The sequence below is a fragment of the Rhodobacter ferrooxidans genome (assembly GCF_000176015.1).
Lineage (GTDB): Bacteria > Pseudomonadota > Alphaproteobacteria > Rhodobacterales > Rhodobacteraceae > Pseudorhodobacter_B > Pseudorhodobacter_B ferrooxidans.
Map to the genome: position 1 here is coordinate 1 of NZ_ACYY01000018.1, position 54,392 is coordinate 54,392.

55 protein-coding genes, 2 tRNA genes and 1 pseudogene are annotated in these 54,392 nt (G+C 65.1%); 28 read left to right on the forward strand and 30 right to left on the reverse strand.

Features of this window, described 5'->3' with window-relative positions; all coding sequences use genetic code 11:
• Nucleotides 1-219: 219 nt before the first annotated feature.
• From RSW2DRAFT_RS12660 to RSW2DRAFT_RS12670, 3 genes are all read right to left on the reverse strand, one after another.
• Nucleotides 220-309, reverse strand: a tRNA-Ser gene (locus RSW2DRAFT_RS12660).
• Nucleotides 310-384: 75 nt separating this feature from the next.
• Nucleotides 385-1,779: a 1-acyl-sn-glycerol-3-phosphate acyltransferase gene (locus tag RSW2DRAFT_RS12665; RefSeq protein ID WP_008031570.1), complete on the reverse strand. Its 1,395-nt coding sequence runs from the start codon at nt 1,777-1,779 to the stop codon at nt 385-387.
• 61 nt (nt 1,780-1,840) lie between these two features.
• Nucleotides 1,841-2,167: a hypothetical protein gene (locus tag RSW2DRAFT_RS12670; RefSeq protein WP_008031572.1), complete on the reverse strand. Its 327-nt coding sequence runs from the start codon at nt 2,165-2,167 to the stop codon at nt 1,841-1,843.
• Between the two features lie 195 nt (nt 2,168-2,362).
• On the opposite strand from RSW2DRAFT_RS12670, the gene RSW2DRAFT_RS12675 reads away from it, so the two are divergent.
• Nucleotides 2,363-4,315, forward strand: a complete 1,953-nt coding sequence (locus RSW2DRAFT_RS12675) for a protein meaA (protein WP_008031573.1) — start codon at nt 2,363-2,365, stop codon at nt 4,313-4,315.
• A 65-nt stretch (nt 4,316-4,380) separates the two neighbouring features.
• On the opposite strand, the gene lpdA is transcribed toward RSW2DRAFT_RS12675, so the two are convergent.
• From lpdA to mdh, 11 genes are all read right to left on the reverse strand, one after another.
• A complete protein-coding gene (gene lpdA, locus RSW2DRAFT_RS12680; protein WP_008031575.1) occupies nt 4,381-5,769 on the reverse strand; it encodes a dihydrolipoyl dehydrogenase in 1,389 nt (462 codons plus the stop codon).
• A 76-nt stretch (nt 5,770-5,845) separates the two neighbouring features.
• Nucleotides 5,846-6,241 carry an MAPEG family protein gene (locus tag RSW2DRAFT_RS12685; protein WP_008031577.1) on the reverse strand — a complete coding sequence of 132 codons (396 nt, stop codon included), beginning with the start codon at nt 6,239-6,241 and terminating at the stop codon, nt 5,846-5,848.
• A gap of 182 nt (nt 6,242-6,423) precedes the next feature.
• Nucleotides 6,424-6,729 (reverse strand): hypothetical protein, encoded by a 306-nt coding sequence (locus tag RSW2DRAFT_RS17985; protein WP_156790712.1) that lies wholly within the window; start codon nt 6,727-6,729, stop codon nt 6,424-6,426.
• A 1-nt stretch (nt 6,730) separates the two neighbouring features.
• Nucleotides 6,731-8,224, reverse strand: coding sequence for a 2-oxoglutarate dehydrogenase complex dihydrolipoyllysine-residue succinyltransferase (gene odhB / locus RSW2DRAFT_RS12690; RefSeq protein ID WP_008031578.1), 1,494 nt, complete (start codon nt 8,222-8,224; stop codon nt 6,731-6,733).
• 1 nt (nt 8,225) lies between these two features.
• On the reverse strand, nt 8,226-11,195 hold the full coding sequence (locus RSW2DRAFT_RS12695; RefSeq protein WP_008031579.1) for a 2-oxoglutarate dehydrogenase E1 component: 2,970 nt from the start codon (nt 11,193-11,195) through the stop codon (nt 8,226-8,228).
• 39 nt (nt 11,196-11,234) lie between these two features.
• Nucleotides 11,235-11,612 carry a hypothetical protein gene (locus tag RSW2DRAFT_RS12700; protein WP_008031581.1) on the reverse strand — a complete coding sequence of 126 codons (378 nt, stop codon included), beginning with the start codon at nt 11,610-11,612 and terminating at the stop codon, nt 11,235-11,237.
• A 51-nt stretch (nt 11,613-11,663) separates the two neighbouring features.
• On the reverse strand, nt 11,664-12,548 hold the full coding sequence (gene sucD, locus RSW2DRAFT_RS12705) for a succinate--CoA ligase subunit alpha (protein WP_008031582.1): 885 nt from the start codon (nt 12,546-12,548) through the stop codon (nt 11,664-11,666).
• Nucleotides 12,549-12,604: 56 nt separating this feature from the next.
• On the reverse strand, nt 12,605-13,081 hold the full coding sequence (locus RSW2DRAFT_RS12710; protein WP_008031584.1) for a hypothetical protein: 477 nt from the start codon (nt 13,079-13,081) through the stop codon (nt 12,605-12,607).
• The gene (sucC, locus tag RSW2DRAFT_RS12715; protein WP_008031585.1) at nt 13,078-14,271 is read right to left on the reverse strand and encodes an ADP-forming succinate--CoA ligase subunit beta; all 1,194 of its coding nucleotides are present in this window, start codon (nt 14,269-14,271) and stop codon (nt 13,078-13,080) included. Before sucC ends, RSW2DRAFT_RS12710 begins: the two co-directional genes overlap by 4 nt.
• Before the next feature lie 193 nt (nt 14,272-14,464).
• On the reverse strand, nt 14,465-15,670 hold the full coding sequence (locus RSW2DRAFT_RS12720; RefSeq protein WP_008031587.1) for a hypothetical protein: 1,206 nt from the start codon (nt 15,668-15,670) through the stop codon (nt 14,465-14,467).
• A gap of 91 nt (nt 15,671-15,761) precedes the next feature.
• A complete protein-coding gene (gene mdh, locus RSW2DRAFT_RS12725; RefSeq protein ID WP_008031589.1) occupies nt 15,762-16,724 on the reverse strand; it encodes a malate dehydrogenase in 963 nt (320 codons plus the stop codon).
• A 212-nt stretch (nt 16,725-16,936) separates the two neighbouring features.
• On the opposite strand from mdh, the gene RSW2DRAFT_RS12730 reads away from it, so the two are divergent.
• The 11 genes from RSW2DRAFT_RS12730 (at nt 16,937) to RSW2DRAFT_RS12780 (ending at nt 24,736) form a co-directional block, all read left to right on the forward strand.
• Nucleotides 16,937-17,674 carry a sulfite exporter TauE/SafE family protein gene (locus RSW2DRAFT_RS12730; RefSeq protein ID WP_040672191.1) on the forward strand — a complete coding sequence of 246 codons (738 nt, stop codon included), beginning with the start codon at nt 16,937-16,939 and terminating at the stop codon, nt 17,672-17,674.
• 185 nt (nt 17,675-17,859) lie between these two features.
• Nucleotides 17,860-18,717 carry an HpcH/HpaI aldolase/citrate lyase family protein gene (locus RSW2DRAFT_RS12735; RefSeq protein WP_008031592.1) on the forward strand — a complete coding sequence of 286 codons (858 nt, stop codon included), beginning with the start codon at nt 17,860-17,862 and terminating at the stop codon, nt 18,715-18,717.
• Nucleotides 18,718-18,728: 11 nt separating this feature from the next.
• Nucleotides 18,729-19,274, forward strand: a complete 546-nt coding sequence (locus RSW2DRAFT_RS12740; protein WP_008031594.1) for an NnrU family protein — start codon at nt 18,729-18,731, stop codon at nt 19,272-19,274.
• Nucleotides 19,274-19,480, forward strand: coding sequence for a DUF1737 domain-containing protein (locus RSW2DRAFT_RS12745; RefSeq protein ID WP_008031596.1), 207 nt, complete (start codon nt 19,274-19,276; stop codon nt 19,478-19,480). Before RSW2DRAFT_RS12740 ends, RSW2DRAFT_RS12745 begins: the two co-directional genes overlap by 1 nt.
• Nucleotides 19,477-20,511 (forward strand): MaoC family dehydratase, encoded by a 1,035-nt coding sequence (locus tag RSW2DRAFT_RS12750; RefSeq protein WP_040672184.1) that lies wholly within the window; start codon nt 19,477-19,479, stop codon nt 20,509-20,511. The genes RSW2DRAFT_RS12745 and RSW2DRAFT_RS12750 overlap by 4 nt, the downstream gene beginning before the upstream one ends.
• Nucleotides 20,512-20,746: 235 nt before the next feature.
• Nucleotides 20,747-21,142 (forward strand): succinate dehydrogenase, cytochrome b556 subunit, encoded by a 396-nt coding sequence (gene sdhC / locus RSW2DRAFT_RS12755; RefSeq protein ID WP_008031599.1) that lies wholly within the window; start codon nt 20,747-20,749, stop codon nt 21,140-21,142.
• Nucleotide 21,143: 1 nt separating this feature from the next.
• A complete protein-coding gene (locus tag RSW2DRAFT_RS12760) occupies nt 21,144-21,515 on the forward strand; it encodes a succinate dehydrogenase, hydrophobic membrane anchor protein (protein ID WP_008031600.1) in 372 nt (123 codons plus the stop codon).
• A 10-nt stretch (nt 21,516-21,525) separates the two neighbouring features.
• Nucleotides 21,526-23,328 carry a succinate dehydrogenase flavoprotein subunit gene (gene sdhA, locus RSW2DRAFT_RS12765; RefSeq protein ID WP_008031602.1) on the forward strand — a complete coding sequence of 601 codons (1,803 nt, stop codon included), beginning with the start codon at nt 21,526-21,528 and terminating at the stop codon, nt 23,326-23,328.
• Nucleotides 23,328-23,642, forward strand: coding sequence for a hypothetical protein (locus RSW2DRAFT_RS12770; RefSeq protein WP_008031604.1), 315 nt, complete (start codon nt 23,328-23,330; stop codon nt 23,640-23,642). The genes sdhA and RSW2DRAFT_RS12770 overlap by 1 nt, the downstream gene beginning before the upstream one ends.
• An 11-nt stretch (nt 23,643-23,653) precedes the next feature.
• Nucleotides 23,654-23,956 (forward strand): hypothetical protein, encoded by a 303-nt coding sequence (locus tag RSW2DRAFT_RS12775; protein ID WP_008031606.1) that lies wholly within the window; start codon nt 23,654-23,656, stop codon nt 23,954-23,956.
• A 3-nt stretch (nt 23,957-23,959) separates the two neighbouring features.
• Nucleotides 23,960-24,736, forward strand: a complete 777-nt coding sequence (locus RSW2DRAFT_RS12780) for a succinate dehydrogenase iron-sulfur subunit (protein ID WP_008031607.1) — start codon at nt 23,960-23,962, stop codon at nt 24,734-24,736.
• 123 nt (nt 24,737-24,859) lie between these two features.
• On the opposite strand, the gene RSW2DRAFT_RS12785 is transcribed toward RSW2DRAFT_RS12780, so the two are convergent.
• Nucleotides 24,860-25,033: a CsbD family protein gene (locus RSW2DRAFT_RS12785; RefSeq protein ID WP_008031609.1), complete on the reverse strand. Its 174-nt coding sequence runs from the start codon at nt 25,031-25,033 to the stop codon at nt 24,860-24,862.
• A 281-nt stretch (nt 25,034-25,314) separates the two neighbouring features.
• Between RSW2DRAFT_RS12785 and RSW2DRAFT_RS12790 the strand changes: the two genes are divergently transcribed.
• Both RSW2DRAFT_RS12790 and RSW2DRAFT_RS12795 read left to right on the forward strand, forming a co-directional pair.
• On the forward strand, nt 25,315-25,515 hold the full coding sequence (locus RSW2DRAFT_RS12790) for a hypothetical protein (RefSeq protein ID WP_040672185.1): 201 nt from the start codon (nt 25,315-25,317) through the stop codon (nt 25,513-25,515).
• Nucleotides 25,516-25,562: 47 nt separating this feature from the next.
• Nucleotides 25,563-26,426 (forward strand): urea carboxylase-associated family protein, encoded by an 864-nt coding sequence (locus RSW2DRAFT_RS12795; RefSeq protein ID WP_008031611.1) that lies wholly within the window; start codon nt 25,563-25,565, stop codon nt 26,424-26,426.
• Nucleotides 26,427-26,493: 67 nt separating this feature from the next.
• Here RSW2DRAFT_RS12795 and deoD read toward each other — a convergent pair whose 3' ends face one another.
• Genes deoD through RSW2DRAFT_RS12810 form a run of 3 tightly spaced genes read right to left on the reverse strand, consistent with a single transcriptional unit; the run spans nt 26,494 to nt 28,646 of the window.
• Nucleotides 26,494-27,198, reverse strand: a complete 705-nt coding sequence (deoD, locus tag RSW2DRAFT_RS12800; protein ID WP_008031612.1) for a purine-nucleoside phosphorylase — start codon at nt 27,196-27,198, stop codon at nt 26,494-26,496.
• Nucleotides 27,199-27,256: 58 nt separating this feature from the next.
• A complete protein-coding gene (locus tag RSW2DRAFT_RS12805) occupies nt 27,257-27,904 on the reverse strand; it encodes a GntR family transcriptional regulator (protein WP_008031615.1) in 648 nt (215 codons plus the stop codon).
• Nucleotides 27,905-27,953: 49 nt separating this feature from the next.
• Complete coding sequence (locus RSW2DRAFT_RS12810) at nt 27,954-28,646, reverse strand: M48 family metallopeptidase (RefSeq protein ID WP_008031617.1); 693 nt, start codon at nt 28,644-28,646, stop codon at nt 27,954-27,956.
• 170 nt (nt 28,647-28,816) lie between these two features.
• On the opposite strand from RSW2DRAFT_RS12810, the gene RSW2DRAFT_RS12815 reads away from it, so the two are divergent.
• Both RSW2DRAFT_RS12815 and RSW2DRAFT_RS12820 read left to right on the forward strand, forming a co-directional pair.
• On the forward strand, nt 28,817-29,152 hold the full coding sequence (locus RSW2DRAFT_RS12815) for a TIGR02300 family protein (RefSeq protein WP_008031619.1): 336 nt from the start codon (nt 28,817-28,819) through the stop codon (nt 29,150-29,152).
• Nucleotides 29,153-29,256: 104 nt separating this feature from the next.
• Nucleotides 29,257-29,332: transfer RNA gene (locus RSW2DRAFT_RS12820), tRNA-Ala, on the forward strand.
• A gap of 131 nt (nt 29,333-29,463) precedes the next feature.
• On the opposite strand, the gene RSW2DRAFT_RS12825 is transcribed toward RSW2DRAFT_RS12820, so the two are convergent.
• The gene (locus RSW2DRAFT_RS12825) at nt 29,464-29,640 is read right to left on the reverse strand and encodes a hypothetical protein (protein ID WP_008031620.1); all 177 of its coding nucleotides are present in this window, start codon (nt 29,638-29,640) and stop codon (nt 29,464-29,466) included.
• Between the two features lie 97 nt (nt 29,641-29,737).
• Between RSW2DRAFT_RS12825 and RSW2DRAFT_RS12830 the strand changes: the two are divergent.
• From RSW2DRAFT_RS12830 to RSW2DRAFT_RS12835, 3 genes and pseudogenes are all read left to right on the forward strand, one after another.
• Nucleotides 29,738-29,920: pseudogene (locus RSW2DRAFT_RS12830) on the forward strand (hypothetical protein); the annotation flags it as partial.
• 39 nt (nt 29,921-29,959) lie between these two features.
• A complete protein-coding gene (locus RSW2DRAFT_RS17990) occupies nt 29,960-30,856 on the forward strand; it encodes a hypothetical protein (RefSeq protein ID WP_008031624.1) in 897 nt (298 codons plus the stop codon).
• 639 nt (nt 30,857-31,495) lie between these two features.
• Nucleotides 31,496-32,857, forward strand: coding sequence for a DEAD/DEAH box helicase (locus RSW2DRAFT_RS12835; RefSeq protein ID WP_008031625.1), 1,362 nt, complete (start codon nt 31,496-31,498; stop codon nt 32,855-32,857).
• A gap of 20 nt (nt 32,858-32,877) precedes the next feature.
• Here RSW2DRAFT_RS12835 and RSW2DRAFT_RS12840 read toward each other — a convergent pair whose 3' ends face one another.
• Nucleotides 32,878-33,330: a hypothetical protein gene (locus RSW2DRAFT_RS12840; RefSeq protein WP_008031627.1), complete on the reverse strand. Its 453-nt coding sequence runs from the start codon at nt 33,328-33,330 to the stop codon at nt 32,878-32,880.
• Between the two features lie 410 nt (nt 33,331-33,740).
• Between RSW2DRAFT_RS12840 and RSW2DRAFT_RS12845 the strand changes: the two genes are divergently transcribed.
• Nucleotides 33,741-34,319, forward strand: a complete 579-nt coding sequence (locus tag RSW2DRAFT_RS12845; protein WP_008031629.1) for a thymidine kinase — start codon at nt 33,741-33,743, stop codon at nt 34,317-34,319.
• Between the two features lie 65 nt (nt 34,320-34,384).
• Here the strand turns inward: RSW2DRAFT_RS12845 and RSW2DRAFT_RS12850 are convergent, their stop codons facing one another.
• Nucleotides 34,385-35,299 (reverse strand): DMT family transporter, encoded by a 915-nt coding sequence (locus RSW2DRAFT_RS12850; protein WP_008031630.1) that lies wholly within the window; start codon nt 35,297-35,299, stop codon nt 34,385-34,387.
• A gap of 177 nt (nt 35,300-35,476) precedes the next feature.
• On the opposite strand from RSW2DRAFT_RS12850, the gene RSW2DRAFT_RS12855 reads away from it, so the two are divergent.
• Entirely contained in the window at nt 35,477-36,493 is a 1,017-nt protein-coding gene (locus RSW2DRAFT_RS12855; RefSeq protein ID WP_008031632.1) for a hypothetical protein, read from the forward strand.
• Nucleotides 36,494-36,578: 85 nt separating this feature from the next.
• Here RSW2DRAFT_RS12855 and RSW2DRAFT_RS12860 read toward each other — a convergent pair whose 3' ends face one another.
• The 6 genes from RSW2DRAFT_RS12860 to RSW2DRAFT_RS12885 form a co-directional block, all read right to left on the reverse strand.
• Nucleotides 36,579-37,874, reverse strand: a complete 1,296-nt coding sequence (locus RSW2DRAFT_RS12860) for an SPOR domain-containing protein (protein WP_008031634.1) — start codon at nt 37,872-37,874, stop codon at nt 36,579-36,581.
• A gap of 66 nt (nt 37,875-37,940) precedes the next feature.
• Nucleotides 37,941-38,573 carry a uracil phosphoribosyltransferase gene (gene upp, locus RSW2DRAFT_RS12865; RefSeq protein ID WP_008031635.1) on the reverse strand — a complete coding sequence of 211 codons (633 nt, stop codon included), beginning with the start codon at nt 38,571-38,573 and terminating at the stop codon, nt 37,941-37,943.
• A complete protein-coding gene (locus RSW2DRAFT_RS12870) occupies nt 38,566-39,558 on the reverse strand; it encodes an adenosine deaminase (RefSeq protein ID WP_008031637.1) in 993 nt (330 codons plus the stop codon). Before RSW2DRAFT_RS12870 ends, upp begins: the two co-directional genes overlap by 8 nt.
• The gene (locus RSW2DRAFT_RS12875) at nt 39,555-40,751 is read right to left on the reverse strand and encodes a phosphopentomutase (protein ID WP_008031639.1); all 1,197 of its coding nucleotides are present in this window, start codon (nt 40,749-40,751) and stop codon (nt 39,555-39,557) included. The genes RSW2DRAFT_RS12870 and RSW2DRAFT_RS12875 overlap by 4 nt, the downstream gene beginning before the upstream one ends.
• Complete coding sequence (locus RSW2DRAFT_RS12880; protein WP_008031641.1) at nt 40,751-42,058, reverse strand: thymidine phosphorylase; 1,308 nt, start codon at nt 42,056-42,058, stop codon at nt 40,751-40,753. The genes RSW2DRAFT_RS12875 and RSW2DRAFT_RS12880 overlap by 1 nt, the downstream gene beginning before the upstream one ends.
• The gene (locus RSW2DRAFT_RS12885) at nt 42,058-42,450 is read right to left on the reverse strand and encodes a cytidine deaminase (RefSeq protein ID WP_008031643.1); all 393 of its coding nucleotides are present in this window, start codon (nt 42,448-42,450) and stop codon (nt 42,058-42,060) included. The genes RSW2DRAFT_RS12880 and RSW2DRAFT_RS12885 overlap by 1 nt, the downstream gene beginning before the upstream one ends.
• 250 nt (nt 42,451-42,700) lie before the next feature.
• On the opposite strand from RSW2DRAFT_RS12885, the gene RSW2DRAFT_RS12890 reads away from it, so the two are divergent.
• The 5 genes from RSW2DRAFT_RS12890 (at nt 42,701) to RSW2DRAFT_RS12905 (ending at nt 50,922) form a co-directional block, all read left to right on the forward strand.
• On the forward strand, nt 42,701-44,980 hold the full coding sequence (locus RSW2DRAFT_RS12890) for an NADP-dependent malic enzyme (RefSeq protein WP_008031645.1): 2,280 nt from the start codon (nt 42,701-42,703) through the stop codon (nt 44,978-44,980).
• Between the two features lie 262 nt (nt 44,981-45,242).
• A complete protein-coding gene (locus RSW2DRAFT_RS17995) occupies nt 45,243-45,656 on the forward strand; it encodes a hypothetical protein (protein WP_156790714.1) in 414 nt (137 codons plus the stop codon).
• 336 nt (nt 45,657-45,992) lie between these two features.
• Nucleotides 45,993-47,897 (forward strand): propionyl-CoA synthetase, encoded by a 1,905-nt coding sequence (locus RSW2DRAFT_RS12895; RefSeq protein WP_008031646.1) that lies wholly within the window; start codon nt 45,993-45,995, stop codon nt 47,895-47,897.
• Nucleotides 47,898-48,034: 137 nt separating this feature from the next.
• Nucleotides 48,035-49,519, forward strand: coding sequence for an ATP-binding response regulator (locus tag RSW2DRAFT_RS12900; RefSeq protein ID WP_008031647.1), 1,485 nt, complete (start codon nt 48,035-48,037; stop codon nt 49,517-49,519).
• The gene (locus RSW2DRAFT_RS12905) at nt 49,516-50,922 is read left to right on the forward strand and encodes a sigma-54-dependent transcriptional regulator (RefSeq protein ID WP_008031648.1); all 1,407 of its coding nucleotides are present in this window, start codon (nt 49,516-49,518) and stop codon (nt 50,920-50,922) included. The genes RSW2DRAFT_RS12900 and RSW2DRAFT_RS12905 overlap by 4 nt, the downstream gene beginning before the upstream one ends.
• Nucleotides 50,923-50,929: 7 nt before the next feature.
• Here the strand turns inward: RSW2DRAFT_RS12905 and RSW2DRAFT_RS12910 are convergent, their stop codons facing one another.
• Both RSW2DRAFT_RS12910 and dapD read right to left on the reverse strand, forming a co-directional pair.
• Nucleotides 50,930-51,301: a hypothetical protein gene (locus RSW2DRAFT_RS12910; RefSeq protein WP_008031649.1), complete on the reverse strand. Its 372-nt coding sequence runs from the start codon at nt 51,299-51,301 to the stop codon at nt 50,930-50,932.
• Nucleotides 51,294-52,118, reverse strand: coding sequence for a 2,3,4,5-tetrahydropyridine-2,6-dicarboxylate N-succinyltransferase (gene dapD / locus RSW2DRAFT_RS12915; RefSeq protein WP_008031650.1), 825 nt, complete (start codon nt 52,116-52,118; stop codon nt 51,294-51,296). The genes RSW2DRAFT_RS12910 and dapD overlap by 8 nt, the downstream gene beginning before the upstream one ends.
• Before the next feature lie 84 nt (nt 52,119-52,202).
• Here dapD and RSW2DRAFT_RS12920 point away from each other — a divergent pair, with 84 nt between their 5' ends.
• The gene (locus tag RSW2DRAFT_RS12920) at nt 52,203-53,024 is read left to right on the forward strand and encodes an LOG family protein (RefSeq protein WP_008031651.1); all 822 of its coding nucleotides are present in this window, start codon (nt 52,203-52,205) and stop codon (nt 53,022-53,024) included.
• 194 nt (nt 53,025-53,218) lie between these two features.
• Here RSW2DRAFT_RS12920 and RSW2DRAFT_RS12925 read toward each other — a convergent pair whose 3' ends face one another.
• The gene (locus RSW2DRAFT_RS12925; RefSeq protein WP_040672187.1) at nt 53,219-53,950 is read right to left on the reverse strand and encodes a Crp/Fnr family transcriptional regulator; all 732 of its coding nucleotides are present in this window, start codon (nt 53,948-53,950) and stop codon (nt 53,219-53,221) included.
• 190 nt (nt 53,951-54,140) lie between these two features.
• Here RSW2DRAFT_RS12925 and RSW2DRAFT_RS12930 point away from each other — a divergent pair, with 190 nt between their 5' ends.
• Nucleotides 54,141-54,377, forward strand: coding sequence for a hypothetical protein (locus RSW2DRAFT_RS12930; protein ID WP_008031653.1), 237 nt, complete (start codon nt 54,141-54,143; stop codon nt 54,375-54,377).
• Nucleotides 54,378-54,392: the final 15 nt, after the last annotated feature.

The window sequence follows — 54,392 nt, forward strand, 5'->3', positions numbered from 1 at the left end:
AGTACCGATTCCATGATCTAAATCATCTCTAAATATCAGCCACTTAAGGTCCCGTACCAAACTGGCGCAGTCATCAGGTCCGGAGAATATCGGCCCTGAGAGAACCCTTCCGGGCCTCTTGGCGCCGGGGCCAGTGCTCAGCCCCACCCGCATAACCCCCGAAAATAGCGGAAAAACCCGGCCGCCGCCGGAGTGGGAGAACGCTTTCGCGAGGGCAAGTGGCGGAGGCGGTGGGATTCGAACCCACGGTGGAGTTCCCCCCACGCTCAGTTAGCAACCGAGTGCTTTCGGCCTCTCAGCCACGCCTCCGTGCGCCTCATTTAGCCGGGCAAGGCCAAGGGGGCAAGAGGGAAAGCTGGACATATTGAGCCGAACCGCCGCGCCTCAGTCCACCTCTGCAGTCGGCATCGGCTGGGTTTCGACGCCAATCTCAAGCCGTTGCAGCACCGGGGCGGCGTAGAAGGCGAAAAGGGCCGCTTTGGACGGCGCGGGTTGCAGGCCGGCCTCGGCCTCGACAACGATGCCGCGGGCCTCCAGCGGACGCAGACCCTCGGCCAGGGTGGCGGCAAGACCTGTGGGTGGCAGTTTCAGCACCGCCCCCAGGGCTTGCAGCCGGGCGATCAACGCTGTCAGCCGCCCGGGAAGGTCGGCGCGGGGCACCGGGCCTGCGGCCAGGGCGGCGGCCACCAACGGCACCGGCAGGATCGGCACCGATTGCGCCACCTCGGCCATCAGCAGCGCCCCCAGACCCTCGGTCGAGGCCCCTGCCCCTGCCAGATAGCCGCGCAGCGAGATCGGCGCGCCAAACGCCACGGCGGCGGTGCCGAAGCCGGGAAACCGGCCGCGGACCAGCCGCCAGCCCATGCGGCCAATGAAACCCGCGATGCTGGAAGCGCTGCCGCGGAACTGCCGCACGCCGCTTTGCCCGGCCTCGACCAGCAAGCGGTCCTCCAGCACCCGGTCATAGGCGATCGCCACCGGCACGAACACCACATCGCGCCCCGCCGGATCAAAGCCGTTGACGATATAGCCCAGCAACCCCAGCCGCGCCGCCCCCACCCGGCCATCCAGCGACAGCCCGCCTTCGGGAAACACCGCCTGCGTCGCCCCCTCGGCCGTGGCCATCTGCACATAGCGCGCCAGCACCCGCCGATACAGCGGATTGGAGGATTTGCGGCGGATGAAATAGGCCCCCATCGCCCGGATCAGCCGCGACAACGGCCAGATCCGCGCCCATTCGCCCACCGCATAGGACAAGGCACCACGGTCGGCCACCAGCCAGGTCACCAGCACATAATCCATGTTGCTGCGGTGGTTCATCACGAAGATCACCGTGGCGCTGCGGTCGATATCGGCCAGTGCCGCATCGACCTTGCCGATCCGCACCCGATAGAATGCCCGGCTGATCCGCCGCGCCGCCCTTGTGGCGAAGCCGAAATAGACCAGCGCCGAAAACCCCGGCACGATCTCGCGCGCGTAGGTGCGAGCCAACTGGAAAGCGACACTTTCGGGGGCACCGGTTTCGCGGGCGTGCTCGACCACCGCCTCCATCACCCGCGGGTCATGCACCAGCCGCACGATCATGTCTTGCCGCGCCATCAGCTTGAACGGCTCGATCGGCCGGTCGAGCCGCTTGTTCAGCCGCGCCACCAGCCGCATCATCCGTCGGCGCAGGAACCAGCGGGCCGAGGGCATCAGCACCCGGTCCAGCGTGGCAATCGCGGCAAGGATCAGTGCCAGCACCACCAGCCACAGCGGCAGCGTGACGGTGGTGGTCATTGCGATGGGCCGAAGGGGATAGGCACTGGGGTCATCCCCTCCGGCAGCCCGTCGGGGCGGATCAGTTGTAGGTGAAGGTGCCGATCTCGCACACGTTCACGTTCTCGCGCACCAGCACGTCGCCATCCTCGAACACCGCCTTGAAGTCGAACTTGCAGTAGCCCGAGCCGTCATGGAAGTTGATGGTGACCTGCGACCCCGAGGGCAGCACGTCCTGGCCCAGGATGTCCTCTTCCCAGGAGTTGGTGCCTTTGTTCGACCCGTAAAAATTGGTCATGGTAAAACCGGTATTGTTCACAATGGTCACGCGGCGGTCCAGCGCCAGCGCCGGGGTGGCCAGCGAGGCCGCAACAACGCCTGCCATGAGGGCGTTTCTGAACAGAATCACGGACGTATCCTTTCTTGCAATGGGGGCAATTCGATTGATTCGAATCTGGTCAAGTGTCTGTCTGCCCCGGAAAAAATGCAACAAATCCCCGTGCTTCGCCGCGAAATGCCGCGCCGCAGCGAATTGACAATGACACAAAATGTCGATTACAACGCACATGCCGCAAGAATATTACCACGCAGACTGGAGCCGCCGATGCCCACCCCGCCCAAGGACAGCCCCTGGTTGTTTCGCACCTATGCCGGCCATTCCACCGCCAAGGCGTCGAACGAACTTTACCGTGGCAACCTGGCCAAGGGGCAGACCGGGCTTTCGGTGGCCTTCGATCTGCCGACCCAGACCGGCTATGACAGCGACCACAAGCTGTCGCGCGGCGAGGTCGGCAAGGTCGGTGTGCCGGTCAGCCATCTGGGCGACATGCGGGCGCTGTTTCAGGGCATCCCGGTCGAGAAGATGAACACCTCGATGACCATCAACGCCACGGCGCCGTGGCTGCTGGCGCTGTATATCGCGGTGGCCGAGGAACAGGGGGCCGATGTGGCCGCCCTGCAGGGCACCGTGCAGAACGACATCATCAAGGAATATCTGTCGCGCGGCACCTATATCGCGCCGCCCAAGGCCAGCCTGCGGATGATCACCGACATCGCGGCCTATACGCAGAAGCACCTGCCGAAATGGAACCCGATGAACGTGTGTTCCTATCACCTGCAAGAGGCCGGGGCGACGCCGGAGCAGGAACTGGCCTTTGCGCTGGCCACCGCCTGCGCGGTGCTGGATGATCTGAAAGGGAAAGTTTCTGCGGCAGAATTCCCCAATATGGTCGGCAGAATATCGTTTTTTGTAAATGCCGGCATCCGCTTCGTGACCGAGATGTGCAAGATGCGCGCCTTTGTCGATCTATGGGACGAGATCTGTCTGGAGCGTTATGGCATCACCGAGGCGAAGTATCGCCGCTTCCGTTACGGCGTGCAGGTCAACTCGCTGGGCCTGACCGAGCAGCAGCCCGAAAACAACGTCTATCGCATCCTGATCGAGATGCTGGCGGTGACGCTTTCCAAGAAGGCCCGCGCCCGCGCCGTGCAACTGCCTGCCTGGAACGAGGCCCTGGGCCTGCCGCGGCCCTGGGATCAGCAATGGTCGCTGCGGATGCAGCAGATTCTGGCCTATGAATCCGACCTCTTGGAATACGACGACCTGTTCGACGGCAACCCGGCGGTGGACCGCAAGGTGGCGGCGCTGAAGGAAGGTGCCCGGGCCGAACTGGCGCAGATCGACGCCATGGGCGGGGCGGTTGCCGCCATCGACTACATGAAGGGGCGGCTGGTCGAGGCCAATGCCGAACGCATCGGCAAGATCGAGGCCGGGCAGACGGTGGTGGTCGGGGTAAACCGCTGGACCGAGGCCGCGCCCTCGCCGCTGACCGCGGGCGACGGGTCGATCATGGAGGCCGATCCACTGGCCGAGGCCGACCAGATCGCCCGGCTGCAAGCCTGGCGCCAGAGTCGCGACGCCGCGGCGGTCGAGGCAGCCCTCGCCGCACTTCGCCGCGACGCGCAGAGCGGCGCCAACATCATGCCCGCCTCGATTGCCGCCGCCAAGGCCGGGGCGACAACCGGCGAATGGGGGGCGATGGTGCGCAGCGCTTTTGGCGAATACCGCGCGCCGACCGGGGTTTCCCGCAGCCCCTCCAACCGCACCGAAGGGCTGGAGCCGATCCGCGAGGCGGTGGCGGTTCTGGCCGCGAAACTGGGGCGGCCGTTGAAGTTTGTCGTGGGAAAACCGGGGCTTGATGGCCATTCCAACGGCGCCGAGCAGATCGCCGCCCGCGCCCGCGATTGCGGCATGGACATCCATTACGAAGGCATCCGCCTGACCCCGGCCGAGATCGTCGATGCCGCCGTGGCGCAGGAGGCGCATGTGGTCGGCCTGTCGATCTTGTCGGGCAGCCACATGCCGTTGATCACCGAAGTGCTTGATCTGATGCGCAAAGCCGGGATTTCGGCGGTGCCGCTGGTAGTCGGTGGCATCATCCCGGAAGACGACGCGGCGGCGCTTCGGGCGATGGGCGTGGCAGCGGTCTATACGCCGAAAGACTTCGAGCTGAACCGGATCATGCTGGATATCGTCGGGCTGGTGGACGCCGCCTGACATTTTCGAACAATTACCCCGGCGGAAGCGGTTCCGCCCGGGTAATTTATTGTGATTTTCGAACCTCAGGCGTGGATCGCGCCATCGCCACAGGCCAGGGCCGCCTCGCGCACCGCTTCGGAATAGGTCGGATGCGCATGGCAGGTCAGCGCCAGATCCTGCGCCGAGGCGCCGAATTCCATCGCCACGCAGACCTCGTGGATCAGGTCGCCAGCGCCTGGGCCGATGATGTGGCAGCCCAAAATCCGGTCGGTGGCCTTGTCGGCCAGCAGTTTCACGAAACCCTCGGCCTGAAACACCGCCTTGGCGCGGGCGTTACCCATGAAGGAGAACTTGCCGACCTTGTAGGCGCGGCCCTCGGCCTTCAACTGCTCTTCGGTCTGGCCGACGGTGGCGACCTCGGGGGTGGTATAGACCACGCCGGGGATCACGGCGTAGTTGACGTGACCGGCCTTGCCCGCCAGAATTTCGGCCAGCGCCATGCCCTCGTCCTCGGCCTTGTGGGCCAGCATCGGGCCGGTGATCGCATCACCGATGGCGTAGAGGCCCTTGATATTGGTGGCAAAGTGCGCGTCGGTCTTCACCTGTCCGCGCGGCAGCATCTCTACCCCCAGCGCATCCAGCCCCAGACCGGCAAGATGCGGCTTGCGGCCTGTTGCCACCAGAACCACGTCGGTTTCAAGGATGGCTTCGGTTTCGTCCTTGCGCAGTTTCCAGGTGGTCTTGGCCTTGCCCTTCGTCACCGAAACGCCCTGCACCGCGGCGCCGAGGATGAATTTCAGCCCCTGTTTCGCCAGGATGCGCTGGAAGGCTTTGGCGACCTCGGCATCCATGCCGGGGGTGATGGCGTCGAGGTATTCGACCACCGTCACCTCGGCACCCAGCCGGGCATAGACCGAGCCCATTTCCAGCCCGATCACGCCCGCGCCAATCACCAGCAGCGATTTCGGCACCTTGCCCAGCGCCAGCGCGCCGGTGGAGGTGACGACGGTTTTCTCGTCCACCGTGACGCCGGGCAAGCTTGCGGCCTCGGAGCCGGTGGCGATGACGATGGATTTGGCCTCGTGCACCTCGTCACCGACCTTGACCTGACCGGCGGCGGGGATGGAGGCCCAGCCCTTCAGCCAGGTCACCTTGTTCTTCTTGAACAGGAACTCGATGCCCTTGGTGTTGCCGGAAACCACATCGTCCTTGTAGGCCTGCATCCTGGCCCAATCGACCTTGGGCGAGGCGCCGATCAGGCCCATTTTGGCAAAGTTTTCATGGGTTTCGTGCAAGGAATGGGTGGCGTGCAGCAGGGCCTTGGAGGGGATGCAGCCGACGTTCAGGCAGGTGCCGCCCAGGGTGTCGCGGCCTTCGACCACGGCGACTTTCAGCCCGAGTTGGGCGGCGCGGATGGCGCAGACATAGCCGCCGGGGCCGGCGCCGATGATGATGACGTCAAAACTTGCCATGGGTCGGGTTCCTTGTTGACCGGAGCCGGGGGTTTTCCACCCCCGGACCCCCGAGGATATTTTTCCAGAGGTGAATTCAGATCAGGGCGGCCACCAGCAGGGTGACGGTGGCGAAGAAGCCGACGCTCCAGATCAGCGAGCGCCAGGGGGCGAGGCCGAGGGCGTAAGCGGGGATGTAGGCCAAGCGGGCGGCGAGGTAGGTCCAGGCGGCGGTTTGGGTGACCGCGGTGGACTGGTTGGACAGGGTGACGACGGTGACGGCCAGGGTGAACAGGATCAGGCCTTCGAAATGGTTGTTCATCGCCCGTTGCATCCGACCGGTCAGGGTGGAGAGCGGGTGTTCCGGCGGGGTGTCGCGCGGGCCCATGGTGTAGCGCGCACCAAGTTCCATGTTGGCCAGCAGGGCGAAGATGCCGAACTGGAGGGTCTGGAGAAGGCCTGCGAGGGCGAGGGCGGTGAGTTCGGGGGTCATGGGGCAGCCTCGTTTGCGCAGGTGCCCCCCACCCCCCATCCCCTCCCCACGAGGGGGAGGGGAGGCGATTGTCGCGGCGGTGGGGGTGGGATGGGGCATTTGGAGTCCGGGGGTTGGGGGTAGCTTAGGGTGCGCAACAGCACACCGGGGATGGTGCGCTGTTGCGCACCCTACTAACTCGCCTAAGATTCCAGTATTGAATTGACCCAATGTGCTGGAGGTTTTTCATAGAAAACTTTCTGTTCGATTGGTCCACCTCGAAGCATGGTTTCACCCACTTCGGCACACCAAGAACTAAGCATCGGACAGCCCGGTTCTTTTGCAAAACCATGAGACTGAAGTATCTCTACGCCCTCATTGAAGTATCTGCTGACTGGTTTTGACAGCTTCACATACTTACCGAATTGCTTGTCAACCATGCGGACACGGCCAAACAGGGAAACCGTGACCAGTAGTGAACTATTGTTGCATATCTTGAATTGAAACATCTCACAAATCCATCAACAACCGCCGCGGATCCTCCAGCGCCTCTTTCACCCGCACCAGGAAGGTCACCGCGCCCTTGCCGTCAACCACGCGGTGATCGTAGCTCAGCGCCAGATACATCATCGGGCGGATCACGATTTGCCCCGCCACCACCACCGGGCGGTCCTGGATCTTGTGCATGCCAAGGATGCCCGATTGCGGCGGGTTCAGGATGGGGGAGGACATCAGCGAGCCATAGACGCCGCCGTTGGAGATGGTGAACGAACCGCCCTGCATCTCGGCGATCGACAGCTTGCCGTCGCGGGCGCGCACCCCAAGTTCGGCGATCTTCTTCTCGATGGCCGAGAAGCCCATGCCGTCGGCGTCGCGCAGCACCGGCACCACCAGACCCGAGGGGGTGCCGACCGCCACGCCCATGTGGACGTAGTTTTTATACACCAGATCGGTGCCGTCGATCTCGGCATTGACCTCGGGCACTTCTTTCAGCGCGTGGCAGCAGGCCTTGACGAAGAACGACATGAAGCCCAGCTTGACGCCGTGTTTCTTTTCGAACACATCCTTGTATTCATTGCGCAAAGCCATGACGCCCGACATATCCACCTCGTTGTAGGTGGTCAGCATGGCGGCGGTGTTCTGCGCGTCTTTCAGGCGGCGGGCGATGGTCTGGCGCAGGCGGGTCATCTTGACCCGCTCTTCGCGGGCCACGTCATCGGCCAGCACCGGGGCGCGCGGCACGGTGATCGGCGTGGCGGGGGCGGCCACGGCGGCGGCGGCCACACCCGAGGCCACGGCCTTGGCGACGTCTTCCTTCATCACCCGGCCATCGCGGCCCGAGGCGGCAATGGCATCCCGGGCGATCCCGGCTTCGGCCATCGCCTTCTTGGCGGCGGGGGAATCTTCCACATCTTTGGCCTTGGCAGGCGCGACGGCGGTCGCAACGGGGGCGGCAACCACCCCTGCCCCATCGGCCGAGATCACCGCAAGCCGGGCACCAGCGGCAACCGTGGCGCCTTCGGCCACCAGAATCTCGGCCAGCACACCGGCGGCGGGGGCGGGAACCTCGACCGAGACCTTGTCGGTTTCCAACTCGCACAGCATTTCATCCTGTGCCACCGCATCGCCCGGCTTCTTGAACCAGGTCGCGACCGTTGCTTCCGAGACGCTTTCGCCCAGGGCGGGAACCATCACATCAATCATCTTGTCCTCTTTCACGCTGGCCGCGGCCTTTGCGCTTTTCTTTTGCGGTTCACTTGCGGCACCTGCCGCGGAAATCTGCGCCAGCAGGGCGGCCACGCCAACGGTGGTCCCTTCGGGCGCCACAATCTCGATCAGCTTGCCTGCGACGGGCGCATGCACCTCGACGGTGACTTTGTCGGTTTCCAGCTCGCACAGCATGTCATCGACCGCCACCGCGTCACCCGGTTTCTTGAACCAGGTGGCGACGGTGGCTTCGGTGACGCTTTCGCCAAGCGTGGGCACCCTGACGTCGGTTGCCATGTCAGCCCCCAACCGTCAGCGCGTCGTTGACCAGCGCCGTCTGTTCGGCCTTGTGGCGCGAGGCAAGCCCGGTGGCGGGCGAGGCCGAAGCCGCGCGACCGGCATAGGCCGCGCGGGCGGTCTTGCCACCGACCTGCGCCAGCACCCATTCCAGGTTCGGCTCGATGAACGACCAGCCACCCTGGTTTTTCGGCTCTTCCTGGCACCAGACCACCTCGGCCTGCTTGAAGCGCGACAGCTCCTTGATCAGCGATTGCGTCGGCACCGGGTAAAGCTGTTCCAGCCGCATCAGATAGACGTCGTCGAGGCCACGGGCGTCGCGTTCGGCCAGCAGGTCGTAGTAGACCTTGCCCGAACAGATGACGACGCGCTTGATCTGGTCGTCGGGTTTCAGCGTCACCTCGGACCGGCCCTTTTGCGCATCGTCCCAAAGCACGCGGTGGAAGGCGGAACCGGTGGTGAAATCCTCGGCATCCGAGATGCACATCGGGTGGCGCAGCAGCGATTTCGGCGTCATCAGGATCAGCGGCTTGCGGAAGTCGCGGTGAATCTGGCGGCGCAGGATGTGGAAGTAGTTGGCCGGGGTGGAACAGTTCGCCACGATCCAGTTGTCATGCGCCGACATCTGCAGGAAGCGTTCGACGCGGCCCGAGGAATGCTCCGGCCCCTGGCCTTCAAAGCCATGCGGCAGCAGCACCACCAGCCCCGACATCCGCAGCCATTTGCTTTCGCCCGAGTTGATGAACTGGTCGAACATGATCTGCGCGCCATTGGCGAAATCGCCAAACTGCGCTTCCCACATCACCAGGGCGTTGGGTTCCGACAGGCTGTAGCCGTATTCAAAGCCCAGCACCGCGTATTCCGACAGCATGCTGTCGATCACCTCATAGCGCGCCTGCCCGGCGCGGATGTGGTTCAAGGGGTAGTAGCGTTCTTCGGTGGTCTGATCGACGAAGGCCGAGTGGCGCTGGCTGAACGTGCCGCGGGTGCAGTCTTGCCCGGCAAGCCGCACCGGGTAGCCTTCTGTCACAAGCGAACCAAAAGCCAGGGCTTCGGCGGTCGCCCAGTCGAATCCCTTGCCAGTTTCGAACATTTTGGCCTTGGCTTCCAGCAGGCGGCCCACGGTCTTGTGCAGGTCGAAATCGTCGGGCGCCCGGGTCAGGGCGGCGCCGATCTCGGCCATGGTTTCGGGCTTCAGGCTGGTGCGACCGGCCTGATAGTTCTGCAAATCCTTGGGCGAAAGCGCGCTCCAGCGGCCATCCAGCCAGTCGGCGCGGTTGGGCTTGTACTCCTTGCCGGCCTCGAACTCCTCGTTCAGCTTGGCCTGGAACGCCGCCTTCATATCCTCGATCTCGCCTTCGGGGATCAGCCCGTCGGCCACCAGACGTTCGGTGTAAAGCTGCAAGGTGGTCTTGTGCTTCTTGATCCTGGTGTACATCGCCGGGTTGGTGAACATCGGCTCGTCGCCTTCGTTATGGCCGAAGCGGCGATAGCAGAAGATGTCCAGCACCACGTCCTTGTGGAACCGCTGGCGGTATTCGGTGGCGACACGGGCGGCATGCACCACCGCCTCGGGGTCGTCGCCGTTGACGTGGAAGATCGGAGCTTCCACCATCAGCGCGATATCGGTGGGATAGGGGCTGGAGCGGCTGAAGCTGGGCGCGGTGGTAAAGCCGATCTGGTTGTTGACCACGATATGGATGGTGCCGCCGGTGCGGTGGCCCTTCAGCCCCGACAGGCCGAAACATTCCGCCACCACGCCCTGCCCGGCAAAGGCCGCATCGCCGTGCAGCAGAACGGGAAGCACCTGATGCCGGTCGCTGTCGCTGATCTGGTCCTGCTTGGCGCGCACCTTGCCCAGCACCACCGGGTTCACCGCCTCGAGGTGCGAGGGGTTGGCGGTCAGCGAAAGGTGCACGGTGTTGCCGTCAAAGGTGCGGTCCGACGACGCGCCCAGATGGTATTTCACGTCGCCCGAGCCATCGACGTCTTCGGGCTTGAAACTGCCGCCCTGAAACTCGTTGAAGATGGCGCGGTAGGGTTTCATCATCACATTGGCCAGCACCGACAGGCGGCCACGGTGCGGCATGCCGATGGCGATCTCCTTCACCCCAAGGTTGCCGCCGCGCTTGATGATCTGCTCCATCGCCGGGATCAGGCTTTCGGCACCGTCCAGCCCGAAGCGCTTGGTGCCCATGTATTTGACATGCAAGAATTTTTCGTAACCCTCGGCCTCGACCATCTTGTTCAGGATGGCGCGACGGCCTTCGCGGGTGAAGTGAATTTCCTTGCCGTAACCCTCGATGCGTTCCTTCAGCCAGGCCGCCTGCTCGGGGTCGGAAATGTGCATGTATTGCAGCGCGAAGGTGCCGCAATAGGTGCGCTTCACGATGTCGATGATCTGCCGCATCGAGGCGTGCAGCAGGCCCAGCACGTTGTCGATGAAGATCGGCCGGTCCATGTCGGCATCGGCAAAGCCGTAGGATTTGGGGTCAAGCTCGGGGTGGCCGGAACGGTCGGTCAGCCCCAGCGGGTCCAGATCGGCGGCAAGGTGGCCGCGGATACGGTAGGCGCGGATGATCATGATGGCGCGGATACTGTCCAGCACGGCGCGTTGGATCTGCGCGTCGGTCAGTTCCACCCCCTGCTCGGCGGCCTTGGCGGCGATCTTGGCACCGGCGGCCTTGGCGTCCTTGGCGGGCGCCGTCACCGGCCATTCGCCGGTCAGCGCGCCGGTCAGGTCATCGCGCGGCTGCGGCGGCCAGTCGGCCCGCGCCCAGCTTGGGCCTGCAGCGGCGCGTTTGGCGTCCAGTTCGCTGTCGCCCAGCGCCTTGAAAAACTCGGCCCATCCGGCATCGACACTGTGCGGATCGGTCGCATAGCGCGCCTGCAACTGGTCAATGTAATCAGCGTTCGCACCATCCATGAAGGCGGAGGCGTTGAATTGGGCGGTGGTGGGTTGTTCGGTCATGTTCTGCCTCAGAGGGTTGGGGCGGGGTGCTTGTTGGCATTACTTGCAGATCGTCTCGATGATCATCGAGCCGGGAATTTCGCTCTCGTCCGGCCCCGGTGGAACCAAGCGCGACGAGACAAGCTTGCGGTCTTCGCTGCCGCATTGCGCGGCGGGAGAGGCCCTGATCTGGTCTGGCGTCACCTGCGCGCGGTCGATACGCAGGCGTTTCAGGATCTTGCCGCCGGGAAGTTCGGTGCCGCCAAAGCCGTCGTAACTGTAGATCGCCGCTTCGACAAAGCCGGTGTCGGCAATGGATTCCGCATCGGTGGCTGAACGCATGCAGCCGCAGTCGTCGGGAATATCCGAAGCCACGGGTTGAACACAGCCCGCCAGGGCCAGCAGGCCCAGGATGGCAACAGGTGCGGCGGCGGTCATGAATCCTCCCAGTTCGTGACGCCAGCGGGGGGGTGCCCCCCCACCGATTGGTTACTTGCCGATGGCCTGCATCACCGCCTCGCCCAGATGGGCGGGGCTGTCGGCCACCACGATACCGGCGCGTTTCATCGCCTCGATCTTGCTTTCCGCGTCACCCTTGCCACCCGAGACGATGGCCCCGGCATGGCCCATGCGGCGGCCCGCAGGGGCTGTGCGCCCGGCGATGAACCCGGCGGTGGGTTTCCAGCGGCCGCGTTTCTTTTCATCGGCCAGGAATTGCGCCGCATCCTCTTCCGCCGCGCCGCCGATTTCCCCGATCATGATGATCGAATGGGTTTCGGGGTCGGCCAGGAACAACTCAAGGATATCAATGTGTTCGCTGCCCTTGATCGGGTCGCCGCCGATGCCGACGGCGGTCGATTGACCAAGGCCGAGGTCCGAGGTCTGCTTCACGGCCTCGTAGGTCAGGGTGCCGGAACGCGACACCACACCGACCGAGCCGCGGCGGTGGATATGCCCCGGCATGATGCCGATCTTACATTCGTCGGGCGTGATGACGCCCGGGCAGTTCGGCCCGATCAGACGGCTTTTGGTGCCCTGCAGCGCCCGCTTCACCTTCATCATGTCCAGCACCGGAATGCCTTCGGTGATGCAGACGATCAGCTCCATCTCGGCGTCGATCGCTTCCAAAATCGAATCCGCGGCAAACGGCGGCGGCACGTAGATCACGCTGGCGTTGGCGCCGGTGACGGCCCGCGCCTCGTGGACCGAGTTGAAGACCGGCAGGTCAAGATGCGTGCTGCCGCCCTTGCCCGGGGTGACGCCGCCGACCATCTTGGTGCCATAGGCAATGGCCTGTTCGGAATGGAAAGTGCCCTGGCTGCCGGTAAAGCCCTGGCAGATCACGCGGGTAGTCTTGTTGACGAGTACGGCCATCGGTGGCGTTCCTATCTTTTCATTCACTCAAGGGGCCGGGCGATCCCGACCCCGGATTATCCCAGTGCCGCGGGCACGAAACGCACGCCGCTGTTGCTGTCAGAGCCGCATTGCGGGTCGTTGCCGCCCGAGGTGATGGTGGCAGTGGCACCCTCGCCAAACCCCAGTTCGGTGCAGCCGTCTTCGGACTTGTTATACTCGATGCCGGTGATGCCCGCGCCTTCCAGCGTTGCCGCCAGAAGTTCCGAAGCGGTGGCGCTGTCGATGCTGGTGCTTTCGACGTGGCAGAAGCCGCCGTCATCGGCCATGTAGGCAAACACCGTGTCGCCAACACCGGGCGACATGAAGATCAGCCCGTCTTCGCCATCGCCTTCAACCCAGCCCTGAGCGGCCAGCGCCTGCATGGTGGCCGGCACATCGCCCGCCCCCAGCAAACACGCCAGATAGCCTTCGACCAACTGGCCCTGCGGCGAGGCGTCCTGCGCCAAGGCAGGCGTCGCCAGCAACAGCGCCAGAAGCGTGTGGCGGATCATCCCTTCACCGCCTTGACGATCTTCTGCGCGGCGTCGGAAAGGTTGTCGCCCGCGATCACGTCCAGACCGGAGTTGCGGATGATCTCCTTGCCAAGCTCCACATTGGTGCCTTCCAGACGCACCACCAGCGGCACTTTCAGCCCGACCTCTTTCACCGCCGCCAGCACGCCTTCCGCGATCACGTCGCAGCGCATGATGCCGCCGAAGATGTTGACCAGGATGCCCTTCACCTTCGGATCGCTGGTGATGATCTTGAAGGCCTCGGTCACCTTTTCCTTGGTGGCACCGCCACCGACGTCCAGGAAGTTGGCGGGTTCGGCGCCGTAAAGCTTGATGATGTCCATGGTGGCCATCGCCAGACCGGCGCCATTGACCATGCAGCCGATCTCGCCATCCAGCGCGATGTAGTTCAGGTCGAACTTCGAGGCGGCGAGTTCCTTGGGGTCTTCCTCGGTCTCGTCGCGCAATGCTGCCACATCGGGGTGACGATACAGCGCGTTGCCGTCAAAGCTCATCTTGCTGTCAAGGCATTTCAGATCGCCCGCCGGGGTCACGATCAGCGGGTTGATCTCCAGCATGTCCATGTCCTTCTCGACGAAGGCTTTATACAGCGTCTTCACCAGCGCCACGCATTGCTTGACGCTGTTGCCGGTCAGCCCCAGCGAGAACGCGATGCGGCGGCCATGGAAATCCGAAAGCCCCGAGGCCGGATCGACCGAGAAGGTCAGGATCTTTTCCGGGGTGGCATGCGCCACATCTTCGATGCTCATGCCGCCTTCGGTCGAGGCCACGAAAGAGATGCGGCTGGTCGAGCGGTCGATCAGCAGGGCAAGGTAAAGTTCGCGGGCGATGTCGCTGCCGTCTTCGATATAGATGCGGTTGACCACCTTGCCCGCGGGGCCGGTCTGTTCGGTCACCAGCGTGCGGCCCAGCATCTGCCGCGCGAACTCGGCGGCCTCGGACACCGAGCGCGCCAGCCGCACCCCGCCCTTTTCACCGGCTTCCGGTTCCAGAAAGCTGCCCTTGCCACGGCCACCGGCGTGGATCTGCGCCTTGACCACCCAAAGCGGCCCGTCCATCTCGCCCGCGGCGGTCTTGGCGTCTTCGGCGCGCAAGACCACGCGGCCGTCAGATACCGGAGCGCCAAAGCCGCGCAGCAGCGCCTTGGCCTGATATTCGTGGATGTTCATGGAACCGTCCCGTCTGTTGCGAATTTGAGCGCGTGATGCCACAGAAACCAGCAGTTGCAAAACGGCTTTTTCGGGTTTGACGGGTTTTCACCGGGAAATCTGAGGTTTGTGATCACAGTCTGAAAAACTGTGATCACAAGATACCTTTCGTTAACGCAAACAGCGATTCGCGGGGGCCGGATTCAGTTCAGATTCAGTTCAGATACAGGGTGAACAGCATCGCCTCGCCGGAAACCAGTTGGGCAAAGGCATTCCAGTTCGCCCCACTGACCAGCTTGCCCTTTTCCAGATAGGGCAGCGCGTCGGCGCCCTGAATCCAGCCGATCAGGTCGATGGCGGCGGGTTTGGTGAACATCGCCCCGACATTGACCCCGGCGCTGTCGTCCAGCCGCCAGTAGGGCGCCAGCACCTTGCCGGTCAGCAGGCCCTCGGCATCCGCCAGCACGCCTTGCCAGACCTGCGCCGTGCCCGGCGGCACCGTGACGCCCAGCGCCGATTGCTGCTTGTCATTGGGCAGCCATTCGCGGTCGTTGTCGGTTTCCAGCGCCACCCGGGTCCAGAAATCGCGGTTGTCACCGATCATCGCCAGAAAATGCCCGTGCGCCGAGGTGGCGCGGGCGGCATCGGGGGTCTGGTTCAGCGCGCCCAGCACCATCGCGATGATGTCGGCAAACTCGCCGAACTGGCGGTTGAAATCGTCGGGCGCCATATGGACGTCGTTCAGATCATACAGGGCCGCCGAGGCGGTGGTGGCCTTGGTGATCGCGGCAGTGGGGTCATAGGCCAGCACCACCTCGCTGACGCCGCCCAGAAGATGGGTATAGGCCGACAGCCAGGCGGCATCGGCGGCATCGAAGCGGATCACCGGCGCGGGCGTGGCGGGGTCGCGTTCCGACCATTGCCAGCCCATGATCATCGGTCCGGCGACGTTCATCAGGCTTTCATTGCTGTCGCGCGCGCCATCGGCATTGATGTCGAACCAGATGTCGGCCAGCGAAATCTCCAGCCCGAAATCCGAACCGGCGGGAATTTCCGCAAGCGGCGCGCGGGCGGCGTCCAGCCCGGTGGCGGCATCGCGGAACACCTGCGCCACCACCGCGGGGTCAAAGGCGGCAGGCGTCGGGTTTTCCGGGATCGGCAAGCGCAGGAACGGCAGCATCTGCATCGAGTTGGTCAGACCGACTTTCCAGCGGGTCTGCAAGGTGCCCTCGACCACCCGCAAGAACCGCAGGCCGCCCAGCGCAAAGCGGTCGACATCGGTCGGGCTGGCCAGGGTTTCCAGCCGGGCGATGGTGGGGGCCAGACCCTTGGCGCCAACCTCGGCGGACAGGGCGGTATCGGCGGCGGCAAGGCTGGGGGCAACAAGGGCAAGGGATGCAGCAAGGGCAAGGGCACGCATGACGGTCACTCCGTTGGACTGACATGCAAAATGCGCGCCCGAAGGCGCGCATTCAAGTGGGGTAACCGAAACGGTGTGTGCGCAGGCGGGCTTAAGCCAGCGTCGGGTCGATGGCCTTGCAAGCCTCGACCAGACCCTTCACCGCATCCACCGACTTGTCGAACATCGCCTGTTCGGCCTGGTTCATCTTGATATCCAGAATCCGCTCGATCCCGGCAGCGCCGATCACCGTCGGCACGCCGACATAAAGCCCGTCCAGCCCCAGCGGGCCGTTGACCCAAGCGGCGCAAGGCAGCACGCGCTTCTGGTCTTTCAGATAGGCTTCGGCCATTTCGATCGCCGAGGTGGCGGGCGCATAGAAAGCCGAGCCGGTCTTCAGCAGGCCGACGATCTCGGCCCCGCCATCGCGGGTGCGCTGGATGATGGCGTCCAGCTTGTCCTGCGTGGTCCAGCCCATCGCCACCAGATCGGGCAGCGGCACACCGGCGACGGTGGAATAGCGCGACAGCGGCACCATGGTATCGCCATGGCCGCCCAGCACGAAGGCGGTGACATCGCGCATCGACACGTTGAATTCGACCGACAGGAAGTGGCGGAAGCGGGCAGAATCCAGCACCCCCGCCATGCCGACCACCTTTTCATGCGGCAGGCCGGAGAACTCGCGCAGCGCCCAGACCATGGCATCCAGCGGGTTGGTGATGCAGATCACGAAGGCATTCGGCGCATGGGCGGCAATGCCGGCACCCACCGATTTCATCACCTTGAGGTTGATGCCCAGAAGGTCATCGCGGCTCATCCCCGGCTTGCGCGGCACCCCGGCGGTGACGATGCAGACATCGGCCCCGGCGATATCGGCGTAATCATTGGCGCCTTTCATCGTGGCGTCGAACCCGGCCGAGGGGCCGGACTGCGCAATGTCCAGCGCCTTGCCTTGCGGCGTGCCTTCGGCGATGTCGAACAGGACGACATCGCCCAGTTCCTTGATGGCGGCCAGATGGGCGAGCGTGCCGCCGATCTGCCCCGCGCCGATCAGTGCAATCTTGGGTCGTGCCATGATTTCGTCTCCGGGCAAGGTTATGTGACGCGGGATGCCTAGTCGGTTGCGCCCCGTCGCGCAAGGGCGCTGCGCTGCGGCATGGGTCTTGGGCTGTTGCGGGCGGCATGTTTGCGCTAAAGCGGCGGGCAATGGCTGGCCCGTGGCGCAGGTTTTCGCGGCAAGGGGCGGATGCGGGGCGGCTGATTCTCTGGCCGGGCAAAGGGGCTGTGGTGGAGGGGCTTGGGTTCTGGACACTGGCGGTGCTGGCCTCGGTGCTGGTGGGCATGAGCAAGGGCGGCTTGCCGGTGGTCGGTATTCTGGGCGTGCCGGTGCTGTCGCTGGTGATTTCGCCCGTGGTGGCGGCGGGGTTGCTGCTGCCGATCTATGTGGTGTCGGACGCCTTCGGGCTTTGGGCCTATCGCCATGCCTTCAACGTCCGGGTGCTGGCGATCCTGGCGCCGGGAATGACACTGGGGGTGGGCTTTGGCTGGGCCACCGCCTCGGTGGTGCCCGAGGCGCTGGTGACGGTGCTGATCGGGGTGATCGGGGCGGTGTTCGCACTGACCCTGCTGTTGCGCCGCACCGTGCCCGCGCCGCGCGAGGCCCGGGTGGTGCCGGGGCTGTTCTGGGGCATGGTGACCGGCTTCACCAGCTTTGTCAGCCATGCGGGCGCCCCGCCCTATCAGGTCTATGTGCTGCCGCTGCGGCTGGAGAAGGCGGTGTTCGCCGGCACCTCGACCATCGCCTTCGCCTATGTCAACGCCGTCAAGCTGATCCCCTATTATGCGCTGGGGCAGTTGTCGGTCAGCAATCTGAAGGTGGCCGCCGTGCTGGCCCTGCCTGCGGTGCTGGCGGTGTTTGCCGGCGTGTGGCTGGTGCGCATCCTGCCCGAGAAGCGGTTCTTCCAGCTGGTCACCTGGGCCTTGCTGGCGGTGTCGCTGCGGCTGATCTGGCAGGGGTTGGCCTGAACCAAAATCCTTCGAAGGATTTTGCAAAAGTTTTCGAAAACTTTTGCGCTCGGACTGACGCAGGGGCGCGCCAGTCTTCCCGGCAGCACCTCGGCGCGGGTATTGCTGCGCTGCGGCAAAACAGGACTTGCCGAAACTGCCAAAAATATGGTCCACCACGAAAGATTGTTGCCGGGGAGAGAATCATGCAGACCCACGCCCGCCCGTATCGCTCGGTGCTTTACATTCCCGGATCGAAGGCCCGGGCGCTGGAAAAGGCGCAGACCCTGCCGACCGATGCCATCATCTTCGATCTGGAAGACGCGGTGACGCCGGAGGAAAAGCCCGCCGCCCGGGCGCTGCTGGCGCAGACTCTGAGCGAGGCAGACTATGGCGCGCGTGCCCGGATCGTGCGGATCAACGGCTTCGACACCCCTTGGGGCCGCGACGATGCGGCGGCCTTTGTGGGTGCCAAGGTTGATGCCATTCTGATCCCCAAGGTCTCGACCGCCGCCGATCTGCAGGCGGTGGCCGACGTGATCCCCGGCCTGCCGCTGTGGGCGATGCTGGAAACCGCGCTTGGCATGCTGAACGCCGCCGAGATCGCCGCCCACCCGCGGCTGCAAGGCATGGTGATGGGCACCAATGATCTGGCCAAGGAACTTGGCAGCCGCTTCCGCCCCGACCGGCTGGCGCTGCAAGCCGGGCTGGGCCTGTGCCTGCTGGCCGCCCGGGCGCATAGCCGCATCATCATCGACGGGGTCTATAACGCCTTCAAGGATGCCGAGGGGCTGCGCGTCGAATGTGATCAGGGCCGCGACATGGGCTTTGACGGCAAGACCCTGATCCACCCCGACCAACTGGCGGTCGCCAACGCCGCCTTCGCGCCATCGGAAGCCGAGGTCGATCTGGCCCGCCGCCAGATTGCCGCCTTCGACGAAGCGCAGGCCGCGGGGCTTGGTGTCGCAGTTGTGGATGGAAAGATTGTCGAGAACCTGCATATCGTGACTGCAAGGCAAACTCTGGCCAAGGCCGGGGCCATTGCCGCGATGGGCAACAGCTAAGGGGTCTTTACATGCTTTATCTGATACTGGGGGTGGCGCTTTGGGCGCTGGCGCATCTGTTCAAGCGGCTGGTACCGGGCTTGCGGGCGTCGATGGGCGAGGCGGGCAAGGGCGTGGTGGCGGTGCTGCTGCTGGTCTCGATCGGGCTGATGTATATCGGCTACGACCCGGCCAGCGGCCCGGTCTGGTGGGGCCGCAACGGCGCGCTGGTCGGCATCAACAACCTGCTGATGCTGGGGGCGTTTTTCCTGTACACCGCTGACGGCATGCGCGCGCCGGTGATCGGCGGGATGCGGCATCCGCAACTGACCGGTTTTTCGCTGTGGGCGGTGGCGCACCTGCTGGTCAACGGCGATCTGGCCAGCTTTATCCTGTTCGGCGGGCTGCTGGCCTGGGCGCTGCTGACGATGCGGCTTATCAACCGCGCCCAACCAAGCTGGACGCCGAAGCCCACCAAGCCGGGCCGCAACCTGCCGGCACTGGGGGCCTCGGTGGGCGCGATGCTGGTGGTCATGCTGATCCACTATTGGCTGGGCGTGCAGCCCTGGGGGGCGTGATGCAGCTTTACCGGTTCCTTTCCGAGGACGACACCGCCGCCTTCTGCCACAAGGTCACGGCGGCGCTGAACCTTGGCTGGTCGCTGCACGGCAGCCCAAGCTACGCCTTTGATGCGGCCCGTGGCGTGATGCGCTGCGGGCAGGCGGTGGTGAAACATGTGCCGGGCGGCACCTATTCGCCCGAAATGAAGCTGGGAGACTTGTGATGAAGACCAATCCGGGACGGTTTTTCGAGGATTACCGGCTGGGCGAGACCATCGCCCATGCGGTGCCGCGCACCGTCTCGGGTGGGGAACGGGCGCTGTATCATGCACTCTATCCGGCGCGGCATGCGCTGTATTCCTCGGACGCTTTCGCGCAATCCTGCGGCCTGCCTGCCAGCCCGCTGGACGATCTGGCCGCCTTTCATACCGTGTTCGGCAAGACCGTCCCCGACATCAGCCTGAACGCGGTGGCCAATCTGGGTTATGCCGAGGGGCGCTGGTTGTTGCCGGTTTACCCCGGCGATACCCTGCGGTCGCAAAGCACCGTGATCGGGCTAAAGCAGAACTCCAACGGCCAGTCGGGCGTGGTCTATGTGCGCACCCAGGGGCTGAACCAGCGCGACGCGGTGGTGCTGGACTACGTGCGCTGGGTGATGGTCAAGAAGAACCGGCTGGACGCGCCCGCACCCGAGGCCGTGGTGCCCGATCTGGCGAAGGTGGTCAGCCCCGACCGGCTGGTGGTGCCGCAAGGCCTTGATTTCACGCGCTATGATTTCACCCTTGCGGGCGAGCCGCATCGCTGGGGCGACTATGCCGTGGGCGAGCAGATCGACCATGTCGACGGGGTGACCATCGAGGAGGCCGAGCATATGCTGGCCACCCGCCTGTGGCAGAACACCGCCAAGGTGCATTTCGATGCCACCAACCGCGCCGATGGCAAGCGGCTGATCTATGGCGGCCATGTCATCAGCATGGCGCGGGCGCTGTCGTTCAACGGCCTGGCCAATGCGCAGATCATCGTGGCGCTGAACGGCGGCGCGCATGCCAACCCCTGTTTTGCCGGTGATACCGTGCGGGCCTGGTCGGAAGTGCTGGACAAGGCACCGACTGCCGCCCCCGGCGTGGGGGCGATCCGGCTGCGGTTGGTGGCAACCAAACAGGGGGCGGCACCCTTTGCGCTGAAAGGCGCGGATGGCAAATACGCCCCCGAGGTGCTGCTGGATCTGGATTACTGGGCGCTGATGCCGATCTGACCTGCGACTCGCTGCGCTGCGGCAAATTCGGCCGGGATTTCGCGGGCAAACCCCGGAAAACCGTGATCACAGGCCGGAAATCCGTGATCACAAAGCGAAAAAACACCGCTGATAGCGGCAACACCATGCCTGCGGGGCGGTTCGGCGCGTGACTTCCCCGCAGAATCCGCTATTCAGTTGCAGCAAATCCATCCTGCGCTGCGGCGCGGGTCGCCTTGAGCAAAGGGAACCGATCATGGCCGAAGCAAAGCGGGAAATTGTCCGCCCCCTTTCCCCCCATCTGCAAGTCTACCGCATGAAGGCCAGCATGGCGACATCGGTGCTGATCCGCATCACCGGGGTCGGGCTGATGTCGGGCTTCATCCTGTTCGTCTGGTGGCTCTTGGCCGCCGCGATCAGCCCGGAATACTTTGCCTTCGTCAACGGCATCGTCACGTCGTGGTTCGGCTACCTGATCTTCATCGGCTCGCTGGCGGCGATCTGGTATCACTACCTTGGCGGGCTGCGGCACCTTTACTGGGATACCGGCAAGGGGCTGGACCTTGAAACCGTCGACAAGCTGAGCTGGGGCATGGTGATCGGCACGCCGGTGCTGACCGTGCTGACCATTCTGGCGATCTGGGGGATCTGAGATGCGCTTTATCACCGACCGCAAAACCGCCAACGGCAAGGGGTCTGCCCATTCCGGTACCCACGAGCACAAGGACATGGCGCTGACCTCGATCGGTCTGGCCTTCCTGATGCCGACCTTCCTGTTCATCTTCGGCCGCACCCTGGGCCAGCCCCACGAGGTGGTGGTGGCCACGTTCGGGCGGCCGATCCCGGCCATCGTGACCGGGCTGATGGTGTTTCTGGCGATGCGCCACATGATGCACGGCGTGGGGTCGGTGCTGGCCGACTATACCCGCGGCACGGCGCGGCGCCTGCTGACGATCTTCGTCAACGCGCTGGCCTATCTGATCACGGCGGCGGTGCTTTACGCGCTGATCCGCATGGCGCACTGAGGATTTGACAATGGCCGCTTATGAATACGAGACGCATGACTATGACGTGGTGGTGGTGGGTGCCGGTGGTGCCGGGCTGCGCGCCACGCTGGGCATGGCCGAACAGGGCCTGCGCACCGCTTGCGTGACCAAGGTTTTCCCGACCCGCAGCCACACGGTTGCCGCCCAGGGTGGCATCGCCGCCAGCCTGTCGAACATGGGACCGGATAGCTGGCAGTGGCACATGTATGACACCGTCAAGGGCAGCGACTGGCTGGGCGACACCGACGCCATGGAATATCTGGCGCGCGAGGCCCCCAAGGCGGTTTACGAGCTGGAACACTACGGCGTGCCCTTCAGCCGCACCGAAGACGGCAAGATCTACCAGCGCCCGTTTGGCGGCCACACCACCGAATATGGCGAAGGCCCGCCGGTGCAGCGCACCTGTGCCGCCGCCGACCGCACCGGCCATGCCATGCTGCACACGCTTTATGGCCAAAGCCTGAAGAACAACGCCGAATTCTTCATCGAATACTTCGCGCTGGACCTGATGATCACCGATGGCCGTTGCACCGGCGTGGTGGCCTGGAAGCTGGACGATGGCACGCTGCATGTCTTCAACGCCAAGATGACGGTGCTGGCCACCGGCGGTTACGGTCGCGCCTATTTCAGCGCCACCTCGGCCCATACCTGCACCGGCGACGGTGGCGGCATGGTGGCCCGCGCCGGTCTGCCGCTGCAGGACATGGAGTTCGTGCAGTTCCACCCGACCGGCATCTACGGCTCGGGCTGCCTGATCACCGAGGGCGCGCGCGGCGAAGGCGGCTACCTCACCAACTCGAACGGCGAGCGGTTCATGGAGCGCTATGCGCCGACCTACAAGGATCTGGCCTCGCGCGATGTGGTGTCGCGCTGCATGACCATCGAGATCCGCGAAGGCCGTGGCGTTGGCCCGAACAAGGACCATATCCACCTGAACCTCAGCCACCTGCCGCGCGAGACGCTGGACCTGCGGCTGCCGGGCATCACCGAAAGCGCCAAGATCTTTGCCGGCGTCGATCTGACCAAGGAACCGATCCCGGTGCTGCCGACCGTGCATTACAACATGGGCGGTATTCCCACCAACTACTGGGGCGAGGTGCTGAACCCGACGCCCGCCAACCCCGACGCGGTGTTCCCCGGCCTGATGGCGGTGGGCGAGGCGGCCTGTGCCAGCGTCCACGGCGCCAACCGGCTTGGCTCGAACAGCCTGATCGACCTGGTGGTGTTTGGCCGCGCCGCCTCGATCCGGGCGAGCAAGGTGGTGGATGCGGGCGCCGATGTGCCGGTGACGCACAAACCCTCGGTGGATGCGGCCCTGACCCGGTTCGACGCCGCCCGCCATGCCAATGGCGCCATCCCCACCGCCCATTTGCGGCTGGAGATGCAGCGCACCATGCAGGCCGATGCGGCGGTGTTCCGCACCGACAAGACCCTGGCCGAAGGTGTTGCCAAGATGACCGCTGTGGCGGGCAAGATGGCCGACCTCAAGGTTACCGACCGCAGCCTGATCTGGAACTCCGACCTGATGGAGACGCTGGAGCTGGCCAATCTGATGCCGAACGCCCTGGCCACCATCGTCGCCGCCGAGGCCCGCAAGGAAAGCCGCGGCGCCCATGCGCAGGAAGATCACCCCAACCGCGACGACGCGAAGTGGCGGGTGCACAGCCTGGCCGTGGTCGATGGCGCCAAGGTGACGCTGTCCACCCGGCCGGTGCATCTGGAGCCGCTGACCAAGTTCGAGGATGGCGGCATCGATCTTGCGAAGATCGCGCCGAAAGCGCGGGTCTATTGATGCGGGGAACCCTGCCCCTGCTGCTGGCGCTGCTGGTCGCCTGCTCGCCCACCGACATGGCCGACAAGGTCGGTCGGCGGGCGGCAGAGACCGTGGTGCTGCCGGTGGTCGGCAAATACCTGCCCGGCCCGCAAGCCGAGGTGGCGACCCGCTGCGTGGTGGACAACGCCAGTGCCGCCGAAGTGCAGGCGCTGGCCCGCGACATCGCGGTGCAGGCCGGCACCTCGACGGTGCAGACCGTGCTCGCCATCGCCGCCCGGCCGGAAACCGCCCGCTGCTTCGCCGGGGCGGGCCTGCCGCCCCGGCTGCCATGAAGGTGCCGCCGATGACCCCGCACATCGCCGCCCTCTCGCTGCTGACCCTGACGCCGTTGGCCGCCTGCGGCCCGGTCTCGGTGCAGCAAGCCGAGGCGCAGTGCTTCGAGAGCGCCCGCCTCGCGCAGCATCCGCGTGGCAGTGTTGGTGTCGGGTTGGGCACCGGCGGCCCTGTGACCAACTTCGAAATTGCCGTGTCCTCCGACTACCTGATGGGGCGCGACCCCTCGGCGGTCTATGACGCCTGCGTCTATCAGAAATCCGGCCAGCCACCGCGGCAGCCGCTTTATTCCCGCACAGACTGGAAGGGATAACCCATGGTTCAGTTCGCACTTCCCAAGAATTCGAAAATCCGCACCGGCAAGACCTGGCCCCGCCCCGATGGCAAGAACGTGCGCAAGTTCCAGATCTATCGCTGGAACCCCGATGACGGCCAGAACCCGTCGATCGACACCTACTTTGTCGATATGGACAAATGCGGCCCGATGGTGCTGGACGCGCTGATCAAGATCAAGGACGAGATCGACCCGACGCTGACCTTCCGCCGTTCCTGCCGCGAGGGCATCTGCGGTTCCTGCGCGATGAACATCGACGGGATGAACCGGCTGGCCTGCATCTTCGGGCTGGACGAGGTGAAGGGCGACGTGAAAATCTACCCGCTGCCGCACATGGCGGTGGTCAAGGACCTGATCCCGGACCTCACGCATTTCTACGCCCAGCACGCCGCCATCATGCCCTGGCTGGAAACCAAGACCGCCCGGCCCGCCAAGGAATGGCGCCAGTCGATCGAGGATCGCGCCAAGCTGGACGGGCTTTACGAATGTGTGATGTGCGCTTCGTGCAGCGCCTCCTGCCCCAGCTACTGGTGGAACAGCGACAAGTATCTTGGCCCGGCGGCCTTGCTGCACGCCTATCGCTGGGTGATTGATTCGCGCGACGAGGCCACGCCCGAGCGGCTGGATGCGCTGGAAGACCCGTTCCGGGTGTATCGCTGCCACGCCATCCTGAACTGCACCCAGACCTGCCCCAAGGGGCTGAACCCGGCCAAGGCGATTGCCGAGCTGAAGAAGATGCTGATCGCCCGGGTGTCCTGAGCAAACGCGGACAAGGCAAAGGCCCGGACATCCGTCCGGGCCTTTGCCGTTCAAGACCAAGATTTTTCGAAAAATCTTGGCAAAATCCTTCGAAGGATTTTGGTTCCTGGCGCGACCGTCGGGTTATTTGCCCTTCAGCGCGTCCTTCAGCCCGCCAACGGCGTTCTGCACCTTGCCTTCGACCTTCTTGGTCTGGCCTTCCGACACCAGTTTGGCGTCGCCCACGGCCTTGCCGACGGCCACCTTGATCTTGCCTTCAACGACTTTGGCCGAGCCGATCACACGATCCTTGTCCATGCTACATTCCTTTGCGATGGTCAGGTTTCCCCCGCCAGACGTGCGTGCGGGGCATGACATCATACCATCACAAAAGCACGCGCGCCGCACTTACACGGATCAGTACGTCGGCAGCAGCGCAAAATTGCCGCCGGACCTCCGAGGTCAGTTCAGACCGGTTTTCTGGTCTGACTCCCTGACGCCACCCGCCTTTCCCATCCGACCGGCCCGGATCAAGGCCATGCCGCTGACAGCAGGGGCACGGGGCTTGCGGTGGCGGGTCGCCTGGGCGACAAGCGGCCATGCCCGTGCTGCTTCTGATCCTGGCGATTTCGGTGTTCGGCTACCTGTGGCTGACCCGCCGCGGCTCCAGCCTGACCCGCACCTGCTTGTGGCGGCAGGACCGCAGGATTGGGGAAAACCACCACCGCTGTTCGGCCTGTGGCGCAACTTGCGTCACCGCACCGGGAAAATCGCCGCGCCACTGCCTGCGGCCCCGTTGACCCCCGCCCGCCGCCCGCCCATGCTGCGCCGAAACCGGAGCACAGCCATGAAACCCGACACCCCGCACCACCCCGCCCCTGCTGATGCCGCCGCCCGCAAGGCGGTGCCGCCGGTGGTCTGCTATCCGGTGGAAAGCCTGCCGCAACCCGATCTGGCCGCGCTGCAAGCCGCCCGCGCGGGCTGGCGCAAGACCGCCGAGGTGCTGGTGCCGCCGCGCGACGCCCGCTGTTTCACCGTGCCCGCCGGGCACTTTCTCCGCATCACCTCGGTCGGCGGCCCGCAGGTGGGCGACCTGAACCTGTGGAACGCCGCCGACCTTTCCGAGCGGTTCTATTCCGGCAAGACCCGCGCCCTGCACGGCACGCACCTCTCCACCGGCGACCGGATGTGGAGCAGCTTTCCGACCCTGCGCCCGCTGGCCACCATCACCGACGACAGCCTGGACTGGTATGGCTTCGATGCCTTCGGCCTGTCGGTGCATGACGTGATCGGCACCCGCTGCGACCCCTACACCAACACTCTGCTGACCGGGGGCCAATATCATCACTGCTGCCATTCCAACCTGACCCGGGCGCTGGCCGCGGCCACCGGCCTGCCGCTGCATCAGGCCGAAACCCATGTGCATGACGTGCTGAACGTCTTCATGTGCACCGGGTTTTCGCGGCAGACCGGGCAATACCTGATGAAAGCCTCGCCAGTGCGCCCCGGCGACTACCTTGAATTCTTTGCCGAAATCGACCTGCTGGGCGGGTTGTCCGCCTGCCCCGGCGGCGATTGCAGTTCCGAACATTCCTCCGACACCGCCGCCTGCCACCCGCTGCGGATCGAGGTGTTTGCGCCCCAGTCACCCCCGGCAGGCTGGGTCAGCCCACAGCGAAACAGCTACGACCGCAGCCATGGCTCGCGCTGAAATCTACGTTTCTTCTCTGGAAAAGTATCCTCGGGGGGTCCGGGGGGCAGACAGCCCCCCGGCTACCTCAAGCAAAAGCCGCGTGCAGGGCAATCTCCACCATGTCGCCAAAGCTGCGCTCGCGCTGGTCGGCGGGCAGGGCCTCCTCGGTCAAGAGGTGGTCGGAAATCGTCAGCACCGCCAGCGCCCGCCGGCCATAGCGGGCGGCCAGCGTGTAAAGCTCTGCCGCCTCCATCTCGACACACAACGCGCCGTGGCGCTGCAACTGCTCCTGCAAATCCGGGCGTTCATCGTAGAACAGTTGCGAGGAATAGATCGTGCCGGCATGGGTCGGCACACCCAACCGTTCCGCTGCATCCCACGCCGCTTTCAGCAGCCCGAAATGCGCGGTCGGGGCAAAGTTCAGTTCCTTGAAGATGCCATTCGACGGCGCCGTCAGCGTGCAGGCCGACATCGCCAGCACCACGTCGCGCACCTTGACCTGCGGCTGCATGGCGCCGGCCGAGCCGATGCGGATCAGCGTCTGCGCCCCGTAATCGCGGATCAGCTCGTTGACATAGATCGACAGCGACGACATCCCCATGCCGGTGCCGTGGATGGTGACCGGATGGCCCTGCCAGGTGCCGGTATAACCCAGCATGCCGCGCACCTCGTTGATCAGACGGGCATCTTTCAGAAAAGTCTGCGCCGCCCAGCGCGCCCGGTAGGGGTCGCCCGGCAGCAGCACGGTTTCGGCAATCTCGCCCGGTTTGGCGCCGATGTGAAAGGTCATCTGGTTCCCCTGTGAAATGTCAGGGCCAACCTACCAGCGCGGCAAGGCGGCACAAGCCCTAGCCCGCCAGATGCCGCAACCCTTGCGTCACATCGGTGCGGATCGCCAGCCGCAGCCCCGGATCATCGCCCGCCCGCAGCGCCGCCAGAATGGCGCGGTGATGCTGCGGCGGCTCGCGGCGCTGCAACCGCGCGTAAAGCGCGCGCATGGTCGGGCCAAGCTGCAACCAGACGGTCTCGGTCATCGCCAGCATCGCCGGGGCCTGGGCGCGCAGATAAAGCGTGCGGTGAAACTCCAGATTGGTGCGGATATAGGCCACGGCATCCTGCTTCACCACGGCTTCGGCATTGGCGGCATTGATCGCGGCCAGCCGGTCGATCAGCGCGAAATGCGCCCGCGGCAGGGCGCGCGACGCCAGTTCCGGCTCCAGCAGCGCCCGCAGCGCCGCCAGTTCCTCGATCCGGTCGGCAGACAGTTCCGGCGTCGCCACCCGGCCCGAGGACGACAGCGAAAACGCCCCCTCGGCCACCAGCCGCCGCACCGCCTCGCGCGCGGGCGTCATCGACACGCCGAAAGTCTTGGCCAAACCGCGCAGGGTCAGCGCCTGCCCCGGCGCCATTTCGCCATGCATCACCTGCGCGCGCAGGGCGCGATACAGCCGCTCGTGGGTGGCGGTGGTGTCGGTGGGGCGCGGCTGGGCAAGCATGCCGTCAGCCAAGCACCCTACGCCGGCTGCGGTCAAGCGCCATCACCGCCTAGGGCGCAAAGCGCAAGCCGTGCAGCGCCGCCCCATGGGTCTTCAACCAGCGGCGCGGGATGCTGTAGCCGGGGTGAAGCCGCGTCACCACCTCCCAGAACGCCGGCGAGTGGTTCATCTCGGCCAGATGCGCCACCTCATGCGCCGCCACATAGTCCAGCACCTGTGGCGGCGCCATGATCAGCCGCCAGGAATACATCAGCCCGCCCGCCGCCGTGCATGACCCCCAGCGCGAGCGGGTGTCGCGCAGCGTCAGGCTGCTGTAGCGCAGGCCCAGGGAGGCTGCGTGCCGGTCGCTGGCCTCGGCCAGCCGGTCGCGCGCCTGCACCTTCAGGAAGGCCGCCACCCGCGCGCCCACTTGCTCTGCCTGCCCCGGCACCAGCAGTTCGGCACCGTCAACCCGCACCGCCCGCCCGCTGCCCGGCGTCAGCACCAGCGCCTGCCCCAGATACGGCAGGCTGCTGCCAAATCCCGCCACCTGCCCCGGTGCCACCGCCATCTCGGCCAGGGTCTGCCGGATCCAGCCCGCCTGTTCGTTCACAAACGCCAACGCATCTGCCTCCCGCGCCCGCAGCGGCAGCGACAGCGTCACCCGCCCATCCAGCCGCGACACCCGCAGCGAGAACCGCCGGGCGCGGGCCGAACGCCGCAAGGTGATCTCGACGGCAGGGGAGCCGGGAAGGATGGCCAAGCGACACCTCGTGATCTGGGCGCACAGGATAGCGCAAGTGCTGCGGGCGGCAATGGGGAAGGCTGGGGGCAAACGCCGTTGCCGGGCCTGCACGAAAGCCTTTGACAGCCGGGCGTGGCTGTGGCAAGCGACGCCTCTACTGGATCAGCCAGCCTTGCAAGGGGACCACCATGCCCAAACTCGAATGGGGCACGAAGCGCACCTGCCCGACCACCGGTAAGCGCTTTTACGACCTGAACAAAAACCCGATCGTCAGCCCCTACACCGGCGAGGTGGTGGACATCGAAAGCGCGCGGCGCAAGCTGGCCGCTTCGGTGGTGTCGCGGCCGGTGGCGGAAAAGGATGATTCGGTGCTGGTCGATGACCTGGAAGCCGATGACGATCTGCTGGTGGCCGACGCCGCCGAGGATACCGAACTGGATGACGACCTGCTGGAAGAAGACGCCGACGACAACGTGTCGCTGGACGATCTGGCTGATGTGGCAGGCGACGAGGAAGACATCTGATTTGTCGCGGCTTTCTGCGGGGCGCGTGTGTTTTTCCCCTTGCACCCCGCAGCGGCCTTAACTAGATAGCCCAAGCGATCCGGGATACGGGTCGCACCTCCGGTGGGGTCATAGCTCAGTTGGGAGAGCGCTTGAATGGCATTCAAGAGGTCGACGGTTCGATCCCGTCTGGCTCCACCATTAATCCCTTGACGACAAACAGAAACCGCTGACCGCAAGGTTCGGCCGTTTGTTTGTTTTGCGGCACGCCAAGTGCAGACAAGAGCAGCCGGCCCCGAAGGCCGTTCACCATTGCGGTCGGGACGCGGCACTCAGGCCAGTTGTTTGGCCACGATCCAGGTCACGGGAACCGACAGCACAAAGCCGATGGCTGCCGCGATCAGGATCGGTTGCAGCGTGTCGTTGCCGGTCACCAGCGCCACCACGATGCCGATGCCGGCCAGCGTGGTGGAGATCAGGGAAAAGAGGATAAAGGCCAGCCGCGACATGAAAAATCTCCTGCAGGTTTGCGTCAGTCTGCCAAGACAGTGAGCCAGCGGCCACATGCTGAACATGATCAGAATCAAATGGCGGCAAAAAACGCGTGAAATCGCGCTGGTGATGAACACCGCCGAGGGCACGCAAGCTGTGTCCGACAGCCGCGACATCCGCCGCGTGGCGCTGATGGACAAGATCCCGTATTTCACCACGGCCGCGGCGAGCATTGCGGCGGTTGCGGCGATGAAGGCGAGGGGCGAGGGGTATGGGGTGAGGACTTTACAAGGATAACAACCAAGAGTAACTTCACTCGAATTTGCGGTGAGGGACATGAAAGTATTCATAAGTTGGTCGGGTGAACTCAGCCATAAAATTGCTGTATCTCTGCGCGATTGGCTACCCAACGTTATTCAATCGGTAACACCCTACGTATCGTCAGAAGATATAGATAAGGGCACTCGATGGAGCCTTGATATTGCGGGCGAGCTCTCGACCTCCTTCTATGGAATTTTGTGCGTTACTGAAGACAATATTTATGCACCTTGGCTTAATTTTGAAGCCGGGGCTTTGTCGAAGTCAATTGACAACACAAATGTATCGCCGTTTTTGTTTAAAATAAAGCGATCAGATGTGAATGGCCCGATCTTGCAGTTTCAATCAACGATCTTTGAGAAGGAAGATTTCAGGAAGCTCACACATGGGATTAAGACAGCAGATCCAGAGTGCAAAATAGACGATCAAAGGTTCAACTCGATCTTTGATGTTTGGTGGCCAAAACTCGAGGAATGCCTTCTTTCTCTTGCTAAGAGCGCTAAGACCGATGGCGAAACTCGAAAGAAAAGTCGCACTCCGCATGACGAAATACTTGAGCAAATTCTTGAACTGACTCGTCAGAACACCCGAACACTCTCACAACAGGAAAAGTTCCTATTGGATGCGACCCAAGCCACTTCCGAAGGTCGCGGAAGAGTGGGGAGCATTGGTACAGATCATCCTGTTTTTAGAGATATCGTTGAGTCATTGTCTGCGATCCGCGAATTCGCTCTTGTGAGTTCAGCAAACACCGAAGGATTATTGGACGCTATTCGGCGAATCGAAAACCCCATTTTCTTCCTTCTCGATAGGCTTGGGGCTCCGACCTCCCTAAGAACCTTCACTAGATACACAAACCCGACTTTACCACGCCGCAGAGTTCGGAACGAACTCGCGCCACCTGAGGCCGAGTAGCTCGAGTGGCAGGTTGTTCTTTTCGTTCAACAGTGGGGTGAATCCCCTCAGCCATCCCAGCCCGATTTGTCACGCGACAAATCGGGCCGCGCCTGCCTGTCCTTTGCAGGCGCGTTACCGCGCCTCCCCGCCCGGCCACGGACCGGGCGTTCGATCGGGAAACGGTCCACTGGACCGTTTCTGATCCGGCCTCACCCCAGGCAGTCGCGCCCCGATTTCCAACCGCAAGCCCCTAGCCGCACACCCCTTGCCCTGCGGCTTGCGCCTTCAGGCAATCGGGCCGGGCGATCGTCCACTGGACGGTCGCCTTGCGGCCCTCTGGCTCTTGTTCCCGGCGCCTTTCTGAGCCCGCAAACAAGACGGGCCGCCGATCTTCCACCGCACACCAAAGCCCCCTCCCCCCACACCGCCCTTGACATCCCGCGCGAAAACCCCCATCTGCCCCCTATCCGAGAGCCCGTGCCGCGTGAGCATGTGTAAGGCCCGGATATGGTTCCCACCTTCACGCAGGGGCACCGCGACCCGTTCGGCGCGTGTGGCATCCGGCCATCCCGTCAGTCACGGGCCGCCCCTCCTGCTGCGCCGCATCCTGCGGCCTGCGCCATTCCGGCGGCCAACCCCGCCATTTGAAAGAACAAGATGTCCACATTCGATTCCCTGGGCCTTAGCCCGAAACTCGCCAAAGGTCTGGAAAAGGCCGGCTACACCAAGCCGACGCCGATCCAGTTGCAGGCGATCCCGCTGATCATGCAGGGCCGCGATCTGATGGGTCTGGCGCAGACCGGCACCGGCAAGACCGCAGCCTTCGGCCTGCCGCTGCTGCACCGCCTGCTGGATATCGGCCATCCGCCGGCCCCCCGCAGCGTGCGGGCGCTGATCATGGCGCCGACCCGCGAACTGGTGTCCCAGATCTCGGAAGCCCTTGAAGTCTTTACCAAAGGCACCGCCGTCAAGGTGGTCACCGTCACCGGCGGCGCCTCGCTGTTCCGGCAATCCGAGCGGCTGGCGCGTGGCGCCGACGTGCTGGTGGCGACGCCGGGCCGGTTGATCGACCTCTTGGACCGCAACGCCCTGACGCTGGAACATTGCGGCTATCTGGTGCTGGACGAGGCCGACCAGATGCTGGACATGGGCTTTATCCATGCGCTGAAAAAGATCGCCAAACACCTGCCGCTGAAACGCCAGACCCTGCTGTTTTCCGCCACCATGCCCAAGCTGATCGAGGATCTGGCGCAGACCTATCTGCGCGATCCGGTCAAGGTGCAGGTGGCCCCGCCGGGCAAGCCGATCGAGGCCATCGTGCAGGGCGTGCATTACACCCCGCAGGGCGACAAGGCGCGGCTGCTGGAGGAATACCTGAAAACCCACCCCGGCGAGATGGCGCTGGTGTTCGGGCGCACCAAGCACGGCTCGGAAAAGCTGATGAAGCTGCTGGTCGCCTGGGGCTTCAAGGCGGGGTCCATTCACGGCAACAAAAGCCAGAACCAGCGCGAGCGCACGCTGAGCGAGTTCCGCGAAGGCGCGCTTGACGTGCTGGTGGCGACCGACGTGGCGGCGCGTGGCATCGACATTTCCGGCGTGCGGCATGTCTATAACTACGACATGCCGAACGTGCCGGAAAACTATGTCCACCGCATTGGCCGCACCGCGCGGGCGGGTGCCGATGGCAAGGCCGTGGCCTTCTGCGCCCCGGCCGAGATGGAGGAAATTCAGGCCATCGAAAAGCTGCTGAAAACCCGGATTCCGGTGCTGGGCGGCGCGCCTTGGGCCGCCGATCTGGCCGGTGCCAGCAAACCGGCGCAAGGCCGGGGTGGCCGTCCGGGTGGCAAGCCGCAAGGCGGGCAGGGCAAACCCGCGGGTCGCAGCGCCAGCCCGAAACCCGCTGGCAAACCGCGCGCTCCGGTTCAGGGCGGCTATGGCGCGCCCAGCAAACCGGGTGCCAACCGCCGCACCGGGTCGGCAGCACAGGGTGGCAACCGCAGCCATCGCACCGCCGTCTGATTGCGCTTAGGGGGCGGGCGTCAGCTCGCCTCTTCCTCCAGGTTCAGCTTCATTTCCAGCAGAACCTGTTGAATGGCCAGGGTTTCCCGCAGCAACCGCTTGGCCTCGTTGACCGAGATCACCCCGTCACCGATGGCCTGATTATACTCGGCCATCAGCATCCCGAACCGCTGCGCCAGCGCCACCACGTCCGAGTTGATGCCGGTCGAGGGCGCATTGCGCTTTTCGGCGTCGTAAGACAGCGTGATGCCGCGCAGATCGGCCAGCGCGCTGGTGACATGCGGAAACCGCGAGGCGGACTCCAGTGCTGCCACCACGTCGATCGGCATGAAGCGGTCGTCATGCTCCTCGCTGTCGGAATAGTAGCGCCCGATCGTGGCCTTGGACTTGCCGGTCAGCTTGCAGGCCGCCTCGATGCCGACATCCTTGACCAGCGCTTCGCTGTGTTTCTTCAGATAGCTGGCAACGGACATGGCAACCCCTCAGGCGACACCCCGGCCCGGCCGGGGAAAACAAACTCCGTTTTCCCATTAATCGGATGGCAGGAGTTTGTCATTCATAATCCAGTTCCGGGCAACCGGAACAGTAACGAGTGACCGGTGTCCCCAGCATCGGTTTCGGGTGGGGGTCCGCCGTGCTTTGGTTCCGCAAGGATGTGCCACCAGATGTGCGGTGGCGATGCGGCGGGCCCGTCAGTCTGATAAACGGGATGAGGGATGGTTCAATCGGGAAAACCCGGCCAAACCCTTGAAATAAATGGTTCTGACACCCGCTGCACCCCTGCCCGAAACCGTTTCTGGCCCCAGCCGCCCATCTTCCAAGACGCCCATCTTGCAAACCGCCCATCTTGCACGGACGGCGGCCTTCGGGCTATCAACCAGCCATGGCCAAGCTCTATTTCCACTATTCCACGATGAATGCCGGCAAATCGACGGCGCTGCTGCAAGCCTCGCACAATTACCGCGAGGGCGGCATGGCGACCTATCTGGTCACCGCGCAATTCGACAATCGCGCCGGTGAGGGGCGGATTGCCAGCCGCATCGGCATCGGCGAGCCTGCCGACACCTTCGCACCCGACGACGACATGTTCGCGAAGATCGAAGCGCGGCTGGCGCAGGGTCCGGTGGCCTGCATCTTCCTCGACGAGGCGCAGTTCCTGACCAAGCCGCAGGTTTGGCAACTGGCGCGTGCGGTCGATGATCTGGGCGTGCCGGTGATGTGCTACGGCCTGCGGGTCGATTTCCGCGGCGAGCTGTTTCCGGGGTCGGCGGCGCTGCTGGCCTGGGCCGACGAAATGCGCGAGGTGCGCACGATCTGCGGCTGCGGCAAGAAGGCCACCATGGTGGTGCGCAAGGGCCCGGACGGCCGGGCGCTGCGCGATGGCGAGCAGGTACAGATCGGCGGCAACGAGACCTATGTCAGCCTGTGCCGCAGGCACTGGCGGCAGGCGCTGGCCGACTGACCGCACCGCTCATCCGCCCTGACAGGCGTCTTCGCTGCGATGACCGACCGCAAGGAAGGGAAGAGCTACCCCCGCCCGGCCCGCAGCGCGATCAGCACCCCGGCCCCGGCAATCAGCGCCATGCCGGTCACCGCCAGCGGCGTCAGCACCTCGGACCACAACAACCAGCCCCACAGCGCCGAAGCGGGCAGGATCATGTATTCGAACACCGACACCCGGCTGGCCTCGGCCACCTGATAGGCCTTGATCATCGCGCCGACCGCAAACAGCGACCCTGCCGCCTGCACCGCCGTCCAGAACCAGAACGTCCCCGAGGGCCAGACAAAGCCGCGCTGCACGAAACCGTCGGCCCCCGCAGGCACTTCCAGCGGCAGGAGGTAAAGCACCCCCATCCCGGCAAACCCCAGCAGCCCCAGCATGGCGAAAAACCCCGCCAGCAGCGTTTCCGCACTTTCGCCCGCGCACCACTGCCGCGTCGCGATATTGCCCATCGCATACAGCGCCCCCGCCGCCACCGGCAGCACGGCGGCGACCGAGGCGCCGTTCAGCGCCGATGGCCCCAGCACCAGTATGACCCCGACAAACCCCATCGCCACCGCGGCAATCCGCACAGGCCCGATCCGCATGCCGTAAGCAAAGCGCGAGATCAGCAGCACGAAAATGGGTGCGGTAAACAGCCCCGCCGCCACCTGCGCCACCGGCAGGAAGGCCAGCGCCCCGAAGTAGATCAGCATGGCAAAGCCGTGGATCGCACTGCGCGCCAGCACCGCGCCAAACCGCCTTGGCCGCAACCGCAGGCCCAGCGGCCAGGCCAGCAGCGCCAGCAAGCCCACCGCCATCACCGACCGCGTGGCGTGAAACTGCCACAGCCCGGCCTCGGCCGCGATCACCCGCACGTAATTGTCGGTAAAGCCGATCACCAGCGCATAGATCAGGATCATGCCGGCAGCGGCCAGCGTGCGGTCTTGGGTCGGGCTCATCGGGTGTCCTCTGCTGTCGGTCTTTCAAATCCTGCGGCAACAGCCCTTGCGCGCCCGAATCCGACATCGCCGCGTCCTTTCCGCACCTTGGGCAACCGGCCTCCGCTTCCGATTGTTCGCGCCGCCGCGCTGCGCTAGTCTGGCGGCAACCGAGGCAGGCCAAGGCAATAACCGCCCATGACGGCGCTGAAAAAATACCAGAAGCTTGAAAGCCCCGGCCTTTGGCGCGACACGCCCGAGGCGCAGCGACGCGAGGTTGTGGTGAATTTTGGCGAGGCCTCGCTGGTACTGACCGACCCGCGCACCGAGGCCGCACTGACCCACTGGTCGCTTCCGGCGGTAGAACGGCTGAACCCCGGCACGCTGCCCGCGGTCTATTCCCCCGGCGCCGACGCGACCGAGACGCTGGAGATCGACGACCCCGAGATGATGGCGGCGCTGGAAACCGTGCGCGGCGTGCTGGCGCAGACGCGGCCACGCCCCGGCAGGCTGCGCGGCTCTATCCTGCTGGGGTCGGTGGCGCTGGTCGTGGCGCTGGGGGTGTTCTGGCTGCCCGGTGCGCTGGAGCGGCACACCGCCTCGGTGTTGCCGCCCAGCACCCGCGCCGAGATCGGCACCATGGCCTTGGCCGATCTGGCGCGGTTGACCGGCAGGCCCTGCACCGATGCGGCGGGACAAGAGGCGCTGGACCTGTTGGGCCAGCGGCTGTTTGGTGCCGCCGCACCGCGGCTGGTGATCCTGCGCGATGGTGGCGCGCAGGCCTTGGCCCTGCCCGGCCCGATCCTGGCGCTGAACGCCAAGCTGGTGGAAACCGCCGATGGCCCCGAGGTGGCGGCGGGTTTCGCGCTGGCCGAAACCGCGCGCGCCGCGGCGCTGGACCCGATGATCGCCCTGCTGCATCACGCCGGGTTGGGCGCGACCTTTCGTTTGCTGACCACCGGCGTGTTGCCGCAAACCGCGCTGCGGGGTTACGGCGAGGTGCTGCTGCGCCAGACCCCGGTAGCGGTGGATGACGCCACGCTGCTGGCCAGCTTTGCCAGCGCCCAGGTCTCCAGCACGGCCTATGCCTATGCGCTGGATGCCTCGGGCGAAAGCGTGCTGGGGCTGATCGAGGCCGACCCAAGCCGCAACCGGGCGCGGCCCTTGCTGGCCGATGGCGACTGGATCAGCCTGCAAGCGATCTGCGCCGAATGAAAGACGCCCCCCTGCCTGGCAAGGGGGCGCAAGGCTGATTGCTGCCCGACTTTTTATCAGTTTGCCCGTAAGGTTACCCGGAGTTTCACCGGATGAAGGCGTCGCCAAAGCCCGCGCCGCGGGCCGCCGAAAGGGCCGCCTGCGCCGCGCCGCGATCACCGAATGGCCCGGCCAGCACGATCTGCATCGCGGTGCCGCCCTTGCTGATCTTCGCCGTGCCGACCCGCAGGCCCGCACCGCGAAGACGCGCCCTGGCCCCATCGGCATTGGCGGGCTGGGCAAAGGTGCCAACCTGCACATAGAAGCTGCCGCCCGCCGCTGGTGCCGCCGCCGGGGCCGCCACCCGCGCCGCAGGCTCGGTCATGGTCGATGCGCGCAGCCGGACCGGCTGGGCCAGAGCCGCGGCTTGCGGTGCCGACTGGCTGGAAGCCGCCCACCAGACCCGTTTCGTCGGCTGCCCAGCCACCAGACGGGCGGGCACCTCGCGGGTCCAGATCTGATCCTGCTGCGCCTGACCTTCGGCAGTGCCGATGCCGCGGTTGGGGTTCAGCCGGTCGTCGGTCCAAGCCGGTTTGTAGCCGCGCGGCAATGGCGGCAAAGCGGCCACCCGCCGCACCGGCGCTGCCGCCGCATAACTGCCGCCTGCCGGGGCAGTGACCCGTGCGGCCACCTGCTGGCCCTGCACCGGCTCGTATATCCCGGCGCCGACGCGGTTGCCGACGCCCTGCGCCACCACGGCATAGATCGGCGCCCGTGCGCCCTCCAGCGTGCCGTCGCCGCGGGTGCACAGCACCACCCGCCCGCCGTTCGACGTGGCATAGACCTTCGGCACCGGCGCGGATCTGAAGCAGCCGATCTGACCGGGGCCGGGCACGCTGGCCAAGGCCTGCGGTGCCGGTGCCGCCACCCGTTGCACGGGCTGCGCGGCGGCCGCCTGAATGACGGGCGCTGCCGTATAGGTGTTGGCCGCTACCATCGGCGCCTGACCCGCCGCGCGGATCGTCGGCGGCGTGGTCAGCGAGGCCACGGTCTGCATCGGTGCCCCGGTGGCACGCTGCTGCACCGGGGCGCGCCGCACCACCGGCGCTGGAGCCTCGGCCACCTGCACCGGCGCTGCCGCAACCGGCGCCCTCGCGGCGAGTGTTGGCGGATAGCCGCACAGCACCCGGCGCTGGCTGTTCACCCGCGGCACCCAGGTCACCTGCCCGCCAACGCCGGCGCGCAGGAACACACAGCCCTGACTGTCCACATACATCTGGCCTGCATAACCCGCAGGCGGCGCTTCACGCGGGCCACCAATGCGGCCAAGCGTCTGGGCATCAGCCGCGCACACCCCAACAGCAGCCGCCCAAAGAGCGACCGAAACAATCTTCAAAAGCATGACTACCCCCATGTAGCGTGGCGGCAATGATGCGGCAGGATTGTTTCCGAGTAAAGAGCATTTCCCCTATTTTGTGCCGAACATGCGGTCGCCCGCATCCCCTAGCCCCGGCACAATATATCCGTGGTCATTCAGATGGCTATCCACCGCTGCTGTCACGATCGGCACGTCCGGATGGGCCTCTTTCATGCGCTTTATGCCCTCTGGTGCGGCCAGAAGACACAGGAAGCGGATGTTCTTCGCCCCCGATTGTTTCAAAAGATCAATCGCCGCGACCGAGGAATTGCCGGTGGCCAGCATCGGATCGACCACGATGCAGATGCGGTCCTCCAGCTGATCCGGCACCTTGCAGTAATACTGCACCGGCTTCAGCGTTTCGGGATCGCGGTAAAGCCCGACGAAGCCGACCCGCGCCGCCGGGATCAGCTCCAGGATCCCGTCCAACAACCCGTTGCCCGCCCGCAGGATCGAGATCAGCGCCAGTTTCTTGCCATCCAGCGTCGGCGCGTCCATCTCGCACAGCGGCGTTTCGATCCGCGTCGTGGTCATGTCCAGCTCGCGCGTCACCTCGTAAGCCAGCAGCAGGCTGATCTCGCGCAAAAGACGGCGGAACCCGGCGGTCGAGGTGTCCTTCTTGCGCATCAGCGTCAGCTTGTGCTGCACCAGCGGGTGATTGACGACGGTCAGATGATCAAGCATCGGCGGCCTCCAGTTGCTTGCGGATACGGGCGCGGGTATCGGCGTCGCAGAACGCCGCGTCAAGGCTGGTGCGGGCGATGGCGCGGAATTGGCCTGCGTCCCAGTCGAAGGCGTCGTGCAGGCGGTCATATTCCCGCGCCATCGTGGTGTGGAAAAACGGCGGATCGTCGGTCGAGATGGTGACCTTGACGCCGCGCTGCAGCAGCGTGCTGATCGGATGCGCGCGCCAGTTGGGGTAGAGCCCGAGCGCAATGTTCGAGCCGGGGCAAACCTCCAGCACGATACCCTTTTCCGCCAGCTCATCGACCAGCGCCAGGTCCTCGATGGCGCGCACGCCATGGCCGATGCGTTCGACCTCCAGATCGTGCAGCGCATCACGCACCGAATCCGGGCCACCCCATTCGCCGGCATGGGCGGTCAGCCGCAGCCCGGCCTCGCGCGCCGCATCAAAAGCCCAGCGGAAGTCTTTGGGTTTGCCTATCTTTTCGTCACCGGCGATGCCGAAGCCGGTGATGAAATCACCCGCGGTTTCGGCGGCACAAAGCGCGGTTTGCCGGGCCTTTTCCGGTCCGAAATGCCGGATGCAGGTGATGATGCCGCGCAGGGTTATGCCGTGAGTTTTCTGTGCGATTTCAGCGGCTTCCTGAATGGCCTGCAAGTATTCGCGCCAGGCGCCAAGGTCGCGGTTGCCGCAGAAATCCGGCGACAAGAAGGTTTCCGAATAGATCACCCCACTTGCGGCGCTTTCTTCGAGCACCGCGAGGGTCAGCCGGTGGTAATCCATCGGGGTTTTCAGGGTTTCGGTGGCGGCCTCGTAAACCTTCAGGAACTGCCAGAAATCGCTGAACTTGTAGCCGCCATCGGCGTCGAACATCCCCGACAGGTCGATATGTTTCTCGCGCGCCAGTCCGCGGATGAAGGCCGGGGGTGCCGCGCCTTCCAGATGCAGGTGCAACTCGACCTTGGCCAAGTCTTTCAAACTCATAGGAAGTTTTTCCCGTTGCCCTGCGCAGGCACCCCCAGATGTGCGGCAATCGAGGCCGCGACATCGGTGAAACCGCAAATGCCGATCTGCCCCGTCCCGGCCCCCGCCACCACAACCGGCACCCGCTCACGCGTGTGTTCCGTGCCGCGGAAGGTGGGGTCGTTGCCATGGTCGGCGGTGAAAATCGCGATATCGCCGGGGCGCAGGCGGGTCAGGAGAACGCCCACGCGGGCGTCAAACCACTCCAGCGCGCGGGCGTATCCCGCCACGTCGCGGCGGTGGCCATACAGACTGTCGAACTCGACAAAGTTCGCAAAGGTCAAGGAACCGGGTTCAGCACCGTCCGCCAAGGCCAATAAATGTTCGAAAAGGTCAAGATCGGATTTTCCCTTGTGCAGGGTCCCGATGCCCTGCATCGAGAAGATATCGCCGATCTTGCCCACCGCATGCGTGGCCCGCCCCGCCCCCTGCACCCAGTCCAGCAGCGTCGGCGCCGGGGGGGCTATGGCATAGTCATGCCGGTTCGGCGTGCGGGTAAACGCCCCCGGTTGCCCAAGGAAGGGCCGCGCGATCACCCGGCCCACCTTCATCGCGTGCAACGTCGGCGCCAGCGCCTTGCACAGGGTCAGCAACCGCTCCAGCCCGAAGCTTTCCTCGTGTGCCGCGATCTGGAACACCGAATCCGCCGAGGTGTAGCAGATCGGCCAGCCGGTCCGCATATGCTCGGCCCCCAGCTTTTCGATGATCGGAATACCCGAGGCGTGGCAGTTGCCCAGGATGCCCTTGGTGCCTGCCAGCGCACAGACCTGCGCCACCAGACCTTCGGGAAACGCCGGGGTCGTATCGGGGAAATAGGTCCAGTCCCACGGCACCGGCACCCCCGCCAGTTCCCAATGCCCCGAGGGGGTATCCTTGCCGTTCGACACTTCGGTCGCAGCCCCCCAGCGCCCGCTGGGCACCGCGCCAAGCCCCGGCGTTGCATCGCCCGAGGCCAGCCGCACCGCCGCCCCCAGCCCCAGCCCGTCCAGCACCGGCAGCCGCAACGGCCCCGCGCGCCCGACATCGGCCCGCCCGGCCGCACATTCTGCGGCGATATGCGCCAGCGTGTTGGCCCCGGCATCACCGAAAACCGCCGCATCCGGCGCGCCGCCGCAGCCCACCGAATCCATCACCACCAGAAATGCCCGCGTCATCATGCGATCCTTTTATGCACCAGGGGCGGCTCGTCCGGGGCCGCGGGGCCAAAGCCGTAGGCCGCCTGCACCGCCTGCACCGCCCGATCCGCCTCGGCCTCGGTCGCGGCATGCACCATTGCCAGCGGCACATCGCGGCTGGCCTCTTCGCCGATCCCGGCCATGTCCGAAAGCCCGACCGAAGGATTGACCTTGTCGCCCTCGCGCAAGCGGCCCCCACCCAGCCGCACCACCGCCTGTCCCAGCGCGAAACCGTCGATGCTGGTGACAAACCCCTCGCCGGGGCAAGGCACCTCGCGTTGCACCGGGGCGGCGGGCAACCGGTCGGGCCAGCGGTCCACAAAATCGGCAGGCCCGCCCTGCGCCGCCACCATGCGGCCGAAATATTCCGCCGCAGCACCGCTTTCCAGCGCCTGCTCGATCCGCCCCGCCCCATCCGCCGCATCCGCCGCGATGCCGCCCAAGGCGAGGGCCTCGCCGCCCAAAGCCGCCGTCAGATCCCACAGGGCGGTGTTGACCGAGGTGCCGGTCAACGTCTCCATCACCTCGATCACCTCCAGCGCGTTGCCCGCGGCGGTGGCCAGGGGCTGGCTCATGTCGGTGATCAGCGCCGTGGTCATGCAGCCGGCCCCTTGCGCGGTAGAGACCAGGGCACGGGCCAGCGCCTCGGCCTGCTCCATGGTCTTCATGAAAGCGCCGGAACCGACTTTCACATCCAGAACAAGGGCTTCCAGCCCCGCCGCCAGTTTCTTCGCCAGAATCGAGGCGGTGATCAGGTCGATGCTTTCCACCGTCGACGTGACATCGCGGATGGCATAAAGACGGCGGTCGGCGGGGGCAATTTCGGCGCTGGCCGAGACGATGGCGCAGCGGATATCGCCGATCTGGGTGCGCAACTGCTCCTCGGTCAGTGCGGTGCGGAAACCGGGGATCGCCTCCAGCTTGTCCAGCGTGCCGCCGGTATGGCCAAGGCCGCGGCCCGAAATCATCGGCACATAGGCGCCGCAAGCCGCCAGCGCCGGGGCCAGCAGAAGGGAAATGCAATCACCGATGCCGCCGGTGGAATGTTTGTCCAGCACCGGGCCGGGCATGTCCCAATGCAGCACCTTGCCGGAGTCGCGCATAGCCCGGGTCAGCGACACCCGGCCGACCTCGCCCAACCCGTTCAGAAACACTGCCATGGCAAAAGCCCCGGCCTGCGCGTCCGTGACAGCACCTGAGGCGAGCCCTTGGGCGAACCAGTTCAACTCCTCGACCGAGGGGGTTTTGCTTTGGCGGACCAGCGCGATGATGCTGCGGGCGTCCATCAGGCGCGGTCCATGTGGGCGGCGGTGAAGACGCCGGGCAGCAGGTCGGCCACGGTGGTGGCGCGGGCTTTGCCGTCAGTGGTGCAAAGGGTGACGGGCACCTGCGGGTCGGCAAACTCGGCCAGCTTCTGGCGGCAGCCACCGCAGGGCGGCACCGGGTCGGGGCTGTCGGCAATCACCAGCACCTCGGCAATACGGGTCTCGCCCGCCGCCACCATGGCGGCGATGGCCCCGGCCTCGGCGCAGGTGCCTTCGGGATAGGCGACGTTTTCAACATTGCAGCCGGCATAGATCACCCCGGAGGTCGCCCTGATCGCCGCCCCGACCTTGAAGCGGGAATAGGGGGCATAGGCGTTGTGGCGCACGTCGGTTGCGGCTTTCAGCAGGGACATCGGGGCCTCCTTTGGGTTGGCGCGAGTTTGCGGCCAGCGTGGGCGGGATGCAAGCGGTGTGCTTGCGGCCAAGGACGGGGGCGCTGTCCCCGGACCCCCGGGATATTTGTGCAAAGGAGAAAATGGGAGGGGAGGTCTTGGGGCAGGTTTTCGGGCATTGTCTCCTGGCGTCGATCCGGCGCAGAATGTAGGTGTGACGGCGCGGGCGGTTGCTGATAGTTCAGCATTAAACTATTTTTGGAGGAACGGCATGGACGAGGCCAGGCAAGACACCACGCGGCAGGCGGCGCTGGACTATCACGAGTTCCCCAAGCCCGGAAAGCTGGAAATTCGCGCCACCAAGCCGCTGGCCAACGGCCGCGATCTGGCCCGCGCCTACAGCCCGGGCGTGGCGGAGGCGTGTCTGGAGATCAAGGCCGATCCGGCAACCGCAAGCCGTTATACCGCAAGGGGAAACCTGGTGGCGGTGGTCACCAATGGCACCGCCGTTCTGGGGCTTGGCAACATCGGGCCGCTGGCCGCCAAGCCGGTGATGGAAGGCAAGGCGGTATTGTTCAAGAAATTCGCCAACATCGACTGCTTTGACCTTGAACTGAACGAGCCCGACCCGCACCGGCTGGCCGAGATCGTCTGCGCGCTGGAGCCGAGTTTCGGGGCGATCAATCTGGAGGACATCAAGGCACCCGACTGTTTCATCGTCGAGGCGCTGTGCCGGGCGCGGATGAGCATCCCGGTGTTCCACGACGACCAGCACGGCACCGCCATCGTGGTGGGGGCGGCGGCGACCAATGCGCTGCATGTGGCGGGCAAGCGGTTTCAGGATATCCGCATCGTTTCCACCGGTGGTGGGGCAGCGGGGATTGCCTGTCTGAACATGCTGCTGAAACTGGGGGTGCGGCGGGAAAACGTCTGGCTATGCGACATTCACGGGCTGGTCTATCAGGGCCGGCCGCAGGACATGAACCCCGAGAAGGCGGCGTTTGCCCAAGCCAGCGACAAGCGCACGCTGGGCGAGGTGATCGACGGGGCCGACATGTTTCTGGGCCTGTCCGCACCCGGCGTGCTGACGCCGGAAATGGTGGCGCGGATGGCGCCGCGGCCGATCGTCTTTGCGCTGGCCAACCCGACGCCCGAAATCACGCCCGACCTGGTGCGCAGCGTGGCACCCGAGGCGATCATTGCCACCGGACGCTCTGATTTTCCCAATCAGGTCAACAACGTGCTGTGTTTTCCCTTCATCTTCCGCGGCGCGCTGGACGTGGGGGCCACCACCATCAACGATGCCATGCAACTGGCCTGCATCGACGGGATCGCGGCCCTGGCGCGTGCCACCACCAGCGCCGAAGCCGCCGCCGCCTACAAGGGCGAGCAACTGGCCTTTGGCGCCGATTACCTGATCCCCAAGCCGTTCGATCCGCGGCTGATCGGGGTGGTTGCCTCGGCGGTGGCCAAGGCCGCGATGGAGACCGGCGTCGCCACCCGCCCGATTGCCGACATGGACGCCTATCGCCGCAAGCTGGACGGCTCGGTATTCAAATCGGCGCTGATCATGCGGCCGGTGTTCGAGGCCGCCCGCACCACCACCCGCCGCATCATCTTTGCCGAGGGCGAGGATGAACGGGTGCTGCGCGCCGCCAATGCCATGCTGGAGGAGACCACCGACAAGCCGATCCTGATCGGCCGCCCCGAGGTGATCGGCGCGCGCTGCGAAAAGGCCGGGCTGCCCATTCGCCCGGACCGCGATTTCGAGATCATCAACCCGGCCAGCGACACCCGTTATCGCGAGTTCTGGGGCAGTTATCACGAGTTGATGCAGCGCCAGGGGGTGACGCCCGATACCGCGCGGGCGGTGATGCGCACCAACTCCACCGCCATCGCCGCCATTGCCGTTCATCTGGGCCATGCGGAATCGATGATCTGCGGCACGTTCGGGCAGTATCTGTGGCATCTGAACTACGTCCGGCAAGTGCTGGCGCGGCGCGGCTTGCACCCGGTGGGGGCGCTCAGCCTGATGGTGCTGGAGGACGGGCCGCTGTTCGTGGCCGACACCCAGGTGAACCCGGTGCCGACGCCCGAGCAGATCGCCGCCACCATCATCGGCGCCGCCCGCCATGCCCGCCGCTTTGGCGTGACGCCGAAGGTGGCGCTGTGCTCACATTCCAACTTTGGCAATCTGGAAAGCGATTCCGGGCGGCGGATGCGGGCGGCAATGGAGATCCTCGATGCCCGCGAGGTCGACTTCACCTTTGAAGGCGAGATGTCGGCGGATGCCGCACTCGACCCCGAGCTTTGCGCCCGGATCTTCCCCAATTCGCGGCTCCAAGGCCCGGCGAACATCCTGATCTTCGGCTATACCGATGCCGCCAATGCCGCCCGCAACATCATGCGCTACAAGGCCGATGGGCTGGAGGTCGGGCCGATCCTGATGGGCATGGGCAACCGCGCCCATATCGTGACGCCGTCGATCACCGCGCGGGGCTTGCTGAACATCTCGGCCTTGGCGGGCACGCCGGTGGGGATGTATGGCTAGTGTTCGCCACCTGACACAAGATACCCATGACGGCTTTGAGCCCTTTGCGGACATACGAAAACGCTACGGCTTGGGGCTAAGGTAGTCACTTTTAACCACCATTCGGGCTTGTCAAAAATTTCGACTCGAGATACCAACCAACTTACCCTGCGTCAGCATGGGCGACCTGTCAAACGTACTTGCGGTACGGGTAGGTGGCAATTCTCCGCAATTTTTCGTGGGAATTGCACATTATCATAACAGGTGGGAATGGAGGGTAGCAATGAACGAGGTCATCGGTAGTGGGTTATTTGCTTTGGTCGCGGCTCTTGTGGCTGTTTCGTATCAGTATTGGCAGTTTCGAAAGCAACTTCAGGCTGCGCATGACGACGCGATATCTGACAGCAAAAAACGTGTAATCGAAGCGCTAATAGCTTATAGATTTGTGCTTATCTCAGATAGACGAAATGATCCTGAGCCGACAATGCGCTTCAATGCGGCACTATCTGCAATTCCTGTTCATTTCTCACACAGCAAGGCGTGCTTAGATAAGTACCGCGCCATCGGCGATAATTTCACTGCCGAAAAATACTATGATTTAGTCATCGAATTGATGAAAGATGTGCCACTCGGAACGGCATCATTTGATAAGCATCTTCTAGAGAATGTGCCTCGCGTCACGCCGAAAAACAATTAGACCTCAAATCAATTGTTCACGAACGCCCGCTTCGTCCGCATAGCTGCCCTTCGTCACTGATGGCGTCTGGCGCACGGGAACCTTGTGTCAGACGGCGAACACTAGGGTAGAATCGGCGGGGTTGAATAGAACCGCGACACCCCGCCGCAACTTTGCAAAGTTTTGCGCTTTGTGAGATTTCCGGCAAGATTTGCTGGGGTTTGCAAAACTTTGCGGCGCGGATCGGCGGAAATCTGCAAATTTTTTCGCAGCAACGCCCGGATGAGACTGGCAATATCATTGCGCGCCGCCCCCCCTGTCGCGTAACAAGCAGCAAGCTTTGGGAGGAGGCATACGATGGCATACGCCGGTGCATACGCAGACCTTTACGCAGGCTGGAAGGCCAACCCCGAGGGGTTCTGGATGGAGGCCGCACAGGGCATCGACTGGGTCAAGGCCCCCACGCGGGCCCTGAACGACGACCGCGCGCCGCTGTATGAATGGTTCTCCGACGCCGTTGTGAACACCTGCTTCAATGCCGTTGACCGCCATGTGCTGGCCGGGCGCGGCGACCAGATCGCCATCAAGCACGTCAGCCCGATCACCCATTCGACCAAGGGCATCACCTATGCCCAGTTGCAAAAGCGGGTGGCCAGTCTGGCGGGTGCCCTGCGTGCCAAGGGCGTCGAAAAGGGCGACCGCGTCATCATCTACATGCCGATGATCGCTGAAGCGGTCGAGGCGATGCTGGCCTGCGCACGGCTTGGCGCCATTCATTCGGTGGTGTTCGGCGGGTTTGCCGCCAACGAACTGGCGGTGCGGATCGACGACTGCACGCCCAAATGCATCATCGCCGCCTCTTGCGGGCTGGAGCCGGGCCGGGTGGTGCACTACAAGCCCCTGCTGGACAAGGCAATCGACCTGGCCAGCCACAAGCCTGACTTCTGCGTGGTGTTCCAGCGCGAGGAAGAGGTGGCCAAGCTGATCGAGGGCCGCGACGTGGCCTGGCACACCTTCCAGTATGGTGTCGAACCGGCGGAATGTGTGCCGGTTTCGGGCGACCATCCGGTCTATATCCTGTACACCTCGGGCACAACCGGCGCGCCCAAGGGCGTGGTGCGTGCCACCGCCGGGCATCTGGTGGCGCTGAACTGGACGATGAAGGCGATCTACGACATCGACGCCGGCGATGTGTTCTGGGCGGCCTCGGACGTGGGCTGGGTCGTGGGCCACAGCTACATCTGCTATGCGCCGCTGATCGCCGGGGCCACCACCATTGTCTATGAAGGCAAGCCGGTGGGCACGCCGGACGCCGGGGCGTTCTGGCGGGTGGTGCAGAACCAGCGCGTCAAGGTGCTGTTCACCGCCCCCACAGCACTTCGCGCCATCAAGCGCGATGACCCGCAGGGCGAATTGATCAAGGATTACAACCTGCGCTCGCTGAAGGCACTGTATCTGGCGGGCGAACGTGCCGACCCCGATACCATCCTGTGGGCCGGGCGGCATCTGAACGTGCCGGTGATCGACCACTGGTGGCAGACCGAAACCGGCTGGGCCATCGCCGCCAACCCCCTGGGGATCGAGGCGTTGACGGTCAAGATCGGCTCGCCGTCGGTGGCGATGCCCGGCTATGACGTTCAGGTGCTGGACGAGGGCGGCCATCCGGTGGCCCCCGGCACGCTGGGCGCCATCGTGGTCAAGCTGCCGCTGCCCCCCGGCACCCTGCCGACGCTGTGGAACGCCGAAGACCGCTTCAAGAAAAGCTATCTTGCGCATTTCCCCGGCTTTTATGAAACCGGCGACGCGGGCTACATCGACGAGGACGGCTATCTTTACATCATGGCCCGCACCGATGACGTGATCAACGTCGCAGGCCACCGCCTTTCCACCGGCGCCATGGAAGAAGTGCTGGCAGGCCATCCCGATGTCGCAGAATGTGCGGTGATCGGCGTGGCCGATCAGCTCAAGGGCCAGTCGCCGCTGGGCTTTTTGTGCCTTAACAAGGGCTCGGGCCGTGACGCCGGCGATGTGGTCAAGGAATGTGTCAAGCTGATGCGCGAAAAGATCGGCCCGGTGGCCGACTTCAAACGCGCCGTGGTGGTGGACCGGCTGCCGAAAACCCGTTCGGGCAAGATCTTGCGCGGCACCATGGTCAAGATCGCGGACAGCACGCCCTACAAGGCCCCCGCCACCATCGACGATCCGGCCATTCTGGACGAGATCAAGGCGGCGCTGCAAACTCTGGGTCTGGCCAAGGGTTAAGCCTTTCGGCGCGGGTTTCGGCCCGCGCCAATTCGGCCTTGGCCTTTGCCGATTGCTCGCGTAGCTTGTGCTACCATGTCAGTTTCGCGCAATTTCGCCGCCCCGCTGCCGCTCTGGCCCCTCGCCGGAGCAGGCCTATGACCGAGCACCGCACATGTGCCGAACCCGCCCTTCCGGCAGGCGTTTCGCATCGCGTCTGCGACCCTGCGACCTTCGCCTATTTCAGCCATGACCTGCGCGCCGCGCTGGCCGATGTGCTGGGCGGCTTGCAGATGATCCCCCCCGAGGCGATGTCACCGGCGGTTCAGAACCAGATCGCCCAGGTGCGGGCCTCGGGCGACATGCTGGCGCGGCTGATGGAGGCCGGGCTGTCGGTGATGGCGGGCGAGGCCGAACTGCCGCCGGCACCGGAACCGATCCGCACCGAACACCTGATGGCCGACATTTCGGCCCGCTGGGAGGCCGCTGCGGCGGCGCGTGGGCTGGGGTTCCGGCTGACACAGGCCGCCGATGTGCCGCCGCGGTTTTGCGCCGACCGCATCGCCCTGGAACGGGTGCTGGCCAACCTGCTGGGCAATGCCATCCGCCACAGCCGCAGCGGCACGGTTTCGTGCAGCCTTGATTGCCCGCAGGGCCACCTGCGCTTTGCCATCCACAACGACGGCCCCGGATTTCCGGCGGCGGTGCTGGCCCAGACCACGCCGCCACCTGCGCCCAGCCAGATGCGCCACGGCCTTGGCCTTGTCATCGCCCGGGCGATGACCGACCGGCTGGGCGGGCGGCTAAGCCTGCGCAACCCAGCGGGCGGCGGCGCCGAGGCGGTGCTGGAGATGCCGCTGACCGCCCTGCCCGACTTCGCCGCCCTCGATGCACCTCTGCCCGACCTGACCGGGCTGCGCGTGCTGCTGGCCGAGGATTCCGTCACCGGTCAATTCGTGGTGGGCCGGATGCTGGCCGAACTCGGCGTTTCGGCGGAACTCGCCGCCGATGGTGCCGAGGCGCTGGCCTGGCTGCAACGCGCCCCCTTCGATCTGGCGCTGATCGACATTGAGATGCCGCGGCTGTCGGGCCTGCAGGTGATCCGCGCCCTGCGCGCGCTGCCAAGGCCCGCCGCCCGCACGCCGGTGATCGTGCTGACAGCCCACCTGCATCCCGCCAGCCTGTCCCAGATCACCGCTGCCGGGGCCGATGCGCTGCTGTCAAAGCTGCGACTGGACGCGGTGACCCTTGGCCAAACAATGGCCGGGGTGCTGGCGCCGGCGGCGGAACCTGCCTCTGACCCCGCGCCGTTCGATCCGGCCCGCCTGCACCACCTGCTGCAGCTTGCGGGCCCGGCGACGGCGCGCGAGTTGCTGACCCGTCTGGATGCCGACCTTGCCGCCACCCGCACCCAGCTTGCCCGGGCGGCCAGCGGGCCAGACTGGCCAAGCCTGCGGGCGCAAAGCCATGTGCTGATCGCACTTGCGGGCACTGTCGGCGCAGACCCGCTGCACCGCTCGGCCGTGGCGCTGAACGCGGTGGCGCATCAGCGCGACGCAAGCTCTTTACACGGCCTGCACCGCACCACGCTGGGCCAACTTGACGCGCTGATCCGCGTCCTTGCCGATCAGGCCGCCCAATGACCAGCCGCGCCACGCCTGCCGCCAAGGCCGCAAATGCCCCGGTACTGCTGATCGAGGATACCGCCTCGCTGGCGATGGTCTATCGCTCGGTGCTGACATCGGCGGGGCATCGGGTGCTGGTGGCGGGCACCGCCGCCGAAGGTCTGACGCTGTTTCGCGACCGCAGCCCTTCGGTGGTGCTGCTGGACCTGCTGCTGCCCGACCGTAACGGGCTGGAATTGATGCAGGATTTCCTGGCGCTGCGCCCCAGTGCCGCCATCATCGTCATCACCGCCAACGGTTCGATTGCCAAGGCAGTCGAGGCGATGCGGGCGGGGGCGCATGAATTTCTGGTCAAGCCGTTCGACGAACAGCGCCTGCTGGCCGCGGTGGAAAACGCCGCCCGCCCACGCCCCGTGGTGGTGCCGCCGCCCGCCGTTCCCCGCCCGGTCAGCCGGGCCAGCAGCGAGGCCTTCATCGGCTCGTCGCCGGTGATGGACCGCATCCACGCCACCATCCGCTCGGTCGCAAGCTCGATGGCGACGGTGTTCATCACCGGCGAAAGCGGCACCGGCAAAGAGCTGTGCGCGCTGGCGGTGCATGACAATTCCGCCCGCGCTTCCGGTCCGTTCATCGCGCTGAACTGCGGCGCCATTCCGCAGGACCTGCTGGAATCCGAGGTGTTCGGCCATATGAAAGGCAGCTTTACCGGCGCGGTATCCGACAAGCCGGGGGCAGCGACCGCGGCCGATGGCGGCACGCTGTTTCTGGACGAGGTCTGCGAAATGGCCCCGGCCTTGCAGACCAAGCTGCTGCGCTTTCTGCAAACCTCGACGGTGCAGCCGGTGGGCGCCACCCGGCCGCGCAAGGTGAACGTGCGGATCATCTGCGCCACCAACCGCGATCCAGCGGACGCCGTGCGCCGCGGCCAGTTTCGCGAAGACCTTTACTATCGCCTTTATGTGGTGCCGATCCACATGCCGCCCCTGCGCGAGCGCGGCAATGACGTGATCGAGATTGCCGAGGCCGCGCTTTCCCGTTTCGGTGCCGAAGAGGGCCGCGCCTTCGACGGGCTGGCGCCGCAGGTCGCCAACCTGTTCCGCCGCCTGCCCTGGCCCGGCAACGTGCGGCAGGTGCTGAACGTCATCCGCAACGTGGTGGTGCTGAACGAGGGCGGCCTGGTCACCCCCGACATGCTGCCCGCCCATCTGGCCGATCAGGACGACGCCCCCGAACCGCTTGCAGCCGAGGCACCCGCCCCGCAGATCGACAGCCTGATCGGCCTGACTCTGGCCGAGATCGAGCGTCAGGTGATCGAGGCCACCATCGCCCGCCATGGCGGTTCGGTGCCCAAAGCCGCCCGGGTGCTGGATATCGCGCCCTCGACGCTGTATCGCAAACGCGAAGGCTGGGCGCAGGACTGACGCGGCTTCAGTCGTAGAACGGCGTCATCTGCGCCACCACCACCGAGTTTTCCGCCAGCGCCCGCTCCATCAGCCCGCGCTCCTCGGCGTCGATCTCGTCGCCCGCCGCCAGCCGTTCCTCCAGCGTGCCATAGCCGGTGACATCCAGCGGCGAAAGGTCGGCAGCTTTCAACAGCGCCACGGTTTCGCGCACCGCCTCGGCCTCGTCCACGCCGGTGGCATAGATCAACAGGCCGGCACCGGTGGCCTTGTCGGGCAAGCCGTCGCCGGCCTTGCGGCCAACCTCGACGGCCAGCGTGAACACCAGTTGCGGGCGCTTTGGCTTGACGGGCGGCGCATCGCCGGAATTGGGGGCACCCTCGCCCTCGCCCTCAGTCACGCAGCAACTCGTTGATCGAGGTCTTGGCGCGGGTCTTGGCATCGACCTTCTTCACGATCACCGCGCAGTAAAGGCTTATGCCGCCCTTGGAGGGCATCGAGCCTGCAACCACCACCGACCCGGCCGGAACCTCGCCATACATCACCGCCCCGGTTTCGCGGTCAACGATCTTGGTGGACTGGCCGATGAACACGCCCATCCCCAGCACCGACCCCTCGCGCACGATGCAACCTTCGACCACCTCGGAGCGCGCGCCGATAAAGCAGTCGTCCTCGATGATGGTCGGCCCGGCCTGCATCGGCTCCAGCACGCCACCGATGCCGACACCGCCGGAAAGATGCACGTTGCGGCCGATCTGGGCGCAGGAACCGACGGTGGACCAGCCATCGACCATGCTGCCTTCACCGACATAAGCGCCGACGTTGACGAAAGATGGCATCAGCACCACGCCCTTGGAGATATAGGCAGACCGCCGCACGATGCTGCCCGGGACGGCGCGGATGCCCGACTTGCGCCAGTCGGCGGCACTCCAGCCCTGAAACTTCGACGGCACCTTGTCCCACCAGTTGCTGCCGCCATTGCCGCCCGAGATTTCGGCCATGTCGTTCAGCCGGAACGACAGCAGCACCGCCTTCTTGGCCCATTGGTTCACATGCCAGTCGGCGCCGCGCTTTTCCGCCACCCGCAAGCTGCCGCTGTCGAGTGCTGCCAGCGTCGCCTCGATGGCCTCGCGCGCCGCACCCTTGGTGGCCGGGGAAATGGCGTCGCGGCCTTCCCAGGCGGCATTGATGGCGGCTTCCAAAGCGGCGTTGGGCATCGGTGCGTTCCTTTTTGGTTGGTCTTGACCGTCCCCAGCCTATAGACCTTGCGGCAAAGCCACGCAATTCCCCCAAGGACCGCCATGAAAGACGAGCCGCGCAGCCACCCGTTCCGCAACAGCACGCAGGATGTGGCCACCGCCGACCTGATCCCCGACACGCCGCAGACCCGGGCGCCCGCCTACCGGCTGGCCTTTGCCGATGCCGAATTCATGACCCGGTCGGACCTGCGCCCGGTGCGGCTGCAACTGGAACTCCTGAAGCCGCAACTGGTGCTGGACGAGCGCGGCATCAATTCGACCATCGTGATGTTCGGCTCGGCCCGCATCCCCGACCCCGATCAGCCGCAAACCGCCAAGGTGCCGCAACTGGCCGAGCTTTGCCGCTATTACAACGAGGCCCGCCGCTTTGCCGCGATGATGACCGAACGCAGCATGGCCGAATATGGCCGCGAGAATGTGGTGATGACCGGCGGTGGCCCCGGCATCATGGCCGCAGGCAACCGCGGTGCCGCCGACGCCGGTGGCCAGTCGATCGGGCTGAACATCGTGCTGCCGCATGAACAGGCGCCCAACCCCTATGTCACCCCCGACCTGTGCTTCAACTTCCACTATTTCGCCATCCGCAAGATGCATTTCCTGATGCGCGCCCGGGCCATCTGCATCTTCCCCGGCGGTTTCGGCACGCTGGACGAGATGTTCGAAAGCCTGACGCTGATCCAGTCGGGCCGGATGAAGCGCATCCCGATCCTGCTGTTCGGCCGCACCTTCTGGGACCGCATCATCAACTGGCAAGCGCTGGCGGAAAGCGGCACCATCTCGGAAAAAGACCTGGACCTGTTCCGCTACGTCGAAACCGCCGAGGAAGCCATGGCAGAGATCGACGGCTGGCCCGCCCAAGCCTGAGTGTTGGCGCGGCCAGAATCAGCACGCGTGCCGCAGGGCAGCACATGCGATGAAGATCAGGATTTGTTTGAAAATCAAAATTGATTGCCGTCTTTGCTGTTTGAAACCATGAGTTTTGCATGATTTGGGCAATTCATCCCGGAAACCACCAACGTCCCGCCCCGATGCCGGCGCAGTCGGACCGGACGCCGGCCTTACCGCAGCAGCGGGCCGTCGTGGTCGAGGTACGCCGCATCGAAATCGGCCAGTTTCACCAGACCGGCCAGATCGTCGAACACCACCTGGCCATGCTGGAAGGTCAGCAAGCCGTCCTCGCGCAGTTCGCGCAGCACCCGGTTGATGTGGACCGCACTCAGCCCCAGCGCATCCGCCAGCAGGTATTGCGACAACGGGCAGGCGAAGCCCGCCTTGCTGCCGATGCCGACCAGCTTCAGCCGTGCCCCCATCTCCAGCAGGAAATGCGCCGTGCGTTCCACCGCGTTGCGCCGCCCCAGCCCGACCAGATGTTCCACCACCATCGCCTCGTCGCGCGAGGCGGCCCACAGCACGGCGGTGGCCAGCCGCGGGGTGCGGGCAAAGGCGTCCAAGAGGTCATGCGCCATCACTTCCGAGGCCTCGACCCGGGTGATCGGCTCGATGTTGTGATCCGCCGTGCGGAAAAGCACCGAGCGCAACCCCAGGAAATCGCCGGGAATCTGGAAATCGACGATCTGCCGGGTGCCACCGGGCAGCAACTTGTAGGAACAGGCCCAGCCGTCGGCCAGGATATAGACCGGGTGGCTGGTCTGACCCTGATGCATCAGGTCGCGCCCGGCCGGAAACACCCGGCGGCGGCGGTAGAGGTCGGAAAGCACAGTCAGATCGCTGTCGGACAGCGTGACGAACGCCGCCAGCTTGCGCGCGAACGGGCTGTTCACGATGGTCATGGCACATAACCTTTTCGCGTCAGGCCGCACCATGTTGCCGCCTGCATCGTCACCACCTAACCGTCGAATGATCGGTCCGACGCTGCTGTAGGTAAGCGCATCCTAGCATAATTCTGCGAAGCTGGCGAGACGACGGCTTGCGCGTGACATTTGCCCCGGTCTTGGTCGTGCAACTGGAAAGACATACCCGATGAGCCAACTGTCAGACGTTTCCGGCATTGCCGCCCTCGCCATCTGCGAATCGCTGCTGCTGGCGCTGAATGATCGCAACGTGCTGCCGGAACGCGAGATCATCGGTATCCTGAAAGACGCCGCCGCCGCCCACATGGACCTGCCGCCGAAAGAGGGCAAGGCCGAGCAGCACGCCGCCGTGGCGAGCCTGATCAACAAGATCATCGACGGCGGCAATTCCGTGCGCCGCCGCTAAGGTGGGGGGGGCGGC

Coding starts and splice junctions, on each gene's coding strand:
- RSW2DRAFT_RS12665 (WP_008031570.1), bottom strand. CDS start 1,779: ATGACCACCACCGTCACGCTGCCGCTGTGGCTGGTGGTGCTGGCACTG.
- RSW2DRAFT_RS12675 (WP_008031573.1), top strand. CDS start 2,363: ATGCCCACCCCGCCCAAGGACAGCCCCTGGTTGTTTCGCACCTATGCC.
- lpdA (WP_008031575.1), bottom strand. CDS start 5,769: ATGGCAAGTTTTGACGTCATCATCATCGGCGCCGGCCCCGGCGGCTAT.
- RSW2DRAFT_RS12685 (WP_008031577.1), bottom strand. CDS start 6,241: ATGACCCCCGAACTCACCGCCCTCGCCCTCGCAGGCCTTCTCCAGACC.
- RSW2DRAFT_RS17985 (WP_156790712.1), bottom strand. CDS start 6,729: ATGTTTCAATTCAAGATATGCAACAATAGTTCACTACTGGTCACGGTT.
- odhB (WP_008031578.1), bottom strand. CDS start 8,224: ATGGCAACCGACGTCAGGGTGCCCACGCTTGGCGAAAGCGTCACCGAA.
- RSW2DRAFT_RS12695 (WP_008031579.1), bottom strand. CDS start 11,195: ATGACCGAACAACCCACCACCGCCCAATTCAACGCCTCCGCCTTCATG.
- RSW2DRAFT_RS12700 (WP_008031581.1), bottom strand. CDS start 11,612: ATGACCGCCGCCGCACCTGTTGCCATCCTGGGCCTGCTGGCCCTGGCG.
- sucD (WP_008031582.1), bottom strand. CDS start 12,548: ATGGCCGTACTCGTCAACAAGACTACCCGCGTGATCTGCCAGGGCTTT.
- RSW2DRAFT_RS12710 (WP_008031584.1), bottom strand. CDS start 13,081: ATGATCCGCCACACGCTTCTGGCGCTGTTGCTGGCGACGCCTGCCTTG.
- sucC (WP_008031585.1), bottom strand. CDS start 14,271: ATGAACATCCACGAATATCAGGCCAAGGCGCTGCTGCGCGGCTTTGGC.
- RSW2DRAFT_RS12720 (WP_008031587.1), bottom strand. CDS start 15,670: ATGCGTGCCCTTGCCCTTGCTGCATCCCTTGCCCTTGTTGCCCCCAGC.
- mdh (WP_008031589.1), bottom strand. CDS start 16,724: ATGGCACGACCCAAGATTGCACTGATCGGCGCGGGGCAGATCGGCGGC.
- RSW2DRAFT_RS12735 (WP_008031592.1), top strand. CDS start 17,860: ATGCAGACCCACGCCCGCCCGTATCGCTCGGTGCTTTACATTCCCGGA.
- RSW2DRAFT_RS12740 (WP_008031594.1), top strand. CDS start 18,729: ATGCTTTATCTGATACTGGGGGTGGCGCTTTGGGCGCTGGCGCATCTG.
- RSW2DRAFT_RS12745 (WP_008031596.1), top strand. CDS start 19,274: ATGCAGCTTTACCGGTTCCTTTCCGAGGACGACACCGCCGCCTTCTGC.
- sdhC (WP_008031599.1), top strand. CDS start 20,747: ATGGCCGAAGCAAAGCGGGAAATTGTCCGCCCCCTTTCCCCCCATCTG.
- RSW2DRAFT_RS12760 (WP_008031600.1), top strand. CDS start 21,144: ATGCGCTTTATCACCGACCGCAAAACCGCCAACGGCAAGGGGTCTGCC.
- sdhA (WP_008031602.1), top strand. CDS start 21,526: ATGGCCGCTTATGAATACGAGACGCATGACTATGACGTGGTGGTGGTG.
- RSW2DRAFT_RS12770 (WP_008031604.1), top strand. CDS start 23,328: ATGCGGGGAACCCTGCCCCTGCTGCTGGCGCTGCTGGTCGCCTGCTCG.
- RSW2DRAFT_RS12775 (WP_008031606.1), top strand. CDS start 23,654: ATGACCCCGCACATCGCCGCCCTCTCGCTGCTGACCCTGACGCCGTTG.
- RSW2DRAFT_RS12780 (WP_008031607.1), top strand. CDS start 23,960: ATGGTTCAGTTCGCACTTCCCAAGAATTCGAAAATCCGCACCGGCAAG.
- RSW2DRAFT_RS12785 (WP_008031609.1), bottom strand. CDS start 25,033: ATGGACAAGGATCGTGTGATCGGCTCGGCCAAAGTCGTTGAAGGCAAG.
- RSW2DRAFT_RS12790 (WP_040672185.1), top strand. CDS start 25,315: ATGCCCGTGCTGCTTCTGATCCTGGCGATTTCGGTGTTCGGCTACCTG.
- RSW2DRAFT_RS12795 (WP_008031611.1), top strand. CDS start 25,563: ATGAAACCCGACACCCCGCACCACCCCGCCCCTGCTGATGCCGCCGCC.
- deoD (WP_008031612.1), bottom strand. CDS start 27,198: ATGACCTTTCACATCGGCGCCAAACCGGGCGAGATTGCCGAAACCGTG.
- RSW2DRAFT_RS12805 (WP_008031615.1), bottom strand. CDS start 27,904: ATGCTTGCCCAGCCGCGCCCCACCGACACCACCGCCACCCACGAGCGG.
- RSW2DRAFT_RS12815 (WP_008031619.1), top strand. CDS start 28,817: ATGCCCAAACTCGAATGGGGCACGAAGCGCACCTGCCCGACCACCGGT.
- RSW2DRAFT_RS12825 (WP_008031620.1), bottom strand. CDS start 29,640: ATGTCGCGGCTGGCCTTTATCCTCTTTTCCCTGATCTCCACCACGCTG.
- RSW2DRAFT_RS17990 (WP_008031624.1), top strand. CDS start 29,960: ATGAAAGTATTCATAAGTTGGTCGGGTGAACTCAGCCATAAAATTGCT.
- RSW2DRAFT_RS12835 (WP_008031625.1), top strand. CDS start 31,496: ATGTCCACATTCGATTCCCTGGGCCTTAGCCCGAAACTCGCCAAAGGT.
- RSW2DRAFT_RS12840 (WP_008031627.1), bottom strand. CDS start 33,330: ATGTCCGTTGCCAGCTATCTGAAGAAACACAGCGAAGCGCTGGTCAAG.
- RSW2DRAFT_RS12845 (WP_008031629.1), top strand. CDS start 33,741: ATGGCCAAGCTCTATTTCCACTATTCCACGATGAATGCCGGCAAATCG.
- RSW2DRAFT_RS12850 (WP_008031630.1), bottom strand. CDS start 35,299: ATGAGCCCGACCCAAGACCGCACGCTGGCCGCTGCCGGCATGATCCTG.
- RSW2DRAFT_RS12855 (WP_008031632.1), top strand. CDS start 35,477: ATGACGGCGCTGAAAAAATACCAGAAGCTTGAAAGCCCCGGCCTTTGG.
- RSW2DRAFT_RS12860 (WP_008031634.1), bottom strand. CDS start 37,874: ATGCTTTTGAAGATTGTTTCGGTCGCTCTTTGGGCGGCTGCTGTTGGG.
- upp (WP_008031635.1), bottom strand. CDS start 38,573: ATGCTTGATCATCTGACCGTCGTCAATCACCCGCTGGTGCAGCACAAG.
- RSW2DRAFT_RS12870 (WP_008031637.1), bottom strand. CDS start 39,558: ATGAGTTTGAAAGACTTGGCCAAGGTCGAGTTGCACCTGCATCTGGAA.
- RSW2DRAFT_RS12875 (WP_008031639.1), bottom strand. CDS start 40,751: ATGACGCGGGCATTTCTGGTGGTGATGGATTCGGTGGGCTGCGGCGGC.
- RSW2DRAFT_RS12880 (WP_008031641.1), bottom strand. CDS start 42,058: ATGGACGCCCGCAGCATCATCGCGCTGGTCCGCCAAAGCAAAACCCCC.
- RSW2DRAFT_RS12885 (WP_008031643.1), bottom strand. CDS start 42,450: ATGTCCCTGCTGAAAGCCGCAACCGACGTGCGCCACAACGCCTATGCC.
- RSW2DRAFT_RS12890 (WP_008031645.1), top strand. CDS start 42,701: ATGGACGAGGCCAGGCAAGACACCACGCGGCAGGCGGCGCTGGACTAT.
- RSW2DRAFT_RS17995 (WP_156790714.1), top strand. CDS start 45,243: ATGAACGAGGTCATCGGTAGTGGGTTATTTGCTTTGGTCGCGGCTCTT.
- RSW2DRAFT_RS12895 (WP_008031646.1), top strand. CDS start 45,993: ATGGCATACGCCGGTGCATACGCAGACCTTTACGCAGGCTGGAAGGCC.
- RSW2DRAFT_RS12900 (WP_008031647.1), top strand. CDS start 48,035: ATGACCGAGCACCGCACATGTGCCGAACCCGCCCTTCCGGCAGGCGTT.
- RSW2DRAFT_RS12905 (WP_008031648.1), top strand. CDS start 49,516: ATGACCAGCCGCGCCACGCCTGCCGCCAAGGCCGCAAATGCCCCGGTA.
- dapD (WP_008031650.1), bottom strand. CDS start 52,118: ATGCCCAACGCCGCTTTGGAAGCCGCCATCAATGCCGCCTGGGAAGGC.
- RSW2DRAFT_RS12920 (WP_008031651.1), top strand. CDS start 52,203: ATGAAAGACGAGCCGCGCAGCCACCCGTTCCGCAACAGCACGCAGGAT.
- RSW2DRAFT_RS12925 (WP_040672187.1), bottom strand. CDS start 53,950: ATGACCATCGTGAACAGCCCGTTCGCGCGCAAGCTGGCGGCGTTCGTC.
- RSW2DRAFT_RS12930 (WP_008031653.1), top strand. CDS start 54,141: ATGAGCCAACTGTCAGACGTTTCCGGCATTGCCGCCCTCGCCATCTGC.